We start from the raw sequence: 54,194 nt of genomic DNA, 5'->3' as shown, positions 1-54,194 counted from the left end.
CGAGGGGGCGGCGTCCGCACCGCGGACCGCGGTCCACTGCGAGATCAGCTCCGCGTCGGGCTCGGTCGTGATGAGGTGGTCGCCGATCGGCGCGAAGCGGGCGATCGACTTCTCCCCCGAGACCGCCAGGCCGATCTCGACCGGCGTGTCCGGCAGGTCCCAGATGCGGGCGGAGTCGACGCGGAAGTACTCGCCCTCCCAGGTCACCAGCTCGCCGGTGTGCAGCTCGCGGATGAGGTGGACGGCCTCCTCGAGCATGTCCTGGCGCACGGCGACCGAGGGCCAGCCCTCGCCGACGACGTGCTCGTTGAGGTTCTCGCCCGAGCCGAGGCCGAGCGTGAAGCGGTCGTCGGAGAGGATCGCGAGCGTCGCGGCCTTCTGCGCGACCACGGCCGGGTGGTAGCGGATGGTCGGCGCGGTGACGTAGGTCGTGAGGTCGATGGTCGACGTGGCCTGCGCGACCGCTCCGAGCAGCGTCCAGGCGTAGGAGGCGTGCCCCTGCTCGGTCAGCCACGGCGAGTAGTGGTCGCTCGAGACCGCGAACTCGAAGCCGAGCCTCTCGGCGTCGACCGCGTAGCCCACCAGCTGCTTGGGTCCGCTCTGCTCGGTCATCAGGGTGTATCCGAATCGCACCATGGTCCGTCCTCGTTCCGCTCGTCGTGGGATGCCCGGGGGCACGTCCCATGGTGGGCGGGGCGCCGGATGCGCGCTAACCCCTTGCCCCGGTCGCGAGCGGCGGCTAGCGCGGCGTCAGACGAAGCGGATGCGGTTCTGCACGCGGGTGCGGACCTCGAACGACTCGCCGTACCCGCCGAGCCGCGGGTCGTCCGTGCCGGAGCGCAGCAGCTGCGGCAGCAGCGAGCGGCGGATGACGACGGCGCCCTGGTGCCTGCCGCGCTCGACCTGCTCGAACGGCTGCTCCAGCGCGTCGTCCGGCACGACCACGACGCTCGTCGAGAAGCGGACGCCCAGCTCGCGGCCGAGACGGCGCGCGGCCTTCGCGAGCGAGGCGATCGGCTTCTCGTCCTCGGCGATCCCGGGGCCCTCGAGCTCGCCCTTCCTCAGACGGACCGGGTCGCCCCAGTCGGCGGAGGTCAGCGCGAGCAGGCTGGCCGGCCCGAGCACGAGGTGGTCGATCTTGAGCCCGCCGTCGCCGACCGCGACGTCGTTCCAGATCGTGTAGGCGATGCCGAGCGCGCCGACGAGCGCGGCCGTCGCCTCCTCGGCCTGAGCCTTCGCGAGCCAGGAGCGGACCTCGCGAGGAGCGGAGCGGACGATCGCCGGGTCGAAGGGGTCCTCGGTCTCGACGCCGCGGCCGAGCCACTCGCGCACCAGGCGCAGGTAGTACTCGCGCGCCGCGCCTCCCGGGTGACCGTAGGAGCGGGCGCGCACGGCCGAGGCGGTCTGCGGGCGCGGTGAGCCGGTGTACGGCGACTGCGGGGAGGACCTCCCGGGGGCGGGAGCGCCTCGGTCGTAGTCGCCGCGGGCGGAGGCGCTGCCGATCCGCTCCCAGGCGAGCTGCACCGCGTGGAACGACGCGGCGTCGCCTCCCGTGTCCGGATGGGTCTCGCGGAGGCGGAGCCGGTACGCCCGGCGGAGCTCGTCGTCGGACGCGGTGGCGGCGACGCCCAGCACCTCGTAGGGGGTGCGGGCGGCGTGGCTGTCGGGCATGTGCTTCCGGGAGGGTCGGGGCGGGGGGGGTTCCGAGTGTATCGACGCGGGCCGGGCGCCCGGTGGGAGCGCGCACCGCGTCGGCTCGGAACGCGCCGAGCGCCCAGCGGGGGAACGGGCGCCCGGCGGGGGTCAGTGCGCGAGCAGCTCGCGCACCCGCGGGATGACCTGCGTGCCGTAGAGCTCGATGTTGCGCATGATCGCCGGGTGCGGCAGCGTCCCGGCGCTGTACTTGAGGTCGAAGCGGTCGATGCCCAGGGCCTCGACCGTTCGCGCGATCTTCCGGGCGACCGTCTCGGGCGAGCCGAGGTGGATGGCGCCGTCGGGGCCGGCCTCCTCCTCGAAGCGCTCGCGGGTCATCGGGGACCAGCCGCGCTCGCGGCCGATGGCGTCCATCATCGCCTTGTGGTGCGGGAAGTACAGCTCGCGCGCCTCCTCGTCGGTGTCGGCGACGAAGCCGGGCGAGTGCACGGCGACCGGGAGGCGGGGCTGCTCGAGCTGGTCGAGCGCGCGGCCGAAGAGGTCGACGTAGGGGCGGAAGCGGGCCGGCGAGCCGCCGATGATCGCCAGGACGAGCGGGAAGCCGTACCGGGCGGCGCGGACGACCGACTCGGGGCTGCCGCCGACGCCGATCCAGGTGCGGAGGGTGCCGTTGTCGAGGGTCGGGTAGACGCTCTGCTCGGTGAGCGCGGGGCGGGTCGTGCCCTGCCAGGTGACCGGGCCGCCCTGGATCAGGGCGTGGAAGAGGTCGAGCTTTTCCTCGAAGAGGACCTCGTACTGCGCGAGGTCGTAGCCGAAGAGCGGGAAGGACTCGGTGAAGGAGCCGCGGCCGAGGATGACCTCGGCCCGGCCGCCGGAGAGTCCGTCGAGGGTGGCGAAGCGCTGGTAGACGCGCACCGGGTCGTCCGAGGAGAGGACCGTCACGGCGGAGCCGAGGTGGATGCGCTCGGTGCGGGCCGCGATGGCGGCGAGCACGACGTCCGGTGCGCTCACGGCGAAGTCGGCGCGGTGGTGCTCGCCGATCCCGAAGAAGTCGATGCCGACCCGGTCGGCCAGGACTCCCTCCTCGACCACGTCGCGGAGGACCTGGCCGTGCGGCAGCGGGGCGCCGTCGGGGCCGGCGGTGACGTCGCCGAACGTGTCGACGCCGAACTTGACTTCATGCATACTCATGGACTTCTGCAACCTCCGGGGGTCGACGGCTATTCCTGCGTGCGGGGTCCGACGTCCCCGGGCAGGAGCTCGTCGGAAGAGACGATCCCCGCCTCGAGCGCCGGCTCGCGGTAGGCGCGCCCGAGCGAGGCGACGGTGTCGTGCGCGTTCAGGCCGCTCGGGTTCGGCAGCACCCAGAGCGGCGCGCCCGCCACGTCCTCCTCCTGCCTGCCCTGCACCGCCCTGCGGCGTCCGAACGCGATCCGGTAGGCGGTGATGCCGACGACCGCGACGGCCCGGGGCCGCACCCGCTCCACGGTGGCGACCAGCCGCTGAGCGCCCTCGCGCAGCTCCTCCGCGGTCAGCTCGTCGGCGCGGGCGGTCGCCCGGGAGGCGAGATTGGTGATGCCGACGCCGCGGGAGACGAGCTCCGCGCGGTCCGCGGCGCTCATCCCCTCGGACACGCGCGGCGCGCGCTCGAGGATCCCGGCCGCGACGAGCGCCGGGTAGAAGCGGTTGCCGGGGTGGGCGAAGTGCGCGCCGGTGGCGGCGGTCCACAGTCCCGGGTTGATGCCGACGAAGAGGAGCCGGACGTCGTCGCCCAGCAGGTCCTCGACGGTGCGGTCCTGGAACGCTGCGAGCTCGGCGCGGGTGAACGGCATGCGACCATCCTGCCGCGGCGCAAGTCCTCTCGGCACGGGGTCGCCGGTGCCAGCATGGAGGCATGACGAACGCATCCCAGGACCACCCGATCCAGCACGGCAGCGACGACGCGCAGCTCGACGAGAAGCTGCGCGGCGTGCTGCTGCAGGTCGCCGGCGACGCCGAGCTGCGACCGGAGGAGGACGTCGAGACCCTGCTGCGCCAGCGCCTGCGCGACACGCGGATCTCGATCTCGGACGAGGCGATCCCGGGGCTCGCCAAGCGCATCCCCGGCCTCATGCAGCGCGGGGGCGGCGACGTGAACCCCGGGGCGCACTAGCCCCGAGGGACGGACGCGGGCCGAGCGGCCGCTCGGACCCGCGCCTGCCCGCGCTACTCGGGGACCGCCGGGCCCTTGCGGTGGTGGTCGAACACCAGGCTCGTGCGCGTCGAGGCCACCGCCGGGTTCGCCGAGAGGTTCGAGACCACGAAGTCCCGCACGTCGCTGGAGTCGCGGACCGCGACGTGGATGATGAAGTCCTCCGAGCCGCCGAGGAAGAACACCTGCACCACCTCGGGCAGCGCGCGGATCTCCTCCGTGAAGCGCGTGATCGCCTGGCGCTGGCCGACGCGGATGCTGACGCTGATCAGCGCCTGCAGGGTCAGGCCGAGCGCCGCCGGGTCGAGCTCGGCGGTGAAGCCGGTGATGACGCCGCGCTCGACGAGGCCCCGGACGCGTGCGACGCAGGTCGACGGGGCGATGCCGGCGCGCTCAGCGAGCCGACTGTTGGGCGTCCGCGCGTCGGCGCGGAGGAGGCGCACCAGTGTCCGGTCGACCGGATCCAGGTCGTCGAGGTCGTGCAGATCCTTCGGTGGCATGCGCCCGCTCCCTCACTCCGCCGACGAACCTTCGGCCCGTGCGGTGACTTCCGACCGATCCTGCGGAGTTCCCCCGCTCCGGGCACGATCTTCGCACGATGGGGGCAGAGCCGGTGCAGGATCGGCGCCCACCGCCCGCCCCGCGGGCCGCAGCGAAGGAGCCGCCGTGCGCGTCGGGATCCCCACCGAGATCAAGAACAACGAGAACCGGGTCGCCGCCACTCCGGCCGGCGTCCACGAGCTGGTGCGCCGCGGCCACGAGGTCCTCGTCGAGGCCGGCGCGGGCCTGGGCTCGCGCGTGTCGGACGACGACTTCCGCCGCGCCGGCGCCCTCGTCGTCGACGGGCCCGACGAGGTCTGGGGCGAGTCCGAGCTGGTCCTCAAGGTCAAGGAGCCGATCGAGGCCGAGTACCCGCGGATGCGCCGCGACCAGGTGCTCTTCACCTACCTCCACCTCGCCGCCTCCCGCCCGTGCACCGATGCGCTGCTCGCCGCCGGGACGACCTCCATCGCCTACGAGACGGTCCAGCTGGACGACCGGCGGCTGCCGCTGCTCTCGCCGATGAGCGAGGTCGCCGGGCGCCTGTCGATCACGGTCGGCGCCTACCACCTCATGAGCGCCGTCGGCGGACGGGGCACGCTGCTCGGCGGGGTCCCCGGCACTCCGAAGGCGAAGGTCGTCGTGATCGGCGGCGGCACGGCCGGCGAGCACGCCGCGGCGAACGCCCTCGGCATGGGGGCCGACGTCACGATCGTCGACCTCTCGCTCCCCCGCCTTGCGCAGCTCGAGAACCGCTTCCAGGGCGCGATCCAGACCCGCGCCTCCTCGGCCTACGAGATCGCCGCGCAGCTGGCCGACGCCGACCTCGTGATCGGATCCGTCCTCATCCCGGGCGCCAAGGCGCCCAAGCTGGTGACCGACGAGATGGTCGCCACGATGAAGCCGGGCTCGGTGCTGGTCGACATCGCGATCGACCAGGGCGGCTGCTTCGAGGGCTCGCGTCCGACCACGCACGACGACCCGGTGTTCCCCGTGCACCGGAGCGTCTACTACTGCGTCGCGAACATGCCCGGCGCCGTTCCCGAGACCTCGACCCGCGCGCTCACCAACGCGACGCTCCCCTACGCGCTCGCGCTGGCCGACCGCGGGTGGCGGGCCGCCCTGGCCGCCGACCCGGCGCTCGCCCGCGGCCTGAGCACCCACGACGGCCGGGTGACGAACGCCGCCGTCGCCGCGGCCTTCGGCCTCCCGGCCGTGCCGGTGGAGTCGCTGCTGCTCTAGGCGCCCGCGGGCGCGAGGCCGAGCCCCCCGAGGATCTCGGCGATCTCCTCCTCCGGAGCGCCGCCCACGTCGACCGTGACGTGGAGCTCGTCGTCGCCGAGGGGCTCGAGCGCCTCGAACTGCGAGTCGAGCAGCGTGGTCGGCATGAAGTGGCCGACCCGCGAGGCGAGCCGCCCGGCGATCCGGTCCCTCGATCCCGCGAGGTGCGCGAAGACGAGGTCGTCGCGGCGCAGGACGTCGCGGTAGCGGCGGCGCAGGGCAGAGCAGGTCACGACGACCGAGCCGCCCTCGGCGATCCGCTGGTCCACCACGCGGGCGATCTCGGCCAGCCAGGGCGCCCGGTCCTCGTCGGTCAGCGGGATGCCGGCGTGCATCTTGTCGACATTCGCCTGCGGGTGCAGGTCGTCCCCCTCGAGGAACTCCCAGCCCAGTCGGCGCGCCAGGAGCGACGCCACGGTCGACTTGCCGCTGCCGGAGACGCCCATGACGACGACGGCGCGGACGGGGACGGTGGGAAGAGCGGTCATCAGATACCTCCTACGAAGAGACCGATCAGGAGGACCCCGGCGAGCCCGGTCACCGAGACCAGGCACTCCATCACGGTCCAGGTCTTGAGCGTCTGGCCGATGCTGAGCCCGAGGTACTCCTTCACCAGCCAGAACCCGGCGTCGTTGACGTGCGACAGGAACACCGAGCCGGCGCCGATCGCGAGCACCATGAGGGCGACCATCGGCCCGTCCATGGTCTCGGTCAGCGGCTGGAGGATCCCTGCGGCGGTCACGGTGGCGACGGTCGCGGAGCCGGTGGCGACGCGGATCACGACGGCCACGAGCCAGGCGAGCAGCAGCGCCGAGGCGCCGCTCCCCTCCGCGAGCTGGGCGACCACCCCGCCGATCCCGGTGTCGACGAGGACCTGCTTGAAACCGCCGCCCGCGCCGACGATGAGCAGGATGCCCGCGATCGGCGGCAGCGAGCTCGAGAGCGAGGCCTGCAGCTCGGTGCGGTTCATCCGGCCGCCGCGGCCGAGCAGGACCAGACCGGCCAGGAGCGCGATCCCCAGCGCGATGGTCGGCGTGCCGAGAAAGTCGAGGGCGCCCTTCCAGGCGTCCGTGGAGCCCGGGGCCGCGATGTCGGCGATCGCCTTGCCCAGCATCAGGACGACCGGCAGCAGGATGCTCGCGACGGCAGCGGCGAAGCCCGGGCGGTGCTCGCGCGTCTCGCCCGCGCCCTCGCCGAAGAGCGGCGGCGTCTCCACCGGCGCCCAGCGGGCGGCGACCCGGCCGAAGAGCGGGCCGGCCACGACGACGGTGGGGATCGCGACCAGGACGCCGAACGCGAGGGTCACGCCGAGGTTCGCGCCGAGTGCGTCGATCGCGACCAGCGGTCCGGGGTGGGGCGGGACGAGGCCGTGCATCACCGAGAGGCCGGCGAGCGTCGGGATCGCCACCTTCATCAGCGGCAGACCGCTCCGGCGGGCGACCAGGATCACGACCGGGATCAGCAGCACGAGCCCGACCTCGAAGAACATCGGCAGCCCGATCAGCGCGCCGACGAAGCCCATCATCCAGGGCAGCGCGCGAGTGCTCGAGCGGGCGATGAGGGTGTCCACGATGCGGTCCGCGCCGCCCGAGTCGGCGAGGAGCTTGCCGTACATCGCGCCGAGGCCGATGAGGATGCCGACGCCGCCCATGGTGTTGCCGAACCCCAGCGCGAAGCTGGCGACCGCGTCCGCCGCCGTCAGCCCCGCGATCAGGCCCGTCGTCAGCGCTCCGATCAGCAGGGAGACGAAGGGGTGCAGCTTCAGCCAGGTGATCAGCACGACGATCACGGCGATGCCGACGACGGCGGCGAGGATCAGCTGCCCCTGCCCGGCGGTGGTGGCGGGGGCGTCCCCGGCGGCGGCGCGGAGGGCGGGGAGGAGGGTCGGTGTCATGAGCGTCCTTGGTCGAGCCGACGGCCAGCGGCCGGCTTTTGTCCGACATAACCTGCGTGTGTCCCGATCATGCCCGAAAATCGGCCGGGGCGCGACTCCGGCGATGGCAGGATGACCGCATGCCCGCGCCGACGCCCTCGCTGCACCACTCGGTGCTGGACGAGCTCGGTTCGCAGATCGTGCGCGGCGAGCTCGCGCCGGGCACCACCTTCAGCGCCGACGAGCGTGCGGAGCGGCGCGGGGTCTCCCGCTCGGTGATGCGGGAGGCCGTGCGCGTCCTCGAGACGCTCGGGCTCGTGACGTCCCGCCGCCGCGCGGGGACGCGGGTCCAGCCTCCGGAGTGCTGGAACGCCCTGGACACGCGTGTCGTCGCATGGGGACTGGACGGCCCGGACCGGCGGCGCCAGCTGCACCAGCTCAGCGAGCTCCGACTCGGGGTGGAGCCGCTCGCCGCCCGGCTCGCAGCGGCGAACGCGACCGAGGATCAGCGGCGGGCGCTCACGGAGGCGGGCGACGCCCTCTCCACCCACTCCCGCGCAGCCGACCAGTCCGCCTACCTCGCCGCCGACACCGCCTTCCACCGCTCCCTCCTGGCCGCGTCCGGCAACCGGATGCTCGCGCAGCTGGGCGATCTGGTCGCCGAGGTCCTCGCCGGCCGCACCCGCAACGCGCTCATGCCGCGCGAGGCCGACTCCACCGCGGTGCGGCTGCACCGGGCGGTGGCCGCCGCCGTCGCCTCGGGCGACGCGGACGCTGCGGAGGCCGCGATCCGGGCGATCGTCGAGGAGTCGGACCGGGCGGTGCAGGAGAGCTGACGGGGTTGCACCCCCGCTGCGCCGCGCGCACAGTGGAGCGCATGGTCGAGGGATACACGTCCGCGCAGGTGCGGGCCGCCGAGGCTCCGCACCTGGCCCGGCGGGAGCCGCTGATGCAGCGCGCCGCCGACGGCCTCGCCCGCGAGCTGCGCCTCGTGCTCGCCGGGCGCTCCGACCGCTCCCGTCCGGGCTCGGTGCTCGTCCTGGTCGGTCCGGGTGACAACGGCGGTGACGCGCTCTACGCGGCCGCCGAGCTCTCCTCCTCCGGAATTGACGTCGTCCTCGTCCTCACGGCCGAGCGGGTGCACCGCAGGGGCCTCGCCGTGGCGCTCGACGAGGGCTGCGGGCAGGTGCCGGCCGACGACGCGCCCGGCCTCGCCGCGGCGGTGGCGCGGGCGGATGTCCTGGTCGACGGGATCCTCGGCATCGGAGCGACGGAGCCCGCGCTGCGGGGACGGCCGCGCGTCGTCGTCGCGGCGGTGCTCGACGCGCTGGAGCGGCGGGCCGAGCGCCCGGTGGTCGTCGCGGTCGACCTGCCGAGCGGCGTCCATCCCGACGACGGGTCGGTCCCCGATCCTACCGTGCTGCGCGCCGATGTGACGGTCGCCTTCGGCGCGATCAAGGCCGGTCTGCTGCTGCCTCCGGGCGACTCCTACGCGGGCCGTCTGCGCCTGGTCGACATCGGCCTCGGCCCGGACCTGGCCGGAGTGGAGCCCGCGGTCCGCGAGTGAGCGAGCGGCTCAGGAGGGAGCGAGGAGGTGCGCCTTCTCGGGGTGCTGCTCGAACCACTGCCCGACGTACCAGCACATCGGCACGACGCTCCGCCCGCCGGCGGCCTCGATGTCGTCGACGGCGAAGGAGACCAGCTCCCCTGCGAGCCCGCGGCCGCGGAAAGGCGGAGTCGTGAAGGAGCGGACGAGGGAGACGCTGCCGGGCGCCTCGCGGTAGTCGAGGACGCCCACCAGGGCGCCGTCGAGGTGGAGCTCGTAGCGCGACGCGTCGTCCGCCCGGCGGAAGTCCTTGGCCATGCCTCCAGAGTAGGACGGCCCGGACGGATCAGGCCTCGTCGCCGAGCATCTCGCCGTCGACGTAGAGCCAGCGACCGTCCTCGCGCAGGAAGCGGCTGCGCTCGTGCACGAGGCCGGGGCCGGCGGGCGAGCGGTAGGAGGCGCGGAACTCGACCAGGCCCTCCTCGTCGCCCTCCCCGCCGAACGAGGTGTCGACGATCTGGAGCCGGCGCCACTGGAGGTCGGGATCGAGGTCGATGCGGCGCGGCCGGGTCGAGGGGTGCCAGCTCGCGAGCAGGTAGGGGGCGCTGCCGAGGACGTTCGCGCTGTAGCGGCTGCGCATCAGGCGCTCCGCCGTCGGCGAGGGCTCCTCGCCGAGGTGGGCGGGGCGGCAGCAGTCGGCGTAGTGGCGGCGGCTTCCGCAGGGGCAGGAGTCGGCGGGATGCATCCGGCCAGTGTGGCAGGCGATGCGGCGCCCCCGGCCCGGCGCGGCTCCGGCGAGCGCCGCGACTCCCCGGGCCGTCCAGGTGTGCATCCCCTCCACATCCGCTCCGCCGCCTTGAGGGAGCCGCCGGATCCCGGCAACGTGGCCCCCTCATCGACCACGGACGGAAGGAACGACCCGATGCTCACGCTCACCGACAACGCCAGCACCGTCGTCAAGACCATCACCGGGCAGACCGAGACCCCCGTCGAGGGAGGCCTGCGCATCAGCGGCACCGATCTCGACGTCCGCAACTTCGCGGTCGCGGTCGCCGCGGCCCCCGAGACGACGGACGCCGTCGTGGAGCAGGACGGAGCGCGCGTGTTCCTCGACGTCGCCGCCTCCGTCGCTCTCGGCGACAAGGTCCTCGACGCGCAGGTGGACGAGGGCGGCTCCGTCAGCTTCGGGATCGCTCCGCAGGGCTGACCCCGTCGACCCGGAGGCCGCCCCCACCGCAGTGCGGGAGGGCGGCCTCCGTCGTCCCCCGGATCAGGAGAGGACGTCGCGAGTGGTGAAGCGGCCGATCGCGAGCGACCCGAACACGGCGACGTAGGCGAGCTGGAGCAGCGCGTTCTCGCCGAAGGAGCTCCACGCGATCGGGTCACGCAGGAGGTCGGCGAAGTCGAACCACCGATCGGTCAGCAGGAACGGGTGGAGGGCGTCCAGCTGCGAGAGCGAGCCGACGATCTGCGCCGCGATGGAGACGACCACGGTGGCCGCCATGGCGCCGACCGGCACATCGGTCAGCGTCGAGATGAAGAGGCCGATCGCCGAGAGCCCGACCAGCGAGAGCGCCGCGTACACGGCGATCGCCAGGGCCCGGCCGATCGCGTCGGCGAGCGGGACGGTGCTGCCGGAGAGCAGCGTCACCGGTCCCGCCGGGAAGAGCGCCAGGCCGATCAGGATCCCGACCACCATGACGGTGAGTGCTGCGGCGAGGCAGAAGGCGAGGGAGGCGGCGAACTTCACCGCGAGCAGCCGCACGCGGCCGACGGGGCTGACCAGCAGGTAGCGCAGCGTCCCGAGCGAGGCCTCGCCCGCGATCGCGTCGCCGGCGACGACCCCGACCGTGAGCGGGAGGAACAGCGGGACGGCGACCGTGATGGCCGCGAAGCCGGTGAAGAGGCCGTTGCCGGCGATCGCGCCCACGAAGGAGGGCCCGCCTCCGTCGCCGCCCGAGAGCCGCACCGCGACGGCGAGCAGGATCGGGATGGCGGCCAGGGCCGCGAGCAGCGCCCAGGTGCGGCGCCGGCGGAAGAGCAGGGCGAGCTCGGAGGCGAGCAGGGACCCGATCCCCGCGCGGCGGACGGTCGCGTCAGCGCTCGACATCGAAGCCCTCCCCGGTCAGCTCGACGAAGCGCTCCTCGAGCGAGGGGCGGCGGACGGCGAACCCGCGGACGCGGACGTCGGCCCGCACGAGGTCGGCCACCAGCATCTCGGCCGCGAGCCCGGGCGGCAGAGCGGCGACGACCAGCGGCGGATCGGCGGGGTGCGGGCCCGGCGCGGTGCGCGGCTCCAGACCCCGGGTGTGCAGAGCCACGATCGCGCGCTCGCGGTCGGGCGTCAGCAGCTCGACCGAGGCGGCGTCCCCGCGCAGCTCGTCGAGCCCGCCCTGGGCGACGAGGCGCCCGGTGCGCATGACGGCGGCGTGGGTGCAGAGCTGCTCGATCTCGGCGAGGAGGTGGCTGGAGACGAGGACGGTCGTGCCGTCCTGGTTCAGTCCGCGCACCAGAGCGCGGACCTCGCGGGTGCCCTGCGGGTCGAGGCCGTTCGTGGGCTCGTCCAGCACGATCAGGTCGCGCGGCGAGAGCAGGGCGACCGCGATGCCGAGCCGCTGCTTCATCCCCAGGGAGTAGGAGCCGACCTTCTTGCGCGCCGCGGCCGAGAGGCCGACGCGGGCGAGGGCCTCCTTCGCGCGGGTGTCGCGGGTGCGGGACGAGGTGCCCGCCTCCGCGGCGTCGAAGCGCCGGAGGTTGGCCGCTCCGGAGAGGAACGGGTAGAAGCCCGGCCCCTCGACCAGCGCCCCCACCCGGGGCAGGACCTCGGCCGCGCGCCGGGGCATGGCCTGCCCGAGGACGGTGATGCTGCCCGCGGTCGGCGCGGCGAGGGCGAGCAGCATCCGGATCGTCGTGGTCTTGCCCGAGCCGTTCGGGCCGAGGAAGCCGAAGACGGCGCCGCGGGGAACGGCGAGGTCGAGACCGGAGACCGCCTCCTGGCGCCCGAAGCGCTTGGTGAGGCCCCGCGTCTCGACTGCGAGCTCGCCCGCCGTCACCGAGCGGAGGCCGCGTCGCGGAGCGTCTCGGCCGGGACCGCGCCGGCGAGGACGCGTCCGTCGTCGGTGACGAGGACGGTCAGCAGGGCGGAGGAGAGGATGCGGCCCCCGTCGACGGGAGTGGTGACCGCGTCGAGCGAGGAGAGCGCGTCGGCGTCACCGGCGGGCAGCTCGACGACGCTCGTCCAGCCGGAGCCCGTGGTGACGACGTCGGAGCGCTCGGCCGTGTCCGCGGCGGGCGCGTCGGAGGCGTCCGCCGCGTCGTCGACCGGAGCGGCCTGCTCCGTCACCTCGGCGCCGGCCGGGGGCGTGAAGGAGAAGAGGGACGCGTCGGGAGTCGAGAAGTCGATGCTCGTGTACGCGACGCTGAACGCGGGCGCAGTGCCCCCGCGGGCGGTCACGGCTACCCCGAGCGGGAGGCCCGTCTCGCCGTCGATCGAGACGGTCACGGAGCCCACGAGGGTGCCGCCGTCGCGGGGCGTGAGCACGAGCTCGTACGCATCGCGCCCGGCGACGCTGACGTCCGAGCCGACCGCGACCGTGGTCGTCGGGTCGATCGCGGCGAGCAGCTGCTCGGCGGCGGACGACGGCGTCACGACCTGATCGCCCGGCGAGGCCTCGGGCGCTCCGCCCGCGGGAGGCACGAGGTGGGTGGCGGTGTTCGCGCTCGAGTCGTAGATCCAGACTCCGTCGGTCGTCGAGGCGACGACGTCGCGCTCGGCCAGCCGGTCGAGCACCTGGAGGCGCGCGCCCTTCTCGGCGTCGACGTACACGCGCGCCTGGTGCGAGCCGGTGGCGAGCTCGACGAGGGAGTCGGCGGACGCCGAGCCGGCGGAGCCGCCGAGCGCCGAGAGGTCGGGCAGGCCGAGGTCCGAGGTCTGCTGGATCTCGCCGGAGAACGCCGTGGCGTCGCTCTCGGCGACGAAGGCGAGGAGGTCGGCGGCGGACTTCTCGGGGAGGTCCCCCGCGGCGCTCGCCGAGAGGGGGAGGGCGACGGCCGCGGCGACGACGACCGCGGGGACGACGGCGACGGGCGTCCAGCGCTTCCAGTCAATGCTCATGCCGGGAACGCTACGCCTCGAACCTCCGCGGCGGGCCCGGAACGTCCCGGTTCGCAGCCTTCCGGAAGGGGGTGCGGTCCGAGACCACGGCCGGGATGATCAGGGCATGGACCTCCCGTTCGCGCTCCCCGTCGCCCCGATGCTCGCCAAGGCCGTTCCGGCAGTGCCGGAGCAGACCGCCGTCGCGGGCGGATACTCCTACGAGCCGAAGTGGGACGGGTTCCGCGCGATCGTCTCGGTCTCCGGCGGGGACTGCGAGATCGGGAGCCGCGGCTCCAAGCCGCTGACCCGGTACTTCCCCGAGCTCGTCGAGGCCTTCCTCCGGCTGCTCCCTGACGGCTGCGTGCTCGACGGCGAGATCGTCCTGGCGACCGGCGAGCCGGGAGCGCAGCGGCTCGACTGGGACCTGCTCTCGCAGCGCATCCATCCGGCCGCGAGCCGCGTGAGGATGCTGGCGGAGACCACCCCGGCGATGCTCGTCGCCTTCGACCTGCTCGCCGTGGACGGGCGCAGCATGCTCGAGGAGCCGTACTCGGCGCGGCGGGAGGCGCTCGCCGCGGTGATGGCCGGCGTCCCGCATCCGCTGCACCTCGGCCGCGCCACCGACGACGAGGCCCTGGCGCGCGACTGGCTGGAGCGCTTCGAGGGCGCAGGACTGGACGGCGTCGTGGCGAAGCCCCTGGCCGCGCCCTACTCCCCCGGGAAGCGCGCCGTGCTCAAGGTCAAGCACCACCGCACGGCCGACGTGATCGCGATCGGGTACCGCGAGCACGCCTCCAAGCCGGGCGTGGGCTCGATCCTGCTCGGCCTGCACGGCGACGACGGAGAGGTCCGCCAGGTCGGCGGGGCCTCGGCCTTCAGCGACGAGCGTCGCGTGCAGCTGCTGGAGGAGCTCGCACCCGCGGTCGAGCGCGACGTGGACGGAGCACCGGTGCGCGGCGAGGGCGAGCGGAGCCGGTTCTCGAGCGGCCGCGACACCTCCTTCGTGCGCCTGCGTCCCGAGCTCGTGCTCGAGGTCCGCTACGACCAGCGCGAGGGCGACCGCTTCCGGCACACCGTGCAGTTCGAGCGCTGGCGCCCGGACCGCGACGCCGCCTCCTGCACCATGGAGCAGCTGGAGCAGCCGACCGCGTACGACCTCGGCGACGTCCTCGGCTAGGCCCTCTTCGCGCGGCTGGGCTGCACGCGGGGCGGCTCGCCCGGCATCTTGGGGAAGTCGGGCGGGAACGGCAGCTCGCCGAGGCCGGCGGCGACATCGCGCTCCCACCAGCCGAGCAGGGCGTCGAGGCGGCCGGGGGCGTCGTGCATCCGTGCCCACGGATCACCGCGCTCGGCGAGGCGCGCCGGGACCGTGCGGATCGTGAAGGCCCGCGGGTCGACGCCGTCGAGCTCGTCCCAGTCCAGCGGAGTGGAGACTGGAGCGTGCGCGAGTGGCCGCGGGCTGTAGGCACCGGCGATCGTCCGGTCGCGGTTGGCCTGGTTGAAGTCGACGAAGATCCGCTCGCCGCGCTCCTCCTTCCACCACGCCGTCGTGACCTGCTCGGGCATCCGCCGCTCCAGCTCGCGCGCCGCGGCGATCACCGCGTGGCGGACGTCGAGGAACTCGTGCTCGGCGACGATCGGCGCGAAGACGTGCAGGCCACGGTTGCCGGACGTCTTCACGAACGGGTCGAGGCCGGCCTCCCGCAGGACCTCCCGCAGCGCGTGCGCGGCGACGACCGCGTCGGCGACGTCGGTGCCGGGCTGCGGGTCGAGGTCGATCCGGAGCTGGTCGGGCAGGTCGGGCGCATCGGCGCGGGACGCCCACGGGTGGAAGACGACGGTGTTCATCTGCGCCGCCCAGACGGCGGCCGCGGGCTCGTCGATCACGAGCTGCGGATGCACCCGCCCGCTCGGGTACGTCACCGGGACGGACCGGACGTACTCGGGCGCGCCCGTGGGCGGGTTCTTCGAGAAGAACTGCTCGCCCTCGATCCCGGAGGAGAAGCGCTGCAGCGAGACGGGGCGGTCGCCGTTCGCCGCGACGAACGGCTCGCCGACGGCGATCAGGTACTCCGCGACCTCGCGCTTGGTGATGCCCGGCTCCGGGAACAGCACGCGCTCGGGGCTCGAGATCCGCACCTCCCGGTCGCCGTGCGGTCCGGGGACGGTGAGGACGACGGCGTCGCTGCTGGGCATCTGCTGAGGCTAGCCCGCGGCGCCGCCCGGCGACAGGGGTCCGCCGGGGCGCCGCCGCAGCCGGATCGGGCCCTTCGCCCGCGAGGGGTCGACGACCTGTCCGCCCTGCACGATGTCGATCTCGCCCCGGTCGACCAGGCGGCGCGCGGCCCGGCGCACGGGCTCCATCAGCGGCCGCCACTCCTCGCCGCCGACCCGGCGCGCGACCTCGGACGGGCACGCCGTCGACGACGCCGCTCGCGCGAGCAGGACGGTGCGGATCTCCTCCTCGAGCCGCGCCTCCTCCGGACCGACTCCGCGACGGCGGCAGGCGTCCGAGCAGTAGCGGACGTCCTCCCAGTCGCGCGCCCACTTCGCGCGCCACTCGATCTCGCGACCGCAGGAGGCGCAGGTCTTACTCTCGGGATGCGCGGTGGACGTGCGCTGACGGTGGGCCATGCCCTCGAGTCTGCGCGCAGACCGCGGCCGCAGCGACGGGTTGCGCTGAGGGCGAGCGACGGGTGCGCGGACGCCGGCGCCGACGACGCGCACCCGATCCGGCGTGATCGAGAACAGGGAGCGGCGGATCGGCGTTCCCCGAGGTGGCGGCGTCATACTCCGCAATGAGGCGGCCCTCCCCCGGCCGGTGCGCCAGTCTGGAGGAGCCGTGCTGCGGCGCGACGGCGGGCCACCACCCCGTGCCGCACCCTCGACCGATCAGGAGTCTCCGATGAGCCGCGAGAACCTCGCCACCACCCCGGACCGCGAGCCGGAGCACCGCGCCTTCGCCGGACTCTCCCCGGAGGACTTCAAGCTCGCGTTCCGCAACCACGCCGCCGGAGTCGCGCTGATCACCGCCGACCCGGGCACCGGCCCGGTCGCCCTGACCGCGACCTCCGTCTTCTCGGTGAGCGCCGAGCCGCCGCTGTTCGTCTTCTCACTCTCGTCCGCCTCGTCCAGCTCTCCGGCCATCCAGGCGTCCGAGACGCTGGTCGTGCACCTGCTCGGGGCGGAGCAGCTCGACCTGGCGCGCCTGGGCTCGACCAGCGGCATCGACCGCTTCGCCGACACGTCGCTCTGGTCGCGGCTGCCCACGGGCGAGCCGTTCTTCCCGGGCGCCGCCGCCTGGATCCGCGGCACGGTGATCAACCGCATGGAGGCGGGATCGTCCACGATCGTCGCCGTGCACGCCCTCGAGGCCCACGTGCCCGAGGACTCCGAGACCACGGCGCCGCTCGTCTACCACAACCGCACCTGGCACCACCTCGGCGAGCACTCCCGCCTCAGCTGAGCTCCGCGGGCGCTCCGGAGCGGGCGGTTCACGCCTCCGGGCCGGTCGCCACCGTCCGGCCCGGCGTGCTCGACCACTGCGACCAGGAGCCCGGGTAGAGCGCCGGCGCGAAGCCCGCGAGCGTGAGCGCGACGACGTCGACCGCGGCCGAGACGCCGCTACCGCAGTACACGCCGACGGGGGCGTCCTCCCGCACGCCGTGCGCCTCGAATCCCGCGCGCAGGTCGGAGGCGGGCCGGAACCGCCCCTCGGAGTCGAGCGCCGCGGACGCGGGAGCGTTCCGAGCGCCGGGGATGTGGCCCGCCCGCGGGTCGATCGGCTCGACCTCGCCGCGGTACCGCTCAGGGGCGCGGGCGTCGAGCAGGACGCCCGCCGAGGGCAGCGCCGCCGCCTCGTCGATGTCCAGCACCGGGAGCCGACCGTAGGCCAGCTCGACGTCGCCCCGCTCGCGCGGGACGTCGCCCGTCTCGAGCTCCCGCCCCGAGCGGATCCAGCCGGCGAGCGACCCGTCGAGCAGGCGGACGTCCTCCACTCCCGTCGCCCGCAGCAGCCACCAGGCCCGCGCGGCCGGGACGCTCTGCGCGTCGTCGTACACGACGACGGACCGGCCCCGGCGGAGCCCCCAGCCGCACGCCGCCTCCTGCAGCACCTCGATCGGAGGCAGCGGGTGGCGCCCCTCCTCCGGCTCGCCGTGGGCGGCCAGCTCGTGATCGAGGTCGACGTGCACCGCGCCGGGCAGGTGACCCGCGAGGTACTCCGGTCGGCCGTCGGGCCGGTCGAGGCGCCAGCGCACGTCGAGGACGAGCGGCGGCTCGGTGGAGGCCATCAGCTCGGCGAGCTCGTCGGGGGTGACCAGCAGGCTCTCGCGGCTGGAGGGGGTCATCGGGGTCATGGCGTCCTTCCGATCCGCGTCGTCGGCGGAGTCCTGCCCCAGCATGCCGGGTCGCCCGGCGGCGCGGGAGCTCGGGCGGCAGCGGAGCATCAGTGCGCAAGGCGCCTTGTCGATGGTCGTCTGCCGGAGAGCCTCTCGCGCAGGCGGGTCGTGTTCACCACTCGAGACCCGCGGGCGCGGCCCGGAGGCCTGAAAGGGACCGCTCGGGCCTGAGAGAGGAGGGCGAGGCTCTCGACGTCGGAGGACCGCCGAAGGCCCGCCCCTCCGGCAGGGGCGGACCTTCGCTGCCTTCAGTTGGACTCGCAGGCGAACCCGTCGTCGTCCCTGTCGAGCCCTGCGACATCGCCGTAGTACGGGTAGTACAGGTCGAAGTACCGCTGAGCTGAGGCCTGGTCCGGGAAGTCGTCGCAGTTCACAGCGTCGCCGGGATAAGCAGGTCGTCCCGGGCCGGGCGCCGGTGCCGGCGCCGGCGCCGCGGCCTGCGTGCTCGCCCAGAGTGCGCGGCCCTGCGGCGAGTAGATCACCAGGTTGCCGTCGTTCTGCATGACCATCCGGGAGCCCGGGCTGCCCGCCGTGCCGGACTGCCAGCGCGCTCCGCCGGAGCCCGCGTAGACCACGGCGTTGCCGTCGGACTGCATCTCGAGCCGGTTGCCGCCTCCGGACGTGCCGGCCGCCCAGCGGGCCGAGCCGCGCGAGTAGACGACGAGGTTGCCGTCGCCCTGCATGACCGCCTCGCTCCCTCCGTCGGAGGAGCGCAGCAGCTGACCGGACGTGAGCCGGTTCCCGGAGGAGAGGGTGTCCCGGACGGCGGGCGCGGGCGGCGCCGGAGGAGTGTCGCTCGCCCACAGCGCGCGGCCCGAGGCGGAGTAGACGACCAGGTTGCCGTCGTTCTGCATCTGCAGGCGGGATCCCGGGTTGCCCGCCGTACCCGAGGCCCAGAGGGGTCGGCCCGAGGCGGAGGTGACCACGGCGTTGCCGTCCGACTGCATCGAGAGCGTCTCGCCCTCGCCCTGGGTGCCGGCGCCCCAGCGGACGTCCCCCCGCGAGTAGACCGCGAGATTGCCGTCGCCCTGCAGGGAGGCGCGCGACCGGCCGTCCGGCGAGGTGAGCTGCTGTCCCCGGCTGAGCCGCGAGCCGGAGGAGAGGACGTCGCGGATCTCAGGCGCGCGCGAGGTCGAGCTCGCCCAGAGCGGCCGTCCGGAGGCGGCGGTGATCACCAGGTTGCCGTCGTTCTGCATCCGCATCCGCGCGCCCGGGTTCCCGGGCGTTCCCGCCTGCCAGCGCACGCCGGACCCGGGGGCCGAGACCACCGCGTTCCCGTCGGTCTGCATCGCGAGGCGGTTGCCCGCTCCGGAGGTGGCGGAGCTCCAGCGCGGCGATCCGTCCACGTAGACGACGAGATTGCCGTCGCTCTGCATCGCGGCGCGCGAGCGGCCGTCGGAGGCGGTCAGCTGCTGTCCCGGAGAGAGCTCGCGCCCGCTGTCGAGGACGTCGGCGATCGGCTCCGGCTCGGGCTCCTGCTCATCGGCCGAGGACCAGGCCGTGTCCCCGTTCGGGCGGACGAGCACGAGCTGCCCGTCGTCCTGGATGAGGGCGAGCGCGCCGGTCTCTCCCGCGGTCCCGGACGCCCAGACGGGCGTGCCGGAGCCGGTCACGACGACGAGGTTGCCGTCCTCCTGCATCCGCACCGTGGTCGCACCGGTGCCCTGGGTCCTGGTGCTCCAGACGGGGCGGCGCCCGGCGTCGTAGATCACGGCGTTGCCGTCCGCCTGCATCTCGAAGCTCGCGGAGTCTCCGTTCGAGAAGATGCGCTCGCCCGCGTCGAGCGAGTCGCCGCCGAGGAGGGCGTTCGTGTAGGTCTGCGATCCGCGCGCCTCGGCGGGCGGAGTCTCCCCCGGGACGAAGGCGGTCGGAGTCTCGGCGACGGCCTGCGTCGCGAGGGCGGACGGCGCCAGAGCGGCGGAACCGCCCGCGGCGAGCAGGCAGGCGAGGGCCATCGCCGCGAGGCGATGAGGAGGTCGTGGCACGGAGAGCCCTTTCGGAGGCGGCGGCGGCGGAAGCCGTGGTCGAGCGGAGCCTGGCACGCGCTCGCCACGGCCGTCCATCCGGGCCGCGCGGAACCACTCAGCCGGAGCGGGCGATCCGCGCCGGCTGCGCGGGCGCCGCCTCCGGACCACGGAGCCTCCGGCCGGCTCGCGCGCCCCGGTCGGGGTTGTCGGCGATCGACGCGGATCGACGGAGGACGTGCTCCCACGGCCGGAGCGCACCCCGCGCGGGTGCCCCGGGAGGCGGCTCGGACCTCCCGCGGCACGGAGGAGGTCCCCGTTCCTCCTAAAATCGGAGGCATGTCGAAAGTGTTGAGCAGTCTGCCCGTGGGCGAGCGTGTCGGAATCGCATTCTCGGGAGGCCTCGACACATCCGTCGCCGTCGCCTGGATGCGCGAGAAGGGCGCGGTGCCCTGCACGTACACGGCCGACATCGGCCAGTACGACGAGCCCGACATCGAGAGCGTCCCGTCCCGCGCGGCCCAGTACGGCGCCGAGATCTCGCGCCTCGTCGACGCGAAGAGCGCGCTGGTCGAGGAGGGGCTCGTCGCCCTGCAGTGCGGCGCCTTCCACATCCGCTCCGGCGGCAAGACCTACTTCAACACCACCCCCCTCGGCCGCGCCGTGACCGGCACCCTCCTCGTCCGCGCCATGCGCGAGGACGGCGTCGACATCTGGGGCGACGGCTCGACCTACAAGGGCAACGACATCGAGCGGTTCTACCGCTACGGCCTGCTCGCCAACCCCCGCCTGCGCATCTACAAGCCCTGGCTCGACGTGCAGTTCGTCAACGAGCTCGGCGGCCGCACCGAGATGTCGGAGTGGCTGGTCGCCCGCGGCTTCCCCTACCGCGACGCCACCGAGAAGGCCTACTCGACCGACGCCAACATCTGGGGCGCCACCCACGAGGCCAAGCGCCTCGAGGAGCTCTCCAGCGGCCTCGAGCTCGTCGAGCCGATCATGGGGGTCGCGTCGTGGCGCGACGAGGTCGAGATCGCCTCCGAGGTCGTCTCGGTGCGCTTCGAGGCCGGCCGCCCCGTCGCGCTGAACGGCGTCGAGTTCTCGGACGCCGTCGCGCTCGTGCTCGAGGCGAACGCGATCGGCGGACGCCACGGGCTCGGCGTCTCGGACCAGATCGAGAACCGGATCATCGAGGCCAAGAGCCGCGGCATCTACGAGGCCCCCGGCATGGCGCTGCTGCACATCGCCTACGAGCGCCTGCTGAACGCGATCCACAACGAGGACACCGTCGCCCAGTACCACTCGGAGGGCCGCCGTCTCGGCCGCCTGATGTACGAGGGCCGCTGGCTCGACCCGCAGTCGCTGATGCTGCGCGAGTCCATCCAGCGCTGGGTCGGCTCGGCCGTCTCCGGGGAGGTCACCCTGCGCCTGCGTCGCGGCGACGACTACACGATCCTCGACACGACCGGCCCCGCGCTGAGCTACCACCCCGACAAGCTCTCGATGGAGCGGGTCGGCGACGCCGCCTTCGGCCCCGAGGACCGCATCGGGCAGCTCACGATGCGCAACCTCGACATCGCCGACTCCCGCTCGCGGCTCGAGCAGTACGCGGCCGCCGGCCTCGTCGGCGGTCCGACCGCCGAGCTCGTCGGCGAGCTCGAGATCGGCGAGGCCGACGCGATCACCGAGGGCGGCGGGTCCGCAGCGGCCGATGCGCTCGGACGCGCCACCGACCTGGCCTCGGAGGGTGCGGCGTTCGACGCCGGAACCGACTGACCCCGCCCGTCCGACGCCCCCGCGCGCATCCGTCCCATCTGGACGCGAGGCGCACGGGGGCGTCGTGCTGTGCGGGCCGACCCGGCGCGCCGGCTGCGAGGGCGGGCCCGGCGCGAGAGCGGTGCTCCGGCGTTCGTCGCGACGGCCGTCAGGGCGCGGAGGATCGGACGAGCGCGAGCGCGGCGTCCACGGTGGCGAGCGACTGCGCCGGATCGACGCGGGCCAGCACGAGCGCGGCCACCAGGAGCGACACGAGGACGTCCGCCTGAGCCGACGCCCACGCCTGCGCGTCGGGCCAGCGGGCGAGCGCTCCGGCGCGCAGTGCGCCCAGCAGCTCGGCCCGGTAGTCGGCGATCACCTCGCGCACGGCGTCGTCGCGCGCGATCGGCGCGCCCGCGGCGTTGAGCAGCAGGCAGCCGCTCCTCGCGGAGAGCGTGCGGGAGTCGGCGAGCGCCGCCCGCAGCCCGGCGAAGTACTCCTCGAGCGCCGTCGGCGACGCCCCTCGCGGATCGACGAGCGGGGCGAGCCGGGGCCGCACCACCTCGTCGAGGTAGCTCTGCACGGCAGCGTCGAAGAGCCCGCGCTTGTTGCCGAAGGCGTGGTAGAGGCTGGAGCGGCGCAGTCCGGTCGCGGACTCCAGGTCCGGGAGCGACGCCTCCTCGAAGCCGCTCTCCCAGAAGACGGCGCGGGCGGCGCGGACGACCTGCTCGGTGTCGAAGCCCTGCGTGCGACCCACGGTGCTCCTCCTGAGGGGTGACAGCTGCGGCGCCGCACTGGCGCGGACCGCTCGCTCCAGTATATTGTGGACTGGTCGTTACACAATCGGTGCGGAGCCCTCCGCATCACGACCATCGCCTGGAGGCCCGCCGTGATCGTTCTCGGACTGGTGCTCGCCGCTCTCGCCGCGGCGCTGCACGTCTACATCTTCGTGCTCGAGTCGGTCCTCTGGACGACCTCGCGCGCCCGATCGACGTTCGGCACGACGGCCGGCGAGGCGGAGGCGACGAAGGAGATGGCCTACAACCAGGGCTTCTACAACCTCTTCCTCGCCGTCGTCACCGTGGCGGGCATCGTCGCCGTCGCGATCGGCGCCACCGCCGTCGGCGCGGCCCTCGTGTTCGCCGGCGCCGGATCGATGGTCGCCGCAGCACTCGTCCTGCTCCTCTCCGCTCCGACCAAGCGCCGCGCCGCGCTGACCCAGATGACCCCGGGTCTGCTCGCCCTGATCGCTCTCGCCGTCGGCCTCTCACTCTGATCCCCTCCGCTCCACCACCACGAAAGGTCCTATGAGCACCGTCACCAGCACCCAGATCCAGCTCGTCCGCCGCCCCGACGGCTGGCCCGTCGCCGAGGACTTCCGGACCGCGACCGTCGAGTACGGCGATCCGGCCGCGGGCGAGATCCGCGTCGAGAACGCCTTCCTCTCGGTCGACCCCTACATGCGCGGCCGCATGAACGACGTGAAGAGCTACACCCCGCCCTTCGCCCTCGGCGAGACCATGACCGGCGGTGCCGTCGGCCGGGTGACCGTCTCCGACGACCCCGCGTTCCCCGTCGGCAGCGCGGTCCTGCACCAGCTCGGCTGGCGCGACGTCGTGCAGGCCGAATCGTCGCAGTTCCGCGTCGTCCCCGAGATCCCCGGAGTGCCGCTCTCGCTCCGCCTCGGCATCCTCGGGATGACCGGACTCACCGCGTACGTCGGGCTCACCGCCATCGCGGGCATGAAGGAGGGCGACACCGTCTTCGTCTCGGGCGCCGCGGGAGCCGTCGGCTCGGCCGCCGGTCAGATCGCGCGCCTTCTCGGAGCCGAGCGGGTCGTCGGATCCGCGGGCTCGGCCGAGAAGGTCGCCCTGCTCACCGAGAAGTACGGCTACGACGCCGCCTTCGACTACCACTCCGGCCCGGTCCGCGAGCAGCTGGCCGAGGCCGCGCCCGACGGGATCGACGTGTACTTCGACAACGTCGGCGGCGACCACCTCGAAGCGGCCCTCGACGCCTTCCGCGACGGCGGCCGCGCGGCGCTCTGCGGAGCGATCGCCGGCTACAACAGCACCGAGAAGACGCCCGGCCCCGACAACATGGCGAACATCATCACCCGCGGTCTCACGCTGCGCGGATTCACGCTGTCCGGCTACCTCGACCACGCGCCGGAGTTCAACCGGCTGATGGCCGGCTGGTTCGCCGACGGAGAGATCGCCTACGACGAGACCGTCGTCGACGGCATCGACCACGCCGTGGACGCGTTCCTCTCGATGATGCGCGGCGGCAACACCGGGAAGATGGTCGTCCGCGTCTAGCGCCGACCCCGGTGCGGCGGGCGCGAGGAGGGGGCACCTCCGGACGCCCGCCGCATCGGTCCTCCGCCTCCCTGACCGGGATCTCCGAGCATGCTCGCGGATCCGCGGGGCCGTTCGGTCCGGGCGGTGGCAGACTGCGGACATGAGCACGTTCTCGCACCGGACCGGCGCCTCCGCGCCGGCAGCAGCAGCACTCGTCCTCGTCCTCACCGGCTGCGCGGGCAGCGGCGGAGCCCCGTCCGCGCGGACGCCGCTCCCGACGCCGACCGCGACCGCGACCTCTTCGCCGACTCCCGCTCCGACGCCGACTCCCACCGTGACCGTGACGGTCACGGCGACCCCCGAGCCCTCGTCGACCGGTTCTCCCGCCGCGGATCCGGCGGCGGCGCGCTGCACGGGCTCCGACCTGACGATGGAGTACCGCCCCGACCCCGACGCGTCGGGTGCCGGGAACAGCGCCTTCGACCTCGTGCTCACCAGCACCTCCTCCTCCGACTGCGCTCTCGCGGGCATCCCCGGCGTCTACGCGACCGACGCAGACGGGAACCGGATCAGCGCGGTCGCCGACGCGTCCGGCCCGAACCCCGACGCTCCCGTGATCCTCGTCCCGGGCGCCCGGGCGGACGTCCGGGTCGCCTGGCACTCTCCCGGCGCCTACGGCTGCGCGGTCGGGACCTCCGCGTTCCTCGTCGCCGAGGTCCTCGACGCCCCGGACGGCGCGGTCCGCGCCCCGGCCGAGCTCCAGGTGTGCACCGACGGCACCGTGATGATGGACGCCTCCGCCTACGCGCTGCTCTGAGCCCTCCCCGAGCGCGCACACCTCGCGCGCGGCCCGCTCACCGGGCGCGACCCCTTGACCGGGCGCGTCGCAGCCGGGACCCTCGCACTACACGTCCCCACCCCACCCCGGAGGTCACCATGAAGGTCGGCTCACTCGTTCTCCGTCTCGCCGTCGGCGGGCTCTTCGTCGGACACGGTCTGCAGAAGCTGCGGGGCTCGTTCGACGGCCCCGGCCTCGACGGCACCGAGCAGATGATGTCGAGCCTGGAGATGCACCCGGCCCGGCGCAACGCCGTCGCCGCAGCGGTGACCGAGACGGCCGGAGGCGCCGCTCTCGCCCTCGGCGCCGCGACTCCGCTCGCCGCCGCCGGACTCGTCGCCACGATGGTCACCGCCGTGCGCAAGGTGCACTGGAGCAACGGCCTGTGGAACGCGGGCGGCGGGTGGGAGTACAACGCCGTCCTCGTCGCGGCGACGGCCGCGATCGTCGCGGACGGCCCCGGCGCGCTCTCGTTCGACGCCCTGTTCGGCAAGCGCAAGTGGGGAGCCGGCTGGGCGCTGTTCGCCCTGATCGGCGGAGCGGCTGCGTCGACCGCCCTGATCGAGGCCGGGCGACGCGCCGCGCCGGTCGGAGCGGGCACCTCCGGCTCCGACGACGGCGGGTCGGACGACGACGGCGCCGACTCGACCGCCTCGTAGCCCCGCTCCGCCGCACTGTGCGGGCGCGGTAGCGTCGGAGGCGTGACCGAGACACGCGCCTCCGACCCCGACCGCCCCGAGACCGACGCGCTCGCCCTCTGGCTCGCGGCGGTCGAGCGCCTCGACGCTCAGGACGACCCGGACGGCGTCGTCGAGCGGATGCGCGTCCTCGCAGCCCGCTACCCGGGACACGACGGAATCGCCGCTTTCGAGCTGGGCGGCGCCCTCGACAGCGCGGGACACGAGGCGGAGGCGGCGGTCGAGTACGAGCGCGCCCTCGCAGCCGGCCTGGATGACGAGCGGCGGGCGCGGTTGACGATCCAGTACGCCTCGACACTCCGGAACCTCGGCCGCACCGATGAGGCGATCGACCTCCTCGCCGGCGCCGCCGCGCACCCCGCGGTGGGCTCCGCGCGGGAGGTGTTCCTCGCGCTCGCCCTGCACAGCGCCGGGCGCGTCGACGAGGCCCTGCGGATCGCGCTGGAGGCGCTGGCTCCGGGGCTCCCCCGGTACCAGCGCTCCGTCCGCGCCTACGCCGCCGCCCTCACCGACCCCGAGCAGTAGCGCGGACGGCTCCTCCGCCCGGAGGCTCGGCGCGGCGAGCGCCGAACCTCCATGGGCGCCGACTCAGTCCTCGAGCAGGATCGCGTCGATCTGCCCCATCGCCTGGCGGAGTCCCTCCTCCATGCCCATCTGGACCATCTGCTCGAGCTGCTCGACCGACTCGAAACGGCTGCTGAGGACCATCCGCGTGCGCCCCGGCTCGATCTCGTCGAGGGTGACCGTGGCCCGGGTGATCCCCAGCGCGTCGACCGGATCGCCCCGCTCGTCGGCGAAGCCGTCCTCGAACTCGAACCGCGTCGGCTCCTCCACCCGGGTCACGCGCCACCAGCCGCGCGCCTGCTCGCCGTCCGGTCCCGTCATGACGTAGGCGCTCCGTCCGCCCTCGACCGGCTCGTGCCGCTCGAAGGTCGCCGGCCAGGTCGGCGGCCCCCACCAGCGCTCGAGGCGGCGCGGATCCGTCCAGAGGAGCCAGACGCGCTCGATCCCCGCGTCGAACTCGGCGGTCACGGTCAGGGTCAGTTCCTCGATGTCCTTCACGGACTGCAGCACGCTCATCGCGCCTCTCCCTCCAGCAGATCCCGCGCGCCGATCGGCTCGCGGGTGTCACTCCTCGTCGAGGAGGTCCGACATGCGGTCGATCCTCCCCGCCCACAGCTGCTCGTAGGCGTCGAGCAGGCGCGACGCCCGCCGCACTGCGGCGACCTCACCCTGCACCAGCTGCTCCCGCCCGCTCCTCCGCTTGCGGACGAGTGCCGCCCGCTCGAGGACGGCCACGTGCTTCTGCACCGCCGCGAACGACATCTGGTAGCGCGCCGCGAGTGCGGAGACGGACTGCTCGCCGACCAGCACCCGGGCGACGATGTCGCGGCGGGTGCTGTCGGCCAGCGCCCGGAAGAGCAGGTCGGTGTCGGCGTCCGTTCGTACAACCATGTGGTTGCACATTAGGCCCGTCCCCTCTCCCGCGCAAGAGCATCCGTCTCCGGGGCGAGCGCACCGGCCGGCGCCCGACCTCAGGCGCTCGCGGCATCGAGGGCCTCGGCAGCGGCCGCGAGCACCCAGTCCGGCAGGGGGCGGGCCGCGAACAGCGAGGCGTAGAGCCGGGCCATCGAGTCGTCGGGGTCGAGCCGCAGCGCCTCGTCGAGGTGGAGCCCCGCGAGGCTCGAGACTCCCCTCGCCCACCAGCACCACGCGAGAACGGTGAGCACAGAGGAGCGCGCCTCCTCCGGCGCCAGCGCGGCGGCGCGGGCGAGGAGCCCGGTCGCCCGCGCCAGACGGCCGCGCTCCGGAGCACGCCCGCTGCCGAGCAGCAGGGCCGACAGCTCGAGGTCGTGGTCGTCGTCCGTTCCGGCGCGGGCGTCGCCCACCGCGCCGGGCGGCACTCCCACTCCCGCCTGCGGGCTCCGCGCGATCTGCACGGTCACCCGATCGCGGAGGGGCGGCGACTGCAGCGTCCGCACGATCAGTCCTTCGCGGCGGACGTCCCGCGGTCCGCTGAGCCAGCGCTCGACGAGCCGTTCCGTGTCGCCGACCAGGGGCGGCCGGCGGAGCACCTCCGCGACGAGCGCGCGATCCTCCTCGAGGACCGGCGGCAGCACGGAGAGCGCGTCGATGTCCAGAGGCTCGTCGGCCACCGCTCGGGCGAGGACGCCGGTCTCGCTCCGCTCGATCTCGAGGAGCGGACGTGGCCTGCGGCACTCCTCGGCGTCCGTGTAGCGCCCCCATCCGTCGGCGGCGATGCAGGCCACGGCGATGATGTCCAGGCGCGTGCGCTCCAGGCGCCGGAGCACCGCGTGGCCGAGGTCGAGATGCGGGATCCCCCGCTCCTCGGCGTAGCCCGCACGGGTGCAGACCACCACCAGCATACCGGTGGCCCGCGGCATCGTCTCCATCATGGCCGCGCAGCCGCCCGCCAGCGCCTCCGCCTCCATCCCGCGCAGCGTCTCCGGGAGCGGGATCCGGAAGCCGCCTCCGGCGCGCGTGCCGAGGAACGGCACCACCACGACGGACTCCTCCGGACGGATGCCGATGATGGAGGGGACGGCCGCCAGGAGGTCCTGGATCGCGCTCGCCCGCAGGACTTCGGGATCGCGGCGGCGGGACGGAGGAGCAGGGGTTCGCTGTGGGGATGTCATGTCCGACACCCTGCTCGCGTCGCCGGCGGCGCGAGATCCCGCCGGCCCGGACCGGGGAGAACCGGAGCGGATCGGCGCCTGTGGAGGAGCGCCCGGGGCCGGCGGCTCAGCCGGCCGCGGGAGCCCGCAGCACCTTCGCCATCGGCCGTCCCTTCGCGATCTCGTCGATCAGCTTGTCGAGGTACCGGATGCGCTGCATCAGCGGATCCTCGATCGTCTCGACCCGCACGCCGCAGATCATCCCCGTGATCGCCGAGGCCTGCGGAGGCAGGCGCGCCGCCGCGAAGAACTCCTCGAAGGTCGTCCTGCTCTCGAGGTGCCGGGCCAGCTCCTCGTCCGAGAAGCCGGTGAGCCAGCGGACCGCCTCGTCGACCTCCTCCCTCGTCCGGCCCTTGCGCTCCGCCTTCGCCACGTAGAGGGGGTGCACGTCGGCGAACGCCACGGAGAAGATCCTGCTCATGGCCGGGAAGCGTACTCGCGCGACGCCCGGCGCGGCAGAGGCGCCCACCCCGCTATCCTCCCCAGTGGCCCTCGCGCCTCCACCCCGCAGCCCACAGAGAGAACCACCGTGAGCCTCCTCCGCACCAAGTCCGTCGAGCAGTCGATCGCCGACACCGATGAGCCCGAGTACAAGCTCAAGAAGTCGCTGACCGCGCTCGATCTCACGGTCTTCGGCGTCGGAGTCGTCATCGGCGCCGGCATCTTCACCCTCACCGGCCGCGCCGCCCATGACATCGCCGGACCGGCGATCGTCCTGAGCTTCGTCGTCGCCGCCTTCGCCTGCGCCCTCGCGGCCATGTGCTACGCCGAGTTCGCCTCCACGGTCCCGGTGTCGGGCTCCGCCTACACCTTCTCCTACGCCTCCCTCGGCGAGCTCTTCGCCTGGATCATCGGCTGGGACCTGATCCTCGAGCTGTTCCTCGGAGCGAGCGTGGTCGCGCAGGGGTGGAGCGCGTACCTCGGGTCGCTGCTGCAGCAGCTGGGAGTGACCCTCCCGCCGGCGCTCACCTACGGCGGCGTGGTCGACGTGCCGGCGATCCTGCTCGTCCTCGTGCTCGGCGCGCTGATGACCTTCGGGATCAAGGAATCGCTGCGCGTCAACCTGGTGCTCGTCGCGATCAAGCTGTTCATCGTCCTGTTCGTCATCATCGCGGGCCTGCAGTTCATCAACACCGCCAACTACACGCCGTTCGTCCCCGCCGCCGAGCCCTCGCAGTCCGCGTCCGGTCTGACCCAGCCGCTGCTCCAGTTCCTCTCGGGCATCGAGCCGGCCACGTTCGGGGTCGGCGGCATCATCGCCGGCGCCTCCCTGGTGTTCTTCGCCTACATCGGGTTCGACGTCGTCGCGACGACCGCGGAGGAGACCCGCCGCCCCCAGCGCGACCTGCCCATCGGCATCATCGCCTCGCTGATCATCTGCACGGTCCTGTACTGCGCCGTCGCCCTCGTCGTGACCGGCATGGTCCCCTACCGCGAGCTCGACCCGTCGGCCGCGCTCGCCAACGCGTTCGCCTACCACGGGCAGACCTGGATGGCGACGGTCATCTCGGCCGGCGCCGTCGCGGGCCTGACCACCGTCGTGCTGACGCTGCTGATCGGAGCGACGCGCATCATCTTCGCGATGGCGCGCGACGGGCTCCTCCCCCGGCGCCTGGCCACCGTCCACCCGCGCCTGCGCACGCCGTGGTTCACCTCCGTGGTCGTGACCATCGTCGTCGCGCTGCTCGCCGGGCTCACCCCGATCGGCGTGCTCGAGGAGATGGTCAACATCGGAACGCTCTCGGCGTTCGTGCTGGTCTCGGTCGGCGTCGTGGTGCTGCGCCGCAAGCGGCCCGACCTGAAGCGCGGCTTCCGGGTCCCGCTGAACCCGTGGCTCCCGCTGCTCTCCGCCCTGATCTGCACCTACCTGATGCTCAACCTCTCGATCGAGACCTGGCTGCGCTTCCTGATCTGGCTGGCCGTGGGCTTCGCGATCTACTTCGCCTACTCGCGCAGCCACGCGAAGATCGGCACGAAGCCCTAGGGGGCCAGGCCCACCTTCGGCCTGGCCCAGGAGCGTCCGCGCGTGTCCTTGAGGATGTCGTACTCCACCTCGACGTGCGGCTCGATCGCGCTGTACTTGTCGTTCGGGGCGCCGATCACGAGCTGGAAGCCGAGACCGCGCCACGCACCGATCGCCCGCTTGGTGAAGTGGGCGTCGGCCTTGATCAGCGCCTCGTCCATGAAGACCGGGGCGTACCGGGGGCGGTCGGCTCCCGCGTCGCCGAGCTGGTAGCGCAGCGCCGCTCCGACGATGAAGGCGATCAGCTCCTGCGACTCCCCGCCGGACTTCTCGCCGATGTGGTCGTACAGCGCCACGTGCGCTCGGGTGACGGCGTCCACGCGCTCGGCGCTGACCCGGACGTGGTTGCGGACGTCGACGAGGTCGCCGAAGTCGGGCGCGGTGCGCCGCAGCCGCTGGATGAGCCGGGACATCCGCCGGTAGACCTGCTCGCGCTCCTCCTCCGCGGACACGGCCTGGATCTGCGCGCGCACCTCGCGGAGCTCGCGGCGGAAGCGACGGCGCACCTCCGACTGGTTCTCGCGCGTCGTGATCTGCAGGCGATGGCCGTCGTCGTAGAACGGCAGATCCTGCATGATCACGTTGATCGGCTCGATCCGCTCGCGGATCTCCCTCAGCGAGCGGCCGAGCGTGGAGTCGAAGCTCGTGAGGTCGTTGCCGGAGAGCGTGAGCAGGCTGTCGCGCCACTCGGTCTCGAGCCGGTGCAGGCCGCTGGTCTCGAGGGCGTCGAGCAGCCGCTCGAAGTCGCCCGCGGACGCCTCGGGGTCCGCGAGCAGGTTGGGGTTCGGCCAGCGGTCGAGGAAGCCGGCCATGATCCGGCCGGCGCTCTCACGCTGCTGCTCGTGCGCCTCGGCCGCGGAGCGGCGGTCCTCCGCCAGTCGCTGCGCCGCCGTGGCGAGCGCTGCGTCGAAGCGGACCAGGACGTCTGAGGCGCTGCCGGACGCCGCGGCCTCGGTCAGCGTGAACCGGGCGTCGAGGAAGGCGCGCTGGTCGTCGTCGAGCTCGCGTCCGGCGCGCTCCGCCGCATCGAGAACCGCCTGGCTCGCGTCGACGTCGTCGACCACGACGGCCCACTCCGCCTCGATCCGCTCGCGCTCCACACCGGCGCGCGCGATCTCCTGGCGGAGGCGCTCGAGGCGGCCGCGCAGCCCGTCGATCTGCTCCTGCAGCCCGGCGAGCTCGGGGTTCGCCTCCGCCGCCTCGGCGCCGACCGCCTCCCAGCGCTCCTGCTCGGCGAGCAGCGACTCGACGTCGACCGTCTCCCAGCTCACCAGCGCGAGGCGGGCGTGGCGCGTCATCCGGTCGTCGAGCGCATCGAGGGCCTCCTCCGCCGCCGACGCCGCCGAGACGGACGCCGCGCTGCGGGCCCGGGCCGCCTCGACCAGGGCGTTCAGCTCGCGGAGACGACGGGAGTTGGAGAAGCCGAGGACGTTCGCGGCGCCGTGGCCGCCGTGCGCACCGCGCTGCCCCTGCGAGAGCTGACCGGTGAGGGTCAGGGCGAGCCGGTGGCGTCCGAGCTCCGCAGCGCTGTCGACGCACACGTAGCCGAAGCGGTCCTCGAGCCGGTCCTGCAGCCAGCCGGTGAAGGCGGTGGCGCGGTAGTCGAGGCGCCCGGGCAGCGTCTGCGGGTCGAGGCCCCGCACCTCCTCGAACCCGGTCTCCACGCCCTCGTAGCGGAGCCGGACCGGGAGCCGGAGGGAGTCGATGGCGCGGCGGAAGCGGTCGAGGTGGGCGGAGTCGATCATCAGCGTCGTCGCGAAGCCGCCGAGGGCGAGCGTGAACGCCTCGCGCCAGGGCTCGAACTCGGCACGCACCTCGACCAGCTCGCCGACGAAGGGCAGGTCGTCGGCGGTGAGGCCGGCTGCCTCCGCGATCCGCTCGCGCGCCTCGTGCAGAGGCCGGGGGATGCTGTCCCGACGGTCCGAGGCCGAGCGCTGCTCCGCCTCGAGCTCGGCGAGCTCGCGCGCCGCGGCCTTCCGCTCGGCGACCGCGTCCGACCAGGCCGCACGGGTGCTGCGCTTGGCGTCGGCCGCGCTCGCCGCCCGGGCGAGCACCGCCTCGAACCGCTCGCGGGTGGTCTCCGGCTCGCCGAGAGCGTGCAGGTCCTCCTCGAGCCGGGCGCGGTTCTCGCGCGCCGCGCCCAGCCGCCGCTCCACCTCGCGGAGCTCGCGCTGGGCCGTCTCGAGGCGGTCGCCGCCGGAGGCCCGCAGCACCTCGGCGAGCCCGTCCCGCTCCGACTCCGCCGCCTCGGCGAGGGCTCGCTTCTCGCGGAGCACGGCGTCGACGGCGCGGGTGCGCTCGCGCAGCTCGGCCTCGACGTCACGCAGCAGGCCGAGGCGCTGCTCAGCGCGCCACAGGGCCGCCGGCGACACCGGGGCATCGAACTCCCCGAGTGCGTCGATGAGGCGCACGCGCTCCGCGGACGCGGCGATGCGCAGGCGCAGGCCCCGCAACGGCTCGAGTGCCGCGACCTGCTGGCGCGCGGTGAGCATCCGCTGCCGGGTGCTCTCGAGCTCGTCGAAGTGGGCGACGACCGCGTCGGCGGAGGCCAGGGTCTCGGGCTCCTCGAGCACGAGCCGCTTGTAGAGGTCGTCGACGGTCGTGATCTGCTGACCGGCCTGGATGCGGGCGAGCAGGCTCATCGCCTTCGATCCGGCTCCCGCCGCTCCGATGCCGAGCACCGCGTGCAGACGCGCCGAGAACTCGCGGTCGGTGCCGAGCGGATCCAGGCCCGCCGCGCGCAGCGACGCGTCGGAGAAGCGGTGCGCCGCCGCCCGGTCGAGCGCGGCGAGGTCGACCGGGCCCTCGGCGCTCGCGCGGATCCGCACGGTCTCCTCGAGCACCCGGGAGCCGGCCGGGACGTACCAGGCGCGGACCGCGCTGAAGCGCGAGCCGTCGTGGTCGACCCAGGTCATCGCGACGGCGGTCCAGGTGTCGACTCCGTCGCCGCGCAGGACGCGCATGGTCGTGCCCTCGTCCGTGCGCGACTCGTCGAGCTTGCCGCGCGCGTAGGAGAGGATGTTGCGCTGGTCCTCGCCGCGCGGACGGCCCGTCACTCCGCCGTTCGAGGCGCCGTTGAACGGCGTGGTGTGCGGCATCATCAGGGCGATGTAGGCGTCCATCAGCGTGGACTTGCCGGAGCCGGAGCCGCCGCAGAGCAGTGTGGCCCCCGGCGAGAAGCGGACCCGGTGCGCGCCGTCGTAGCCGCCCCAGTTGACCAGCTGCAGGTCCTCGGCGAGCCACTGCTGACCGCGGGAGGCGGCGGGGATCAGGCCGAAGAGGGTGTCGAGCATCGTCATCGGGGGTCGTCCTCCGGATCGGGGGTGTCGTCGTCGGTCGGCTCGTCGTCCAGCGGCTCGTCGTCGGCCGGCTCGTCGTCCGCGACATCGGTCCCGGGCAGGACGCCGTCCGTGGGCGGGTCCGCGTCCTCGTCGAGGCCGTCGTCCTCGAGCGCGTCGTCGTCCGCCTGCTCCGGATCGTCCGAGCCGGGCTCCTCGGCGAGCGCCGCTTCTGCGACCACCGAGGAAGCGTCCTCGCCCGCCCGCCCGCGCAGCCAGTCGCTCAGCTCCCGCAGCTTCGGCGCGCTCAGCACGATCTCCACGATCGGGCTGATCCGGTACCGCCCGGCGGACTCCTCGTCGACGATGCCGTCGCGCCCGAGCCGCTCCAGCGCCTTGCGGACCATGCGCTGCCGGCGGGCGGTGTCGCGCTCGGCGTCGGCGAAGTAGCTGAGCACCGTCTGCTCGACCTCCTCGACGTCCACGCGCGCCGACGCCTCGCCGGCCGCCGACTCCCGCTGATGGACCGTGCGCAGGTGCACCAGGACCAGCGTCTCGGCGCGGGTGTAGGGGAGGTCGCGCAGCAGCACCGGCATCTCCACCTCGTCGGAGCGCACCTGCTGCTTGTAGGCGACCCCGCGCTCGTGGTCGACGACGAGCCGCACGAACAGGTCGTTCAGCCGCGACTCGATCAGCTGCCGGTGCTCCTGGAGCACGGCCCACTGCTCGCGGTGGCGGTCGGCGAGGAGGAAGCGGCGCTGCAGCACGTGCACGAGCACCCGGCGCACCTCGGTGTCGAGGACGCCGCGGTCGCCGGGGAAGAGCTCGTCGGGGTCCTCCTCCATCGACACGGGCGCGATGAACGGATCGGCGGCGGGCCCGTCGGTCGCCAGGGTGTCACTCATCGTCGGTCTCCTCCTCGGTGCGGGCGGTCACGGATCCGAAGGCGAAGCGGCGCACGGTCCCGTCGGGTCGGCGCGTGCTCACGACGGAGTAGCCCTCGCGGTCGACGAGGCCCGTCCGGTGCGCGATCTCGAGCAGCCCGAGCAGGTCGACGGGCCGTCGAGTGTCCTCCGGAGCCGCGCTGAACGCGTCCGCCAGATCGAACTCGTCGCCGAGCTCCGCCACGTAGGCCTCCAGCTCCGCGTAGCGGGGACCGCCCCAGGCCCGGCTGTCGTCGCCGACGAACTCGGCGTCGCCGTCGTCTCCGGCCAGGGACGCCGGCCCGCCGGCCGGGCGCACGTCTCCCAGGGTCTGGCGCAGGTGGCCGATCCCGGCGACGGGCAGGTGCCGCAGCGGCGTGACCGGCGCGTCCGGCGAGATCCCGCCCGTCCACTCCTGGAGCCCCGCCATCACGTCGCGCAGCAGCTCGTCCACCTGGCGGTCGCGAGCGGGGTCGTGGGTGCGGACCTGGCCCGTGATGACGTGGGACGCGCGACGCTGCGCGATCAGGACCTCCTGCACGCCCAGCTCCACCCGGCGGCCGATCGCGGCCAGCTCCCCGCGCTGGGCCGGGTCCATCAGACGGGAGAACGGCTGCACGAGCACCGTGTGGAGCTGGTCGGCGAGCGCGTCGATCCGCTCGGGGTCGCCCAGGAGGCGGAGGGCTCCGGCGAACGCACGGCCCTCGCTGGTCGCCTGCATCACGTGCTGCCCGCGCTCGAGGTACTCCCGCAGCACCTCGCCGGTCGGGCGGACGTCGCGGCGCAGATCCGCGACCACGTCGCGCTGCATCGCCTTGATCGACTCCGCCACCCGCGCGAAGTCGGCCGGCAGCTCGCGGGCGAGGTGCACCACGTTCTCGGCCTCCTCCAGGAGCTGCTCGTCGTCGGCCGGCTCGATACCGGCGCCCTCCTCGAGGGCGGCGATCTCGATGTCCAGGCGCGCCCGCTCCTCGCGGAGCCGCGAGAGCCGGGCCTCCGGGTCGGGCTCGACGTCCGCGGCCAGCCGCTCGACCGCCTCCAGCAGAGTGCGCACCCGCGAGTTCGAGACGCGCGTGCGTCCGCCTCCGGTGCGCCCGGTGATCTCGAGGGCGCTCACGGCGTGGGCGCTCAGCCGGTAGACCTCGGCCTCGCCCTCGATCTGCGGCACGAGCCAGCCGACGCGGACCCAGTAGCGGCACACCTCGCGCGCCGTGCCGCTCGGCAGAGCGCGCTCGCCCTCGTCGTACCCGGCCGAGCGGAGCTCTTCGAGCAGCTCCCCCACCTCGGCGTGCGCGTCGGCGACCGCCACGGCCTGCCGGTCGACCGTGAACACGAGCGACAGGGCGGCGACGACGAACGGCGCGTAGCGGCCGTGGAGGAGATCGAGTGTCGGCGTCCGGAAAGCGCCGAGGGAGCGCAGGTAGGCGGCCTCGGCGCGGGAGTTCGACATCGCCCTCAAGGATAGGCGGCGGGCCGGCATCGCGCGGACGGGGCGCCAGGGGCCGTCCCGCTCGCGGACCCGACCTCCTCGGCCCGCCCCGATCCTGCGAGCGGCAGGACGACGGCAGCCGCTCCTCGCCGTTCCGCCGGGGTCGCGATCGCATCGACGCGAGATTTGCCCGACGCCGTCACCGGCCCACAGCCGCCACCCCGCCCGCCGAGCTCACCGGTCCGCACCGCCACAGAGAGAACCCGGTGACCGCGGAGGCGTGCTCCCCCGACTCCGTCGCCGCCGGCCCCCACTCCTGCAGCTCGGTGCACCCGTCCGCCACTGCGGCCTTCCGCACCGACTCGGTCGGCGGAGCGGAGTTCTTCAGCACCAGCAGAGGCGTGCGTCCTGCCGCGATCATCCGGGTGACGTCCTGCTCGGTGAAGACCCGCGCCTGGCCGGAGTAGCCGCCGTCGGTGAGCACGCTCGCGCCGGTCGCCGTGATGATCGGCGCCGAGATCGCCCAGGAGTCGGTGAGGAACAGGGGCGCGCCGTCCACCCCGCCGCCGGCGGCACGAGCGGCGGCGACCAGGCCGGTCTCGTCGGCGGTCATCGAGTCGTGCCCGCCGACCGCGTCCGGCGACGAGACCGCGAACGGAGCCGAGGTCTCGGCCCGCTGCGGGAAGCGCAGGCCGACGAGCGCGTCCCCGCCCGACCCGTCGAGGGACGCGTCGAGCACCTGCAGGCTGAACGCGACCGGCCCGGCCAGGATCACGACCGCTGCCGCGAGCGCGACGGGACGACGGCGAGCCGCTCCCCTCCGGCTCCCGACCGCTCGCTCCACCGCACCGCCCCTCCGTCGCCGCGCCGCCACCGCGACCACGACGAGCCCTGCTCCGGCGAGCGCCGCGAACGGCAGGCCCAGCACCGCGGGCAGCTGCCCGCCCACGGCGAGCACCGCGCTCCACGCCGTCTGCGCGACGAGGAGGAGCGGCAGCACCAGCCGCGCGACGACCCGGGTCGACGCGAGCAGCCGCACCGCCTCCGCCCAGCCCAGCGCCGCGAGGAGCGCCAGCTGCACTCCGATCGCCGCGACGTAGGCGGTGTGCGGCACCGTCGCCACCGAGAGCACCGCCGCGGCCGTCGCCAGCCACACCGCGGTCAGGACCAGGAGGGCGAACGGACCGCGGGTGCTCCCCCGCCGCGGCCACCAGCGCACCGCCCCCAGGATCAGCCCCGCGAGCGCCGCGGGGTACAGCCAGCCCACCTGGGTCGCGTACTGCGCGAGCAGAAGCTTCACCGGCGACGATCCCGCCGCTCCGCCCATCGCCGCGACGTGGGCGGACGCGACGACGGCGCCGGGCACCGCTCCCGGGATCAGCCGGTCGAGCCCGTTGAACCCGAACACCATCGCGAAGACGTCGTTCCCCGTCGACCCGTCGATGTAGGGCCGGTCCCCTGCCGGCACCGCCTGCATCGCGACCATCCACGCCACCGAGGCGCCCACCGCGACGGCCAGGAGCCCGCCCGCCCAGGCGAGCGCTTTGCGCCACCCGCGCACCCCGACGAGAGTCGCCACTACGAGGGCGGGCAGGACGAACCAGGCCTGCATCATCTTCGCCTGAAAGCCGATCCCGATGAACGCTCCGGCCAACAGGAGAGGCCACCACCGCTCCGTCAGCACCGCGCGCTGCCACCACATCAGCGCGACGGCGAGCGCTGCCGTCAGCAGGCCGTCCTCCATCGGGTGCCCGAACATCGACACGAAGATCGGCGTGCTCGCCGCCGCGGCCGCCGCGACCAGCCCGAGCCCCCGGCCGCCCCATCGGAGCCCGACGACCGAGCACGCCGCGACGGTGATCAGCCCCTCGAGCAGCTGCGGCAGCGCGATCGACGACGTCGACATCCCGAACAGCCGGATGCTCAGCGCCTGCGGCACCGCGAACCCCGCCAGCTTGTCCAGCGTCACCGTGGCGGCGGGATCGAAGGCTCCGAACGCCAGCGCGTGCCACGACTCCGACATCGACCGCGCCGCCGCCTCGTAGAAGACGGCGTCCCCGCCCCGGGCGAGATTCCACCCGGTGAGCACCGCCGACCCGATCAGGATCGCCAGGAGGGTGAGCCGCGCCCACCAGGGTTCGCGCCACCAGCGGGCGAGCGGAGCGGAGTGGGTCACGTCCACCGACGCTAGGGAGCCGGCCTGCCGCCGCCCTTGCGGGCGGTCGGGGAGACGCCGTGCATGCCGCTCCGGCCTCTCAGTCCGGACGCCGCCGGCACGGCCGACGACCAGGAAGGGTGCCGTGCCGCCCCGGTCACCCTCTAGGGTGCGGACATGCCCCGCTCCATGGCCGACCTCTCCTTCCGCCGCGCCCAGTGGGAGCAGCGCTACGCACCGCACGTGGCTCCCGTGAACCGCTGGGTCGACGAGCTGCGGAACCCCTACGGACGCGGCTGGCTGCCCTACGTCGCGCCCCTGCACGGCGGAGTGGAGGCGCGCGTCCTCAGCGTCCTCCGCGATCCCGGCCCCGCCACTCAGGACGGCATCGGAAGCGGCTTCCTCTGCACCGAGAACGACGACCCGACGGCGGAGCTCATGGCCGGGCTGATGGACGAGGTGGGCCTCGCCCCCCCCGACCTGCTGCCGTGGAACGCCTACCCCTGGTACATCAACCAGGCCCCGAACGCCGAGCAGCTCGACGCCGGCGTCGAGACCGTCCTGCATCTGCTCGCGCTCGCCCCCGACGTCGAGGTGGTCCTCCTGCAGGGCGGCGACGCCGATCACGGCTGGCGGCGCCTCCTCAGGCGGCACCCGGCGATCGAGCGCGAGCGCGGCCTCACGGTGATCCGCACCTTCCATCCGTCGCGACAGGCACTCTGGGCACGAGATCCCGCCGAGCGGGAGGCGCGCTCCGCGCGACGTCGCGAGGCCTTCGCCGAGGTCGCCGCAGCGCTCCGGTGAGCGGCCCGCAGCCTCACGACGAGGCCCGGAAACGACGGAAGCCCTGACGACGACCAGTGGCCTCATCAGGGCTTTCCGTCGGGCTGACAGGATTTGAACCTGCGACCCCTTGACCCCCAGTCAAGTGCGCTACCAAGCTGCGCCACAGCCCGTGGCAGACCGGGCCGAGGCCCGGGCAACTCGACTACCTTAGCGGATGCCGACGCCGGAAGTGAAAACGAGCGGGCCCCGTAGACTCGCTGCGCGGAACGCGTCGGCACGGGTCGACGCGCCGTCGGCACCTCGGGAGGCGTCAGCAGTGGATGCGCGGCAGAAGCGATCACAGGTGGCCCTGCACCGGGCCATCATCGAACTCGCGACCGGCCGCGACGTCGCCACCCTCACCGTCTCCGAGATCACGGATCTCGCCGGCGTGAACCGCTCCACCTTCTACGCCCACGCCTCCTCCGCCGCAGAACTGCTCTGCGCCGCCCTGCGTGACGAGCTCGACGCGATCCGCGAGGGCTACCTCCAGCAGCTCCGGAGCGGCGCCGCGACCGACGCGAGCATCCGCGAGGGCACCTCCCGCGTCCTCGGCCACCTGGACGGCCACCGCGACCTCTACCTCCGCGCCTTCGACGCCCCAGGCGGCGACTCGGGCCTCCGCGCGATGCTAGCGGGGCACTTCCGCACCGCCGTCTCCGCGACGCTCGACACCGGGATCCTCGACGTGCCGACCTCGGACGCACCGCTCGGGTTCCTCGAGGACGCGACGGCCTCGTTCCTCGCGGCGGGCTCCGTCGGCCTGATGGAGCAGTGGCTCCGCCTGCCCGCGCCCCGCGATCCCGGCAGCTACCTCGCCGCCTACCGACGGCTCCTGCCGCCGTGGTGGCCCTTCGCCACCGGCGACTGACCGGCCTCCCGGCCCTGCCGACGCCCGCTCGGAGAGACGACCGCCCGGTTTGAGGGAAGCCGCTGTGTAGGCGGCAGCGCCGCGCCGCCCGTCACTCCCGCTCGCGACGAGGCCGACCTGCTCGATCGAGACGATCGGAGCGGCATCCGCCCCCTCGACTCGACGACCTATCCTCCCGGAGACGCGGACGGCCCGCGGGAGGAGCTCCCACGGGCCGGACACGGTGCGGCTGCGCTCAGCGCGCGCGCTTCTCGCGGACGCGCATGTTGACGTTCACCGGCGAACCCTGGAAGCCGTAGATCTCGCGCAGGCGGCGTGCGATGTAGCGGCGGTAGCCGGGGTCGAGGAACCCGGTGGTGAAGAGGACGAATGTCGGCGGGCGCGACGAGGCCTGCGTGCCGAAGAGCACGCGGGGCTGCTTGCCTCCGCGGAGGGGGTGCGGGTGCGCCGCGGTGAGCTCGGCGAGGAACGCGTTGAACTTGCCCGTCGGGATGCGCGTGTCCCACGACTCGAGGGCGAGCTCGAGCGCCGGCACGAGCTTCTCGAGGTGGCGGCCGGTGCGGGCCGAGATGTTGACGCGGGGCGCCCACGCCACGTGGGCGAGGTCGGTCTCGATCTCGCGCTCGAGGTAGCGGCGGCGCTCGTCGTCGAGGAGGTCCCACTTGTTGAAGGCGAGCACGAGCGCCCGGCCCGACTCCAGCACCAGGTCGATGATGCGGACGTCCTGCTCCGAGATCGGCTGCGAGACGTCGAGGACGACGACGGCGACCTCGGCCTTCTCGAGCGCCGTCGAGGTGCGCAGCGACGCGTAGAAGTCGGCGCCCTGCTGGAGGTGCACGCGGCGGCGGATGCCCGCGGTGTCGACGAAGCGCCAGACCTTGCCGGCGATCTCGACCTGCTCGTCGACCGGGTCGCGCGTGGTGCCGGCGAGCTCGTTGACGACGACCCGCTCCTCCCCCGCGGCCTTGTTGAGCAGGCTGGACTTGCCGACGTTCGGGCGGCCGAGAATTGCGACGCGGCGCGGTCCGCCGACCTCGCGCTTGGCGACGGCCGACTCCAGAGGGAGCTTCTCGAGCACCGCGTCGAGAAGGTCGGCGACGCCGCGGCCGTGGACGGCGGAGACGGGGCGGGGCTCGCCCAGGCCGAGCGACCACAGCGATGCGGCGTTCGGCTCCTGGCGGGCGTCGTCCACCTTGTTGGCGGCGAGGAAGACCGGCTTCTTCGTCTTGCGCAGCAGCTTCACGACGTGCTCGTCGGTCGCGGTCGCGCCGACGTTCGCGTCGACGACGAAGATGACGGCGTCGGCGAGGTCGATGGCGATCTCGGCCTGCATGGCGACGGAGGCGTCGATGCCGCGGGCGTCGGGCTCCCAGCCGCCGGTGTCGACGATGGTGAACGCCCGGTCGATCCACTCCGCCTTGTAGGACACGCGGTCGCGCGTGACGCCCGGGGTGTCCTCGACGACGGCCTCGCGGCGGCCGAGGATGCGGTTCACCAGCGCGGACTTGCCGACGTTGGGGCGGCCCACGATCGCCACGACCGGGAGGGCGGGGAGGTAGCGGACCTCGTCCGAGTCCTCCCCGGCGAACTCGAGGAGGTCGAGGTCCTCCTCGTCGAGGTCGTAGTCCTCGAGTCCGCTGCGGAGCGCCTGCGCGCGTGAGGAGGCGAGCTGCTCGTCGAGGTCGCCGAGGCGCTCGACGAGGTCGTCGTCTCCGAAGTTCAGCTCGTCGTCACCGACGTGCGTGTCCTGTGCCATGACCGGCCCTTGCTCTCGAAGTTCGGACCTCGGCGACGACCGCGTCGACGGTCTGCTCGAAGTCGAGATGAGTGGAGTCGAGAAGAGTGACTCCTTCTGCGGCGTTCATGAAGTCGACCACCTGCGAGTCGGCGCGGTCCCTCGACCGCAGCGCCTGACCCGTCGCCTCGGCGGATTCCGTGGTGACCTCGCGCGAACGCCTGGCCATTCTAGCCTCTTCGCTCGCCGTCAGCAGGATCCGGACCGGAGCGGTCGGTGCGACGACCGTCGTGATGTCGCGGCCCTCGACGATGATGCCCTCCCGACGCGTCTCGCCGATGATCCTCCGGAACAGCAGGGTGATCCTCCGACGGACCTCGGGGACCTTCGCCACGGCCGAGACGCGCGCGGTCACCCGGGGCTCGCGGATGGCGGCGGTCACCTCGGTCGGACCGACCCACACCGAGTACGACTCGGGGTCGGTGCCGATGGAGTAGTCGAAGCCGTCGAGCGCGTCGACGATCGCGTCCTGGTCCTCGAAGTCGAGGTCGCGGTCGAGCCCGTGCCAGGCGAGCGCGCGGTAGGCCGCTCCCGTGTCGAGGAACTCGAAGTCGAGGCGGCGGGCGGCAGCCCTCGACACGCTGGACTTGCCGCTGCCGGCCGGGCCGTCGATGGCGACCACGACGGCCTCGCCGAAGTCGCCCTGCTCGGCGGCCTCGGAGCGCGCCTCGCGCTCGGGAGCCGCGCCCCCGTCCTCCGGGATGCTCTGCTGTGCCCGGCGGGCGGGCGTCATCCTGTTCAGGCCGCCCTCCTGCCTGTTCTGCTCGGTGCTCATCCGGCGATCCTCCAGCCGCGTATGGTCAGTTCTTCGGTCAGCGGCGCGACCGCTTCGGGCACCACCGAGATCTCGGCGAGACCCACTCGGCGCCCCTGCGCGTGCTCGAGGCGCACGTCCTCGAGATTGACGCCCGCCTCGCCGATCTCCACCAGGAGCCGCGCGAGGGTTCCGGGAGAGTCGTCGACGAGGACGATCAGGGTCGAGAAGCGCTGGTCCTGGCCGTGCTTGCCGGGCAGGCGCGCCACTCCGGCGTTGCCCGCGGCCAGGTGCTCGGCGAGCACGCGGCGCGAGCCGGGCGCCTCGAGGTCGCGGAGCGCGTCGGCGACCGCGGCGACGTCGTCGCGGAAGGCGTCGAGCACCGCGACGACGTGCTCGCGGTTCGCGGCCAGGATCTGCATCCAGAGCTCGGGGGCCGAGGCCGCCAGGCGCGAGACGTCGCGGACGCCCTGCCCGGCGAGGCGGAGCGCCGCGTTCGGGGCGTCGAGGAGGCGCTGGCCGAGCAGTGACGAGATCACCTGCGGGGCGTGCGAGACGAGGCCGACCGAGAGGTCGTGCTCCTCCGGGTCCATCTCGACGATGGTGCCGCCGAGGTCGAGAGCGAGGCCCTCCACCCGTGCGAGCGCGTCGGGCGCGGTCTCGCCGTCGCGGCAGATCACCCAGGGTCTGCCGACGAAGAGGTCTCCCCGCGCGGCGACCGGTCCGCCGCGCTCGCGGCCGGCCATCGGGTGCGAGCCGATGTAGCGGGCGAGGTCGACGCCGCGGGAGCGCAGCTCGCGCAGCGGCTGGGTCTTGACGCTCGCCACGTCGGTGACGACGGCTCCGGGGTGCGCCGCGAGCTCGCGCTCGACGACGCTCGCGGTGACGTCAGGGGGGACGCAGACGACGACGACGGAGGGTCGGTCGTCGGCGGAGGCGGCGCGGCCGGCCCCGTAGTCGATGGCGAGGGAGAGGCTCGCGGGCGAGGCGTCGTCGAGGACGACGTCGATCCCGCGGGAGGCGAGGCCGAGGCCGATGGAGGCGCCGAGCAGTCCGGAGCCGACCACCCGCACCGTCCCGGTCGTCCGCATCGCGGGCGGCGCGGGGTGCAGGAGCTCGTTCACCCCGACAGCCTAGCGATCGGCGCGGCGCTGCTTGTCGGCGCCGGACCGGCGCGGAGGACCGTCGCTCCGCCCGCCGCCGGCGGAGGAGCCGCCGCGATCGGACGACCGTCCCGCCGAGCCGCCGCGGTCGGACGACCGTCCGGACGATCCGCCGCGATCCGAGGATCGCCCGGCCGAGCCGCGCTCCGCCGGGGCGACGCGCTCGCCGCTGTCAGGCCGGGGCCGCCGCGCACCCGCGCTCGCCTTCTTCGAGGGGACCGCGGGAGCGGCCGCCACCGCCTCGCCGCCCTGCCGCGCGATCGTGAGCAGCGCGCCCAGCTCCTCCCGGGTCAGGTCGCGCAGATCGCCCGAGCGCAGGGTGCCCAGGTGCAGCGGCCCGAACTGGCGCCGGACGAGCTCGATCACCGGGTGGCCGACCGCCGCCATCATCCGGCGGACGACCCGGTTGCGACCGGAGTGCAGGGTGATCTCGACGAGCGAGGCGTTCGAGCGGCCCTCCGGCCGGCCGAGGAGACGCGCCTTGTCGGCGGCCACCGGTCCGTCGTCGAGCTCGATCCCGGAGGTCAGCGTCGCGATCGTCTGCGGGAGGACCTGCCCGTGCACCTTCGCGATGTAGGTCTTCGTCACTCCGAACGACGGGTGCGCGAGGACGTGGGCGAGCTCGCCGTCGTTGGTCAGCACCAGCAGTCCCGAGGTCTCGGCGTCGAGGCGCCCGACGTTGAACAGCCGCTCCTCGAAGTTCTTCGTGTAGAGGCTGAGGTCGGTGCGTCCGTTCTCGTCCGCCAGCGAGCTGACGACGCCGATCGGCTTGTTGAGCATGACGTAGCGGCGCGAGGTGTCCAGCTGCACCGCGACCCCGTCGACCTCGATCCGGTCGGTCGCCGGATCGATGCGGCGGCCGAGCTCGTCCGCCACCTCGCCGTTGACGCGGATCCGCCGCGCCACGATCATCTCCTCGACCACTCGTCGGGAGGCGACCCCCGCTGCCGCGAGGACCTTCTGCAGTCGTTCGCCGTCGGGGCCGCTGTCAGGCGCGCTCATCGAATCCGTCTCTTCCGTCGCTCAGTAGGGGGGAGATCTTCGGCAGCTCGTCGAGCGAGGTGAGGCCGAGGTGCACGAGCAGCTGCTCGGTGGTGCCGTAGAGGACCGCGCCCGTCTCGGGGTCGTGGCCGACCTCCGCGATGAGGCCGCGGCCGAGGAGGGTGCGCGCGACGGAGTCGACGTTGACCGCGCGGATCTGCGCGACCTGACCGCGCGAGACCGGCTGCTTGTAGGCGATCACGGCGAGCGTCTCGAGCGCCGCCTGCGAGAGCCGCGTCGGGTTCTGCGTCAGGACGAAGTCCTTGACCACCGGGTCGTACTCGCGGCGCACGTAGATCCGCCAGCCGGCACCGACCTCGCGCAGCTCGAAGCCCCGGCGGATCGCCCCGTCGGCGCCGTCGTAGTCGGCTACCAGGCGCTCGATCGACTGGCGGACCACGGCGATCGGCCTCGACAGCGCGGTCGCGAGGGAGGCGAGCGGCTGCGGCTCGTCCGCGACCATCAGGATCGCCTCGATCGCCCGGTCGATCTCGAACGCGACGGTCCCGGGGCCGGCGTCAGGAGTCATAGTCGGCTCCGAGCGCGGCGAGGCTCGCATCGCTCCACTGCTCGGCGACCCAGCGCAGCGTGAGCTCGCCGAGCGGCTCCGGCTGGTCGAACGAGATCGCGGCGTGCCGGTAGAGCTCGAGCACGGCCAGGAAGCGCGCGACGATCACGCCCTTCTCGTCGGCGTCCGCGATCAGCTCGCCGAACGTGGCCCTCCCGCGGGCGCGCAGCATCGCTACGACGTGCGCGGCCTGCTCCCGGATGCTGATCTGCGGGGCGTGCAGGTGGTCCAGGCCCACCGTCGGCAGCTCGCGCGGAGCGAGGGCGACGGTCGCGAGGGCGGCGAAGTCGGCGGGCGACAGGGTCCAGACGAGCTCCGGCTTCGCGGACCGGTACTCCTCCTCCAGAGGCACGTCGCGCACGTGGCGGGCGGTCTCGATCGCGATCCGCTCCCCGAACCACGACGACACCTGCTTGAAGGCCCGGTACTGCAGGAGCCGGGCGAACAGCAGGTCTCGCGCCTCCAGCAGCGCCGCGTCCTCGGCGTCCACGAGCTCGCCCTGGGGCAGGAGTCCGGCGATCTTCAGGTCGAGGAGCGTCGCGGCGACGACGAGGAACTCCGACGCGCGATCCAGCCCCTCGAGCGAGTCGATCCCGTGCAGGTACGAGAGGAACTCGTCCGTCACGGCGCTCAGCGCGATCTCGGTGATGTCGACCTGCTGCTTCGCGATGAGGCTCAGCAGGAGGTCGAACGGACCCTCGAAGTTGGTCAGCGCGAGGTGGAACCCGATGGGAGCGGCGCGCTCCTCGAGGAGGACCTCAGGCGACCGCGCCACGCGAGATCAGCTCCCTGGCGAGCTTGCGGTACGCCTTCGCGGCGTTGTGCTCGGGCGCGAACTGGGTGATCGGGACGCCGGACACGCTGGCGTCCGGGAACTTCACCGTGCGGCCGATCACCGTCTCGAGCACGCTGTCGCCGAAGGCGTCGACCACCCGGTCGAGCACCTCCCGCGAGTGCAGGGTGCGGGAGTCGTACATCGTGGGCAGGATGCCGTCGAGCTCGATCACCGGGTTGAGCCGGTCGCGGACCTTGTCGATCGTCTCGATCAGCAGGGCGACGCCGCGCAGCGCGAAGAACTCGCACTCGAGCGGGATGAGGACGCCGTGGCTCGCGGTGAGCGCATTGACCGTGAGCAGGCCCAGCGAGGGCTGGCAGTCGATCAGGATGACGTCGTAATCCGCGCTCACCTTGCGGAGCACCCGGGCGAGGATCTGCTCGCGCGCGACCTCGTTGACGAGGTGGACCTCGGCGGCGGAGAGGTCGATGTTGGCCGGGATGACGTCCAGGCCCGGCACGCGGGTCCTCCGGATCGCCTCGGCCGGGTCCTTCACGGTGCCGAGGAGCAGGTCGTAGATCGTGATGGCGTCGTAGGTGGTGACCCCGAGGCCGGCCGAGAGGGCGCCCTGCGGGTCGAAGTCGATGGCCAGCACGCGGCGGCCGTACTCGGCGAGGGTCGCGCCCAGGTTGATGGTCGTCGTCGTCTTTCCGACGCCGCCCTTCTGGTTGCAGAGGGAGATGATCCGAGCGGGGCCGTGACCGGTGAGCTCCACCGGCAGCGGGAAGTCGCGCAGGGGGCGGCCGGTCGGGCCGAGCGTCGGGGCTTCGAGACCGGTGAGCTCGGCCTTGTCGTCCGTCTTGCGTGTCACCTGCGTCGTCCTCGCTTCCGTGGCGGCGTGCGCTCCCGCGCGGCCTCCGACGAGTGTACCGGCGCCCCGCTCCCCGGCCGCCGCGCCCCGCCGCGCGGGTCCGCGGCTCTAGCGCCGCGCTCGCGGGTGCGCGGACGTGTAGACGTCCCGGAGCGTGTCCGCCGTCACCAGCGTGTAGATCTGCGTCGTCGCCACCGAGGCGTGCCCGAGGAGCTCCTGCACCACGCGGACGTCTGCGCCGCCCGCGAGCAGGTGGGTCGCGAAGGAGTGCCGGAAGGTGTGCGGCGAGATCTCCCGGTCCAGCCCGGCCTTCTCGGCGACGGCGCGGATGACCAGCCAGGCGCTCTGCCGCGACAGGCGGCTCCCGCGGACCCCCAGGAAGAGCGCCGGCGTCGCACGCCCCCTCCGCGAGAGCTCCGGCCGCGCACGCACGAGGTACTCGTCGACCGCCTCGCGGGCGAAGCGGCCGAGCGGCACCATCCGCTGCTTGGACCCCTTGCCCGTCAGCCGCACCACCTCCGCGGCGACCACGTCGTCGACGTTCAGGTCCACCGCCTCCGAGATGCGCGCGCCCGTCGCGTAGAGCAGCTCCAGCAGGGCCCGGTCCCGCAGGTCCGCGAGCTCCTCGCCGCGCGCCGCGTCGAGCAGTGCCGCCATCTGCTCGACCGTGACCGCCTTCGGCAGGGTCATCGGGATCTTCGGCGGCACCACGTCCCGGGCCACGTCGTCCGCGACGACCCCCTCCTCGAGGGCGAAGCGGTGCAGCCCTCGGACGCTCGAGAGGATCCGTGCGCGCGAGCTCGCCGCGAGCGGCCGCTCCGGGCGTGCGGCCAGCCAGGAGGAGAACTCCCCCACGTCGACCCGTCCGAGCTGCGCCAGATCGACGGTCCCGCGCTCCTCGAGCCAGCCGAGGTAGAGCTCCAGGTCGCGCCGGTAGGCCGCGAGCGTGTGCGCCGAGAGCCCGCGCTCCACGCTCGCCTGCCGGAGGTACGCCTCGGCGCAGGCGCGGGGGCTCACCCCCGGGGGTGGCGGACCCGCGGGTGGCGCGTCCACGGCGAGGACGCGTCGCCCAGTCCGTCCCAGTCGCGCGAGCGGAACGCGTGCGCCGCGAGCACCGCGATCGTCAGCGAGGGGTTCTGCACCCGGCGGGCGAGGACCGCCTCGACCGCCTCGTCCAGCGGCACCCACCGCAGCTCCATGTCGGCCTCCTCCGCCTCGCGGTCGAAGGCGGAGCCTGTGGACGAGAGCCCGCGGGCCAGGTAGATCCGGATGACCTCGTCGCTGCCGCCCGGCGAGGTCGCGAACTCCGAGAGCAGGTCCCAGCGCTCGGCCTGCAGGTCCGTCTCCTCGCCCAGCTCCCGCTGAGCGGCGACCAGCGGATCCTCGCCCTCGACGTCGAGCAGGCCGGCCGGGATCTCCCACTCGCGGGTGCGGACCGGGTGCCGGTACTGCTTGATCAGGGCGACGCGGTCCTCGTCGTCGAGGGCCAGCACCGCGACGGCTCCCGTGTGATCGAGGAACTCCCGGCGCAGCTCGCCGCCGCCGTAGCGGAACGTCTCCGCGCGGACGCCCCAGACCATCCCGTCGAAGACGCGCTCACTGGTCAGGACCTCCGGCTCGACGAGCTCGTCCGACAGCGGCTCACTCATCGGCGCCCGCCTCCGATGCCGGGAAGAGGCGCGAGGCCTCCTGGCGCTCGAGGGCGGCGGTCACGAGGCCGCGGAAGAGCGGGTGCGCGGCGTTCGGGCGCGAGCGGAGCTCCGGGTGCGCCTGCGTGCCCACGTAGTAGGGGTGCTTCTCGCGGGGCAGCTCGACGTACTCCACGAGGTGGCCGTCGGGCGAGAGGCCCGAGAACCAGAGCCCCGCCTCGGCGATCCGGTCGCGGTAGCGGTTGTTGACCTCGTAGCGGTGACGGTGGCGCTCGGCCGCCTCAGGTGCGCCGTACACCTCGGCGACGATCGAGCCCTCGGCGAGCTCGGCCGTGTAGAGGCCGAGGCGCATCGTGCCGCCCATGTCCCCGGACGCGAGGATCTCGACCTGCTCGGCCATCGTCGCGATGACGGGGAACTCCGTCTCCGGGTCGAACTCCGACGACGAGGCCCCCTCGAGGCCGGCCTCGTTGCGGGCGTACTCGATGACCATGCACTGCAGGCCGAGGCAGAGCCCGAGGGTCGGTATCCCGTTCTCCCGCGCGAAGCGCAGCGCGCCGAGCTTGCCCTCGATGCCGCGGATGCCGAAGCCGCCGGGCACGCAGATGCCGTCGAGCTCGGAGAGCGCCTTGGCCGCAGCCTCGGGGTCCTCGAGCCCGTCGGAGGCGATCCAGCGGATGGCGACCTTCGTCTGCTGCGCGAAGCCGCCGGCCCGCAGAGCCTCCGTCACGGAGAGGTAGGCGTCGGGCAGGTCGATGTACTTCCCGACCAGGCCGATGGTGACCTCGTGCTTGGGCTCGTGCACGGCCTCGAGCAGTCGCGACCAGCCGTCCCAGACGACCTCGCCGGCCGGGAGGCCCAGCTGGTCGATGATGTAGGCGTCGAGGCCCTGCTCGTTGAGCATCTGCGGGATCTCGTAGATCGACGCGACGTCCTTGGCGTTGACCACGGCCTGCTCGTCGACGTCGCACATCAGCGCGATCTTGCGCTTGTTCGACTCCGACACGGGCCGGTCGCTCCGCAGCACCAGCGCGTCCGGCTGGATGCCGATCGAGCGCAGCGCCGCGACGGAGTGCTGGGTGGGCTTGGTCTTCTGCTCGCCGGAGGCGCCCATGAAGGGCACCAGCGAGACGTGCACGAAGAAGACGTTGCGGCGGCCGAGCTCGTGGCGGACCTGGCGGGCCGACTCGATGAACGGCTGGCTCTCGATGTCGCCGACGGTGCCGCCGATCTCGGTGATGATGACGTCCGGCTGCGGGTCGTCCTCCGACTGGAGGCGCATGCGCCGCTTGATCTCGTCCGTGATGTGCGGGATGACCTGGACCGTGTCGCCGAGGTACTCGCCGGCGCGCTCCCGCGCGATGACCCGCGAGTAGATCTGGCCGGTCGTGACGTTCGCGGCCTGGTTCAGGTTGATGTCGAGGAAGCGCTCGTAGTGGCCGATGTCGAGATCGGTCTCGGCGCCGTCGTCGGTCACGAAGACCTCGCCGTGCTGGAACGGGTTCATCGTCCCCGGGTCCACGTTGAGGTACGGGTCGAGCTTCTGCATGACGACGCGCAGCCCGCGCGCGGTCAGCAGGTTGCCCAGGCTCGCGGCCGTGAGTCCCTTGCCGAGCGAGGATACGACACCGCCGGTGACGAAGATGTGCTTCGTGATCTTCGAGGGGGCGTCCTGCCCGGCCGTCGAAGCGTTCCGGGTCGAGGACCCGGAGGAGCCCTCGGGATCCGAGGGAGAAGAAGAGGAAAGGCCCGCGTTCGTAAAGTCCACCACGGGGTTCCACCGTAACAGCAGAACGGCGGCGGCGGACCGCCCGGGACGGATCGATGTCGTCCCGGGCCGCTCGCGATCAGCCCCGTCGGCTCGATTCGAGGAGCTCCCGCGCATGAGCGAGAGCGTTGGCGGAGTCGGTGAGCCCCGAGAGCAGGCGCGCCATCTCGGACACCCGCTCCTCGGAGTCGAGCTGCGTCACGGCGCTCGAGGTCACCGCGCCGTCCGAGCCCTTCTCGACGCGGAGGTGGTTCGTGGCGAATGCGGCGACCTGCGCGAGGTGGGTCACCACGATGACCTGCGACGTCTCGGCGAGCCGCGCGAGCCGTCGGCCGATCTCGATCGCCGCTGCTCCGCCGACCCCCGCGTCGACCTCGTCGAAGACGAACGTCGGCACCGGGTCGTTGGCGGCGACCACGACCTCGATCGCGAGCATCACCCTCGAGAGCTCGCCGCCCGAGGCTCCGCGGGCGAGGGGCCGGGGTGCGGCCCCGGTGTGCGGCTGGAGCAGCATCTCGACGGAGTCGCGCCCGTGGACGCTCGGCTCCCCCGCGGCCGTCACCTTCACGTGCAGGCGCGCATCCGCCATGGCCAGCGCGGTGAGCTCGTCGCTGACCCGCTCCCCCAGCTCGGCGGCCGCCGCGGTCCGCAGCTCGGTCAGCCGGGTCGCGAGGCGGTCGACGAGGTCCGCGTCGGCCGCGGTGTCGGCCTCGAGAGCCGCGATCCTCTCGTCGTCGCCGTCGAGCTCGAGCAGGCGGAGTCCGGAGGAGTCCACCAGGTCGAGCACGTCGTCCAGCGTCGGTCCGTAGGTGCGGGCGAGCAGGGACAGCTCCGCCCGCCGGTTCTCGATCAGCTCCAAGTCGTGCGCGCCGTCGAGGTCGAGCTCCGCCAGGTACGAGGAGAGCCCGCCGGCGGCGTCGACGAGGAGCACCGCCGCCTCGCCGAGCGTCTGGACCGTCGGCTGCAGGGCGGCGTCGTGCTCGGCCGCCCGCTCCAGCACGCGCCGCGCCGTCTCGAGGAGCCCGAGCGCGTCCCGCCCGTCCAGCTCCTCGGACGAGATCGCCTCGCGGGCCTCGCCGGCGGCGAGCCGGAGCTGCTCGATGCTCCCGAGCCGGGCGGACTGCGCCGCGAGCTCGACGTCCTCCCCGCGCTGGGGGGCGACCACCTCGATCTCGGCGAGGGCCGAGCGGAGCCGTTCGGCTTCGCGGGCGCGCGTCTCCCGGGCCTCGGTGAGCGAGTCGAGCTCCTCCCGGTTGGCCCGCCAGCGCTCGAAGGCGCTCGCGTAGTCGCGGAGGGCGTCGGCGAGACCGGGTCCGCCGAACCGGTCGAGCGCCTCGCGCTGCGCCGCGGCGGAGCGGAGGCGGATCTGGTCCGACTGCCCGTGCACGACGACCAGCTGATCGGCGAGCTCGCTCAGCACGCTGACCGGTGCGCTCCGGCCGCCGACGACGGCTCGCCCGCGTCCCTCCGCCGACACCGAGCGCGCGAGGAGCAGCTCCGGGCCGTCGAGATCGCCGCCGGCGTCGTGGACCCGCTCGGCGACCGGGCCCTGCTCTGGGACCAGCCAGCGCCCCGACACCCAGGCCTGCTTCGCTCCCGAGCGCACCGCGGACGCGTCAGAGCGCGCGCCCAGCACGAGGCCGAGCGCCGTGACCACCATCGTCTTGCCGGCGCCGGTCTCGCCGGTGACCGCGGTGAAGCCCGGTCCGAGCGGGAGAGTCGCCTCGGCGATCACTCCGAGGTCGCGGATCTGCAGCTCTTCGAGCATCGGGCCTTACTCCGTCTCCGCCGACCCCCGCCATCCGCGGATGGGGAGACCGAACTTGTGCACGAGTCGATCGGTGAAGGGGGCGTCGTGCAGGCGCGCGAAGCGCACCGGCACGGGCGAGCGCCGGTAGACGACGCGCGCTCCCGGCGGCAGCTCGTAGGCGCGCCGGCCGTCGGCCCAGAGGACGCCGACGCCGTCGGTCCTCTCCTTGACCTCGACGGCGAGGCTCGACGACGGGCCCACGACGAGGGGCCGCGCGAAGAGGGCATGGGCACTGAGCGGAACGAGGAGCATCGCCTCGACGGTCGGCCACACGACGGGGCCGCCCCCGGAGAAGGCGTAAGCGGTGGAACCGGTCGGAGTGGACACGACGATGCCGTCGCAGCCGAAGCTCGACAGCGGACGTCCGTCGACGCCCACCATGACCTCGAGCATCCGCTCGCGGCTGCCCTTCTCGACGGTCGCCTCGTTGAGCGCCCAGGTCTCGTAGACGACGGCCTCATCGATCTTGACGCGCACCTGCAGGGTCATCCGCTCCTCGACCGCGTAGTCGCCGTCGAGCGCACGGGCGACGGCATCGTCGAGATCGTCCCGCTCGCTCTCCGCGAGGAACCCGACGTGGCCGAGGTTCACGCCGAGCAGAGGGGCCGTCCCAGACCGGACGATCTCCGCTGCGCGGAGGATGGTCCCGTCCCCGCCGAGCACGAACACGAGCTCGATGAACTCGAGCGGCACGTCGGACCCGAGCACGGCGACGTCGCTCAGATCCGGAGCGACCGCGACGATGTCGCCCTTGTCGTCGGCGCAGAGGACGGGGTGGGCGCCGGAGTTCCGGAGTCGCTCGACGACGAGGACCGCCGCATCGAGGGAGTCCGTCCGTCCGGTGTGGGCGACGACGAGGATGTTGCGCTCGTCACGAGGGGACTGCATCGAGGGGGTGTCCTTCTGGTCGGTCGACAGCGGCGGACACGATCGCGTCATCCGGTGGTGAGCGCGGTGACCGCGTCCCTCCATTGTGTCGGAATCGTTCCGCGGTCGCGGTGGAGGTGCGCCAGATACTCGCGATTCCCAGCGCCCCCCGGGAGTGGCGACTCGGCCAGCCCGACGACGCCGAGCCCCAGGTCCCACGCCGACCACAGGACGTCCGAGAGGGCCTCGCGACGCAGCTCCGGATCCCGGACGATCCCCTCCCGCACCCCCAAGCGGCCGACCTCGAACTGCGGCTTCACCAGCACCACGAAGTCGGCGAGCGGATCCACGGAGGCGGCGACGGGAGGCAGAACCATCCGCAGGGAGATGAAGGACACGTCGGACACGACCAGGTCCGGGACGATCTCGGTCCTGGCGGCTTCGGCGAGCCGGGCGGCGGTGAGATCCCGCGCATTGAACCCCTCCACCACGTGGACGCGATCGTCGGACCGGATCCGGGGAGCGAGCTGCGCGTGCCCGACGTCGAGGGCGATCACCGAGGCGGCGCCGCGCTCGAGCAGGACCTGCGAGAACCCGCCCGTCGACGCCCCGACGTCGAGAGCGTTCCGGCCCGCGACTCGCACCGTCACGAAGGTGTCGAGGGCGGCGAGCAGCTTGTGGGCGGCCCGGCTGACGTAGTGGTCAAGGCCGGCGACCGCGACGTCCTGATCGTCGCGCACGCGGATCGAGGGCTTCAGTGCAGGGACACCGTCCACCGTCACCAGACCATCGGCGATCATCCGAGCGGCATGGGTGCGGGACCGGGCGATGCCCCGCTCGGCGAGAGCCGAGTCGAGTCGCGAGTCGTCGGTCATCGGTCGCGGTCCGCGTTCTCGAGTCGGATGCGCAGCTGCTCCTGCAGCTGGACGTATCCGGCTGCCCTCTCGTTGAGCGGAGTCTGCTCGATCCGGAGGAGCTCGTCTGACAGGACGTGTTCCTCCACGACGTCGAAGCCGTTCTGGAGCGGCCTCGATTCCGGAGAGGGCGTCGGGTCGTGCTGAGTCATCGCTGCTCCTCGTTCCGGAGTCGGGCGACGACGGTCATCGTCGCTCCGGCCGGTCCTGTTCGTCCTCGAACAGAGACCGACCGGTTAAACAGCGATGGCCACCCATTTCTGGGTGGCCATCGTGAATGGTGTCCGGCGGTGTCCTACTCTCCCACAGGGTCCCCCCTGCAGTACCATCGGCGCTGAGAGTCTTAGCTTCCGGGTTCGGAATGTGACCGGGCGTTTCCCTCTCGCTATGGCCGCCGTAACCCTGGCGACACACACACCCGAAGGCACATGGTCAAATCTGGGTTACACGCCGTGCGTGTATTCAATTGTTCCGCTCCTCCCGAAGGAGGATGCGGGGTGCCCGTCTTCTGGGAACCACAAAGTGGACGCAAGCAATCTCTGACCACTCCTACCAGCCTTTACAACGGTATGAGTGTAGTGATTATCAAGTTATCGGCTTATTAGTACCGGTCAGCTCCGACAGTCTTTAGTCCTGTCTTCCACATCCGGCCTATCAACCCAGTCGTCTGGCTGGGAGCCTCTCCCCCGAAGGGATGGAAATCTCATCTCGAAGCCGGCTTCCCGCTTAGATGCTTTCAGCGGTTATCCGTTCCGAACGTAGCTAATCAGCGGTGCTCCTGGCGGAACAACTGACACACCAGAGGTTCGTCCATCCCGGTCCTCTCGTACTAGGGATAGATCTTCTCAAATTTCCTGCGCGCGCAGCGGATAGGGACCGAACTG

The 54,194-nt window shown here is 73.3% G+C and carries 54 protein-coding genes, 1 tRNA gene, 2 rRNA genes and 1 pseudogene (1 of these 58 running past the window's edge); 16 read left to right on the top strand and 42 right to left on the bottom strand.

The features are described 5' to 3' along the window. The 4 genes from C5B95_RS10275 to C5B95_RS10260 all read right to left on the bottom strand — a co-directional run. Positions 1-636, bottom strand: partial view of a TIGR03557 family F420-dependent LLM class oxidoreductase gene (locus tag C5B95_RS10275; RefSeq protein ID WP_104222565.1) — the 5' portion only. Its footprint begins 345 nt before the window's first position; 636 of the gene's 981 nt are visible here — the first part of the coding sequence; it begins with the start codon at positions 634-636; the stop codon falls past the left edge of the window. A 114-nt stretch (positions 637-750) separates the two neighbouring features. After that, positions 751-1,671 carry a J domain-containing protein gene (locus tag C5B95_RS10270; protein ID WP_104349093.1) on the bottom strand — a complete coding sequence of 307 codons (921 nt, stop codon included), beginning with the start codon at positions 1,669-1,671 and terminating at the stop codon, positions 751-753. 132 nt (positions 1,672-1,803) lie between these two features. Continuing rightward, complete coding sequence (locus C5B95_RS10265) at positions 1,804-2,838, bottom strand: LLM class flavin-dependent oxidoreductase (protein WP_104225389.1); 1,035 nt, start codon at positions 2,836-2,838, stop codon at positions 1,804-1,806. Positions 2,839-2,873: 35 nt separating this feature from the next. After that, positions 2,874-3,485, bottom strand: a complete 612-nt coding sequence (locus C5B95_RS10260; RefSeq protein WP_104225390.1) for a mismatch-specific DNA-glycosylase — start codon at positions 3,483-3,485, stop codon at positions 2,874-2,876. A 62-nt stretch (positions 3,486-3,547) separates the two neighbouring features. Here C5B95_RS10260 and C5B95_RS10255 point away from each other — a divergent pair, with 62 nt between their 5' ends. Then, a complete protein-coding gene (locus C5B95_RS10255) occupies positions 3,548-3,805 on the top strand; it encodes a hypothetical protein (protein WP_104222561.1) in 258 nt (85 codons plus the stop codon). Between the two features lie 53 nt (positions 3,806-3,858). On the opposite strand, the gene C5B95_RS10250 is transcribed toward C5B95_RS10255, so the two are convergent. After that, positions 3,859-4,344, bottom strand: a complete 486-nt coding sequence (locus tag C5B95_RS10250) for an Lrp/AsnC family transcriptional regulator (RefSeq protein WP_104349092.1) — start codon at positions 4,342-4,344, stop codon at positions 3,859-3,861. Between the two features lie 166 nt (positions 4,345-4,510). Here C5B95_RS10250 and ald point away from each other — a divergent pair, with 166 nt between their 5' ends. Beyond that, positions 4,511-5,626 carry an alanine dehydrogenase gene (gene ald / locus C5B95_RS10245; RefSeq protein ID WP_104349091.1) on the top strand — a complete coding sequence of 372 codons (1,116 nt, stop codon included), beginning with the start codon at positions 4,511-4,513 and terminating at the stop codon, positions 5,624-5,626. On the opposite strand, the gene C5B95_RS10240 is transcribed toward ald, so the two are convergent. Further along, positions 5,623-6,153, bottom strand: coding sequence for a gluconokinase (locus C5B95_RS10240; protein ID WP_104324555.1), 531 nt, complete (start codon positions 6,151-6,153; stop codon positions 5,623-5,625). The genes ald and C5B95_RS10240 overlap by 4 nt on opposite strands. Then, the gene (locus C5B95_RS10235) at positions 6,153-7,559 is read right to left on the bottom strand and encodes a GntP family permease (RefSeq protein ID WP_104349090.1); all 1,407 of its coding nucleotides are present in this window, start codon (positions 7,557-7,559) and stop codon (positions 6,153-6,155) included. The genes C5B95_RS10240 and C5B95_RS10235 overlap by 1 nt, the downstream gene beginning before the upstream one ends. A gap of 119 nt (positions 7,560-7,678) precedes the next feature. On the opposite strand from C5B95_RS10235, the gene C5B95_RS10230 reads away from it, so the two are divergent. After that, positions 7,679-8,374, top strand: a complete 696-nt coding sequence (locus C5B95_RS10230) for a FadR/GntR family transcriptional regulator (RefSeq protein WP_104349089.1) — start codon at positions 7,679-7,681, stop codon at positions 8,372-8,374. Between the two features lie 41 nt (positions 8,375-8,415). Further along, the gene (locus tag C5B95_RS10225) at positions 8,416-9,105 is read left to right on the top strand and encodes an NAD(P)H-hydrate epimerase (protein WP_104349088.1); all 690 of its coding nucleotides are present in this window, start codon (positions 8,416-8,418) and stop codon (positions 9,103-9,105) included. 9 nt (positions 9,106-9,114) lie between these two features. Here the strand turns inward: C5B95_RS10225 and C5B95_RS10220 are convergent, their stop codons facing one another. Further along, the gene (locus C5B95_RS10220; protein ID WP_104222554.1) at positions 9,115-9,402 is read right to left on the bottom strand and encodes a GNAT family N-acetyltransferase; all 288 of its coding nucleotides are present in this window, start codon (positions 9,400-9,402) and stop codon (positions 9,115-9,117) included. 28 nt (positions 9,403-9,430) lie between these two features. Continuing rightward, positions 9,431-9,829, bottom strand: a complete 399-nt coding sequence (locus C5B95_RS10215) for a YchJ family protein (RefSeq protein ID WP_104222613.1) — start codon at positions 9,827-9,829, stop codon at positions 9,431-9,433. A gap of 177 nt (positions 9,830-10,006) precedes the next feature. On the opposite strand from C5B95_RS10215, the gene C5B95_RS10210 reads away from it, so the two are divergent. Next, positions 10,007-10,291: a hypothetical protein gene (locus tag C5B95_RS10210; protein WP_104349087.1), complete on the top strand. Its 285-nt coding sequence runs from the start codon at positions 10,007-10,009 to the stop codon at positions 10,289-10,291. Between the two features lie 63 nt (positions 10,292-10,354). On the opposite strand, the gene C5B95_RS10205 is transcribed toward C5B95_RS10210, so the two are convergent. Genes C5B95_RS10205 through C5B95_RS10195 form a run of 3 tightly spaced genes read right to left on the bottom strand, consistent with a single transcriptional unit; the run spans position 10,355 to position 13,198 of the window. Continuing rightward, positions 10,355-11,194, bottom strand: a complete 840-nt coding sequence (locus tag C5B95_RS10205; protein WP_104325464.1) for an ABC transporter permease — start codon at positions 11,192-11,194, stop codon at positions 10,355-10,357. Further along, positions 11,181-12,137, bottom strand: a complete 957-nt coding sequence (locus C5B95_RS10200) for an ABC transporter ATP-binding protein (protein WP_104349086.1) — start codon at positions 12,135-12,137, stop codon at positions 11,181-11,183. Before C5B95_RS10200 ends, C5B95_RS10205 begins: the two co-directional genes overlap by 14 nt. Continuing rightward, positions 12,134-13,198 (bottom strand): DUF2092 domain-containing protein, encoded by a 1,065-nt coding sequence (locus tag C5B95_RS10195; RefSeq protein ID WP_104349085.1) that lies wholly within the window; start codon positions 13,196-13,198, stop codon positions 12,134-12,136. Before C5B95_RS10195 ends, C5B95_RS10200 begins: the two co-directional genes overlap by 4 nt. 106 nt (positions 13,199-13,304) lie before the next feature. Here C5B95_RS10195 and C5B95_RS10190 point away from each other — a divergent pair, with 106 nt between their 5' ends. Then, positions 13,305-14,357 carry an ATP-dependent DNA ligase gene (locus C5B95_RS10190; protein WP_104349084.1) on the top strand — a complete coding sequence of 351 codons (1,053 nt, stop codon included), beginning with the start codon at positions 13,305-13,307 and terminating at the stop codon, positions 14,355-14,357. Here the strand turns inward: C5B95_RS10190 and ligD are convergent. Both ligD and C5B95_RS10180 read right to left on the bottom strand, forming a co-directional pair. Then, the gene (ligD, locus tag C5B95_RS10185; protein WP_181068045.1) at positions 14,354-15,376 is read right to left on the bottom strand and encodes a non-homologous end-joining DNA ligase; all 1,023 of its coding nucleotides are present in this window, start codon (positions 15,374-15,376) and stop codon (positions 14,354-14,356) included. The two genes, C5B95_RS10190 and ligD, sit on opposite strands and share 4 nt — an antisense overlap. A 9-nt stretch (positions 15,377-15,385) precedes the next feature. Continuing rightward, positions 15,386-15,814 carry a DUF2256 and DUF3253 domain-containing protein gene (locus tag C5B95_RS10180; RefSeq protein WP_104233370.1) on the bottom strand — a complete coding sequence of 143 codons (429 nt, stop codon included), beginning with the start codon at positions 15,812-15,814 and terminating at the stop codon, positions 15,386-15,388. A gap of 271 nt (positions 15,815-16,085) precedes the next feature. Between C5B95_RS10180 and C5B95_RS10175 the strand changes: the two genes are divergently transcribed. Further along, entirely contained in the window at positions 16,086-16,646 is a 561-nt protein-coding gene (locus C5B95_RS10175) for a flavin reductase family protein (protein ID WP_104222547.1), read from the top strand. 28 nt (positions 16,647-16,674) lie between these two features. Here C5B95_RS10175 and C5B95_RS10170 read toward each other — a convergent pair whose 3' ends face one another. Both C5B95_RS10170 and C5B95_RS10165 read right to left on the bottom strand, forming a co-directional pair. Then, positions 16,675-17,538 (bottom strand): sulfurtransferase, encoded by an 864-nt coding sequence (locus C5B95_RS10170; RefSeq protein WP_219813840.1) that lies wholly within the window; start codon positions 17,536-17,538, stop codon positions 16,675-16,677. Between the two features lie 290 nt (positions 17,539-17,828). Next, entirely contained in the window at positions 17,829-19,535 is a 1,707-nt protein-coding gene (locus C5B95_RS10165) for an excalibur calcium-binding domain-containing protein (RefSeq protein WP_181068044.1), read from the bottom strand. Positions 19,536-19,883: 348 nt separating this feature from the next. On the opposite strand from C5B95_RS10165, the gene argG reads away from it, so the two are divergent. Next, the gene (gene argG, locus C5B95_RS10160) at positions 19,884-21,320 is read left to right on the top strand and encodes an argininosuccinate synthase (RefSeq protein ID WP_104222545.1); all 1,437 of its coding nucleotides are present in this window, start codon (positions 19,884-19,886) and stop codon (positions 21,318-21,320) included. A gap of 148 nt (positions 21,321-21,468) precedes the next feature. Here argG and C5B95_RS10155 read toward each other — a convergent pair whose 3' ends face one another. Then, a complete protein-coding gene (locus C5B95_RS10155; RefSeq protein ID WP_104349082.1) occupies positions 21,469-22,056 on the bottom strand; it encodes a TetR/AcrR family transcriptional regulator in 588 nt (195 codons plus the stop codon). 132 nt (positions 22,057-22,188) lie between these two features. Here C5B95_RS10155 and C5B95_RS10150 point away from each other — a divergent pair, with 132 nt between their 5' ends. From C5B95_RS10150 to C5B95_RS10130, 5 genes are all read left to right on the top strand, one after another. Further along, positions 22,189-22,575 carry a DUF1304 domain-containing protein gene (locus tag C5B95_RS10150; RefSeq protein WP_104238588.1) on the top strand — a complete coding sequence of 129 codons (387 nt, stop codon included), beginning with the start codon at positions 22,189-22,191 and terminating at the stop codon, positions 22,573-22,575. A 31-nt stretch (positions 22,576-22,606) separates the two neighbouring features. Continuing rightward, positions 22,607-23,617: an NADP-dependent oxidoreductase gene (locus C5B95_RS10145; RefSeq protein WP_104222542.1), complete on the top strand. Its 1,011-nt coding sequence runs from the start codon at positions 22,607-22,609 to the stop codon at positions 23,615-23,617. Between the two features lie 142 nt (positions 23,618-23,759). Next, positions 23,760-24,416 (top strand): DUF4232 domain-containing protein, encoded by a 657-nt coding sequence (locus tag C5B95_RS10140; RefSeq protein WP_104349081.1) that lies wholly within the window; start codon positions 23,760-23,762, stop codon positions 24,414-24,416. A 119-nt stretch (positions 24,417-24,535) separates the two neighbouring features. Beyond that, entirely contained in the window at positions 24,536-25,096 is a 561-nt protein-coding gene (locus C5B95_RS10135; RefSeq protein ID WP_104238585.1) for a DoxX family protein, read from the top strand. A gap of 42 nt (positions 25,097-25,138) precedes the next feature. After that, positions 25,139-25,660, top strand: coding sequence for a tetratricopeptide repeat protein (locus C5B95_RS10130; protein ID WP_258059938.1), 522 nt, complete (start codon positions 25,139-25,141; stop codon positions 25,658-25,660). 63 nt (positions 25,661-25,723) lie between these two features. Here C5B95_RS10130 and C5B95_RS10125 read toward each other — a convergent pair whose 3' ends face one another. The 4 genes from C5B95_RS10125 to C5B95_RS10110 all read right to left on the bottom strand — a co-directional run bounded on the left by C5B95_RS10125 (position 25,724) and on the right by C5B95_RS10110 (position 28,252). After that, positions 25,724-26,215: an SRPBCC domain-containing protein gene (locus C5B95_RS10125; RefSeq protein ID WP_104222538.1), complete on the bottom strand. Its 492-nt coding sequence runs from the start codon at positions 26,213-26,215 to the stop codon at positions 25,724-25,726. 48 nt (positions 26,216-26,263) lie between these two features. After that, entirely contained in the window at positions 26,264-26,590 is a 327-nt protein-coding gene (locus tag C5B95_RS10120) for a helix-turn-helix domain-containing protein (protein WP_104349109.1), read from the bottom strand. A gap of 80 nt (positions 26,591-26,670) precedes the next feature. After that, complete coding sequence (locus C5B95_RS10115) at positions 26,671-27,792, bottom strand: DUF4192 family protein (RefSeq protein WP_104349080.1); 1,122 nt, start codon at positions 27,790-27,792, stop codon at positions 26,671-26,673. Positions 27,793-27,898: 106 nt separating this feature from the next. Further along, entirely contained in the window at positions 27,899-28,252 is a 354-nt protein-coding gene (locus tag C5B95_RS10110; protein WP_104257296.1) for a DUF2200 domain-containing protein, read from the bottom strand. A gap of 108 nt (positions 28,253-28,360) precedes the next feature. On the opposite strand from C5B95_RS10110, the gene C5B95_RS10105 reads away from it, so the two are divergent. Further along, positions 28,361-29,815 carry an amino acid permease gene (locus C5B95_RS10105; protein ID WP_104250729.1) on the top strand — a complete coding sequence of 485 codons (1,455 nt, stop codon included), beginning with the start codon at positions 28,361-28,363 and terminating at the stop codon, positions 29,813-29,815. Here the strand turns inward: C5B95_RS10105 and C5B95_RS10100 are convergent. The 4 genes from C5B95_RS10100 to C5B95_RS10085 form a co-directional block, all read right to left on the bottom strand. Continuing rightward, positions 29,812-33,153 (bottom strand): ATP-binding protein, encoded by a 3,342-nt coding sequence (locus C5B95_RS10100; protein WP_104349079.1) that lies wholly within the window; start codon positions 33,151-33,153, stop codon positions 29,812-29,814. The genes C5B95_RS10105 and C5B95_RS10100 overlap by 4 nt on opposite strands. Continuing rightward, entirely contained in the window at positions 33,150-34,037 is an 888-nt protein-coding gene (locus tag C5B95_RS10095) for a DUF4194 domain-containing protein (RefSeq protein ID WP_104315582.1), read from the bottom strand. The genes C5B95_RS10100 and C5B95_RS10095 overlap by 4 nt, the downstream gene beginning before the upstream one ends. Then, on the bottom strand, positions 34,030-35,505 hold the full coding sequence (locus C5B95_RS10090) for a DUF3375 domain-containing protein (protein WP_104349078.1): 1,476 nt from the start codon (positions 35,503-35,505) through the stop codon (positions 34,030-34,032). The genes C5B95_RS10095 and C5B95_RS10090 overlap by 8 nt, the downstream gene beginning before the upstream one ends. A gap of 178 nt (positions 35,506-35,683) precedes the next feature. Then, a complete protein-coding gene (locus C5B95_RS10085) occupies positions 35,684-37,660 on the bottom strand; it encodes a glycosyltransferase family 39 protein (protein ID WP_104349108.1) in 1,977 nt (658 codons plus the stop codon). A gap of 156 nt (positions 37,661-37,816) precedes the next feature. On the opposite strand from C5B95_RS10085, the gene C5B95_RS17905 reads away from it, so the two are divergent. Further along, the gene (locus C5B95_RS17905; protein WP_104349077.1) at positions 37,817-38,443 is read left to right on the top strand and encodes a uracil-DNA glycosylase; all 627 of its coding nucleotides are present in this window, start codon (positions 37,817-37,819) and stop codon (positions 38,441-38,443) included. Positions 38,444-38,521: 78 nt separating this feature from the next. Here the strand turns inward: C5B95_RS17905 and C5B95_RS10075 are convergent. After that, positions 38,522-38,595: transfer RNA gene (locus C5B95_RS10075), tRNA-Pro, on the bottom strand. Between the two features lie 173 nt (positions 38,596-38,768). Between C5B95_RS10075 and C5B95_RS10070 the strand changes: the two genes are divergently transcribed. Further along, positions 38,769-39,335: a TetR/AcrR family transcriptional regulator gene (locus tag C5B95_RS10070; protein ID WP_104349076.1), complete on the top strand. Its 567-nt coding sequence runs from the start codon at positions 38,769-38,771 to the stop codon at positions 39,333-39,335. A 235-nt stretch (positions 39,336-39,570) separates the two neighbouring features. Here C5B95_RS10070 and der read toward each other — a convergent pair whose 3' ends face one another. The 16 genes and pseudogenes from der to C5B95_RS09990 form a co-directional block, all read right to left on the bottom strand. Continuing rightward, positions 39,571-41,091 carry a ribosome biogenesis GTPase Der gene (der, locus tag C5B95_RS10065; protein ID WP_104222506.1) on the bottom strand — a complete coding sequence of 507 codons (1,521 nt, stop codon included), beginning with the start codon at positions 41,089-41,091 and terminating at the stop codon, positions 39,571-39,573. After that, a complete protein-coding gene (cmk, locus tag C5B95_RS10060; RefSeq protein ID WP_258059936.1) occupies positions 41,066-41,905 on the bottom strand; it encodes a (d)CMP kinase in 840 nt (279 codons plus the stop codon). Before cmk ends, der begins: the two co-directional genes overlap by 26 nt. Continuing rightward, positions 41,902-42,975 (bottom strand): prephenate dehydrogenase, encoded by a 1,074-nt coding sequence (locus tag C5B95_RS10055; protein WP_104222605.1) that lies wholly within the window; start codon positions 42,973-42,975, stop codon positions 41,902-41,904. The genes cmk and C5B95_RS10055 overlap by 4 nt, the downstream gene beginning before the upstream one ends. A 303-nt stretch (positions 42,976-43,278) precedes the next feature. After that, positions 43,279-44,049, bottom strand: a pseudogene (locus C5B95_RS10050) (pseudouridine synthase); the annotation flags it as partial. After that, positions 44,036-44,617 carry an SMC-Scp complex subunit ScpB gene (scpB, locus tag C5B95_RS10045; RefSeq protein ID WP_104238575.1) on the bottom strand — a complete coding sequence of 194 codons (582 nt, stop codon included), beginning with the start codon at positions 44,615-44,617 and terminating at the stop codon, positions 44,036-44,038. The gene scpB and the pseudogene C5B95_RS10050, both read right to left, overlap by 14 nt. Next, entirely contained in the window at positions 44,607-45,431 is an 825-nt protein-coding gene (locus C5B95_RS10040; protein WP_104349075.1) for a ScpA family protein, read from the bottom strand. Before C5B95_RS10040 ends, scpB begins: the two co-directional genes overlap by 11 nt. Continuing rightward, positions 45,415-46,302, bottom strand: coding sequence for a ParA family protein (locus C5B95_RS10035; protein ID WP_104222502.1), 888 nt, complete (start codon positions 46,300-46,302; stop codon positions 45,415-45,417). Before C5B95_RS10035 ends, C5B95_RS10040 begins: the two co-directional genes overlap by 17 nt. A gap of 108 nt (positions 46,303-46,410) precedes the next feature. Continuing rightward, positions 46,411-47,319 carry a site-specific tyrosine recombinase XerD gene (xerD, locus tag C5B95_RS10030; protein ID WP_104238573.1) on the bottom strand — a complete coding sequence of 303 codons (909 nt, stop codon included), beginning with the start codon at positions 47,317-47,319 and terminating at the stop codon, positions 46,411-46,413. Then, positions 47,316-47,951 (bottom strand): NUDIX hydrolase, encoded by a 636-nt coding sequence (locus tag C5B95_RS10025; protein ID WP_104233392.1) that lies wholly within the window; start codon positions 47,949-47,951, stop codon positions 47,316-47,318. The genes xerD and C5B95_RS10025 overlap by 4 nt, the downstream gene beginning before the upstream one ends. Continuing rightward, entirely contained in the window at positions 47,944-49,608 is a 1,665-nt protein-coding gene (locus C5B95_RS10020) for a CTP synthase (RefSeq protein WP_104222604.1), read from the bottom strand. Before C5B95_RS10020 ends, C5B95_RS10025 begins: the two co-directional genes overlap by 8 nt. A gap of 190 nt (positions 49,609-49,798) precedes the next feature. Then, the gene (gene recN / locus C5B95_RS10015; RefSeq protein WP_104250718.1) at positions 49,799-51,487 is read right to left on the bottom strand and encodes a DNA repair protein RecN; all 1,689 of its coding nucleotides are present in this window, start codon (positions 51,485-51,487) and stop codon (positions 49,799-49,801) included. 6 nt (positions 51,488-51,493) lie between these two features. Beyond that, the gene (locus C5B95_RS10010) at positions 51,494-52,417 is read right to left on the bottom strand and encodes an NAD kinase (RefSeq protein ID WP_104267434.1); all 924 of its coding nucleotides are present in this window, start codon (positions 52,415-52,417) and stop codon (positions 51,494-51,496) included. 47 nt (positions 52,418-52,464) lie between these two features. Continuing rightward, positions 52,465-53,271 carry a TlyA family RNA methyltransferase gene (locus tag C5B95_RS10005; RefSeq protein WP_104349074.1) on the bottom strand — a complete coding sequence of 269 codons (807 nt, stop codon included), beginning with the start codon at positions 53,269-53,271 and terminating at the stop codon, positions 52,465-52,467. After that, positions 53,268-53,462, bottom strand: a complete 195-nt coding sequence (locus C5B95_RS10000; RefSeq protein WP_104283767.1) for a hypothetical protein — start codon at positions 53,460-53,462, stop codon at positions 53,268-53,270. Before C5B95_RS10000 ends, C5B95_RS10005 begins: the two co-directional genes overlap by 4 nt. A gap of 130 nt (positions 53,463-53,592) precedes the next feature. Further along, positions 53,593-53,709: ribosomal RNA gene (rrf, locus tag C5B95_RS09995) — 5S ribosomal RNA — on the bottom strand. A gap of 182 nt (positions 53,710-53,891) precedes the next feature. Next, positions 53,892-54,194: ribosomal RNA gene (locus C5B95_RS09990) — 23S ribosomal RNA — on the bottom strand; the annotation flags it as partial.

The organism is Rathayibacter sp. AY1A7, from assembly GCF_002930845.1.
In the GTDB taxonomy this organism is placed as follows: domain Bacteria; phylum Actinomycetota; class Actinomycetes; order Actinomycetales; family Microbacteriaceae; genus Rathayibacter.
The sequence above is the reverse complement of the archived record's forward strand: the minus strand, read 5'-3'. Positions and strand labels throughout refer to the sequence as shown.

Excerpts from the sequence above, each read along its gene's own strand:
- C5B95_RS10270 (WP_104349093.1), bottom strand. The coding sequence starts at position 1,671 with ATGCCCGACAGCCACGCCGCCCGCACCCCCTACGAGGTGCTGGGCGTC.
- C5B95_RS10265 (WP_104225389.1), bottom strand. The coding sequence starts at position 2,838 with ATGCATGAAGTCAAGTTCGGCGTCGACACGTTCGGCGACGTCACCGCC.
- C5B95_RS10260 (WP_104225390.1), bottom strand. The coding sequence starts at position 3,485 with ATGCCGTTCACCCGCGCCGAGCTCGCAGCGTTCCAGGACCGCACCGTC.
- C5B95_RS10255 (WP_104222561.1), top strand. The coding sequence starts at position 3,548 with ATGACGAACGCATCCCAGGACCACCCGATCCAGCACGGCAGCGACGAC.
- C5B95_RS10250 (WP_104349092.1), bottom strand. The coding sequence starts at position 4,344 with ATGCCACCGAAGGATCTGCACGACCTCGACGACCTGGATCCGGTCGAC.
- C5B95_RS10240 (WP_104324555.1), bottom strand. The coding sequence starts at position 6,153 with ATGACCGCTCTTCCCACCGTCCCCGTCCGCGCCGTCGTCGTCATGGGC.
- C5B95_RS10235 (WP_104349090.1), bottom strand. The coding sequence starts at position 7,559 with ATGACACCGACCCTCCTCCCCGCCCTCCGCGCCGCCGCCGGGGACGCC.
- C5B95_RS10230 (WP_104349089.1), top strand. The coding sequence starts at position 7,679 with ATGCCCGCGCCGACGCCCTCGCTGCACCACTCGGTGCTGGACGAGCTC.
- C5B95_RS10225 (WP_104349088.1), top strand. The coding sequence starts at position 8,416 with ATGGTCGAGGGATACACGTCCGCGCAGGTGCGGGCCGCCGAGGCTCCG.
- C5B95_RS10220 (WP_104222554.1), bottom strand. The coding sequence starts at position 9,402 with ATGGCCAAGGACTTCCGCCGGGCGGACGACGCGTCGCGCTACGAGCTC.
- C5B95_RS10215 (WP_104222613.1), bottom strand. The coding sequence starts at position 9,829 with ATGCATCCCGCCGACTCCTGCCCCTGCGGAAGCCGCCGCCACTACGCC.
- C5B95_RS10210 (WP_104349087.1), top strand. The coding sequence starts at position 10,007 with ATGCTCACGCTCACCGACAACGCCAGCACCGTCGTCAAGACCATCACC.
- C5B95_RS10205 (WP_104325464.1), bottom strand. The coding sequence starts at position 11,194 with ATGTCGAGCGCTGACGCGACCGTCCGCCGCGCGGGGATCGGGTCCCTG.
- C5B95_RS10195 (WP_104349085.1), bottom strand. The coding sequence starts at position 13,198 with ATGAGCATTGACTGGAAGCGCTGGACGCCCGTCGCCGTCGTCCCCGCG.
- C5B95_RS10190 (WP_104349084.1), top strand. The coding sequence starts at position 13,305 with ATGGACCTCCCGTTCGCGCTCCCCGTCGCCCCGATGCTCGCCAAGGCC.
- ligD (WP_181068045.1), bottom strand. The coding sequence starts at position 15,376 with ATGCCCAGCAGCGACGCCGTCGTCCTCACCGTCCCCGGACCGCACGGC.
- C5B95_RS10180 (WP_104233370.1), bottom strand. The coding sequence starts at position 15,814 with ATGGCCCACCGTCAGCGCACGTCCACCGCGCATCCCGAGAGTAAGACC.
- C5B95_RS10175 (WP_104222547.1), top strand. The coding sequence starts at position 16,086 with ATGAGCCGCGAGAACCTCGCCACCACCCCGGACCGCGAGCCGGAGCAC.
- C5B95_RS10170 (WP_219813840.1), bottom strand. The coding sequence starts at position 17,538 with ATGACCCCGATGACCCCCTCCAGCCGCGAGAGCCTGCTGGTCACCCCC.
- C5B95_RS10165 (WP_181068044.1), bottom strand. The coding sequence starts at position 19,535 with ATGGCCCTCGCCTGCCTGCTCGCCGCGGGCGGTTCCGCCGCTCTGGCG.
- argG (WP_104222545.1), top strand. The coding sequence starts at position 19,884 with ATGTCGAAAGTGTTGAGCAGTCTGCCCGTGGGCGAGCGTGTCGGAATC.
- C5B95_RS10145 (WP_104222542.1), top strand. The coding sequence starts at position 22,607 with ATGAGCACCGTCACCAGCACCCAGATCCAGCTCGTCCGCCGCCCCGAC.
- C5B95_RS10140 (WP_104349081.1), top strand. The coding sequence starts at position 23,760 with ATGAGCACGTTCTCGCACCGGACCGGCGCCTCCGCGCCGGCAGCAGCA.
- C5B95_RS10135 (WP_104238585.1), top strand. The coding sequence starts at position 24,536 with ATGAAGGTCGGCTCACTCGTTCTCCGTCTCGCCGTCGGCGGGCTCTTC.
- C5B95_RS10125 (WP_104222538.1), bottom strand. The coding sequence starts at position 26,215 with ATGAGCGTGCTGCAGTCCGTGAAGGACATCGAGGAACTGACCCTGACC.
- C5B95_RS10120 (WP_104349109.1), bottom strand. The coding sequence starts at position 26,590 with ATGGTTGTACGAACGGACGCCGACACCGACCTGCTCTTCCGGGCGCTG.
- C5B95_RS10115 (WP_104349080.1), bottom strand. The coding sequence starts at position 27,792 with ATGACATCCCCACAGCGAACCCCTGCTCCTCCGTCCCGCCGCCGCGAT.
- C5B95_RS10110 (WP_104257296.1), bottom strand. The coding sequence starts at position 28,252 with ATGAGCAGGATCTTCTCCGTGGCGTTCGCCGACGTGCACCCCCTCTAC.
- C5B95_RS10100 (WP_104349079.1), bottom strand. The coding sequence starts at position 33,153 with ATGACGATGCTCGACACCCTCTTCGGCCTGATCCCCGCCGCCTCCCGC.
- C5B95_RS10095 (WP_104315582.1), bottom strand. The coding sequence starts at position 34,037 with ATGAGTGACACCCTGGCGACCGACGGGCCCGCCGCCGATCCGTTCATC.
- C5B95_RS10090 (WP_104349078.1), bottom strand. The coding sequence starts at position 35,505 with ATGTCGAACTCCCGCGCCGAGGCCGCCTACCTGCGCTCCCTCGGCGCT.
- C5B95_RS17905 (WP_104349077.1), top strand. The coding sequence starts at position 37,817 with ATGCCCCGCTCCATGGCCGACCTCTCCTTCCGCCGCGCCCAGTGGGAG.
- der (WP_104222506.1), bottom strand. The coding sequence starts at position 41,091 with ATGGCACAGGACACGCACGTCGGTGACGACGAGCTGAACTTCGGAGAC.
- cmk (WP_258059936.1), bottom strand. The coding sequence starts at position 41,905 with ATGAGCACCGAGCAGAACAGGCAGGAGGGCGGCCTGAACAGGATGACG.
- C5B95_RS10055 (WP_104222605.1), bottom strand. The coding sequence starts at position 42,975 with ATGCGGACGACCGGGACGGTGCGGGTGGTCGGCTCCGGACTGCTCGGC.
- scpB (WP_104238575.1), bottom strand. The coding sequence starts at position 44,617 with ATGACTCCTGACGCCGGCCCCGGGACCGTCGCGTTCGAGATCGACCGG.
- C5B95_RS10025 (WP_104233392.1), bottom strand. The coding sequence starts at position 47,951 with ATGAGTGAGCCGCTGTCGGACGAGCTCGTCGAGCCGGAGGTCCTGACC.
- recN (WP_104250718.1), bottom strand. The coding sequence starts at position 51,487 with ATGCTCGAAGAGCTGCAGATCCGCGACCTCGGAGTGATCGCCGAGGCG.
- C5B95_RS10010 (WP_104267434.1), bottom strand. The coding sequence starts at position 52,417 with ATGCAGTCCCCTCGTGACGAGCGCAACATCCTCGTCGTCGCCCACACC.
- C5B95_RS10005 (WP_104349074.1), bottom strand. The coding sequence starts at position 53,271 with ATGACCGACGACTCGCGACTCGACTCGGCTCTCGCCGAGCGGGGCATC.
- C5B95_RS10000 (WP_104283767.1), bottom strand. The coding sequence starts at position 53,462 with ATGACTCAGCACGACCCGACGCCCTCTCCGGAATCGAGGCCGCTCCAG.